The following is a 57,671-nucleotide window of genomic DNA, read 5'->3' as shown; positions in this document are numbered from 1 at the left end:
CTGGTTCGCTCCTCGCGCTTGCGACCGATTCAGGGGACGTTCTGTGGGAGCGGTCCCTCTCTGGAGGTGGGCAGGGATTGTATTCTGTGATGGTCCGTGACAAGACCGTCCTTGTGGCAAGCGATGAGTATCGAACGACGGTCAACGGTGAGACACAACATACGCCCGGCTTCGTCGCGGCATTTCGAACCAGTGACGGGGACCAGCGCTGGCGTGTCGAGATTAGCGACGGGGCTATGGCAGGTCTTCAAGCCCAACCTGCTGTGACGTCTACCTCGCTCATATTTCCGATAATGACTCGCGCAGGGTATGCCGTCCGCGCGCTGGATCTGGCGACCGGTGAACGGCACTGGCAGCGTGACATCGAATCAGCCACGTTCGGGGTCGTGTTTGGTGAGAGCTATCTCTACAACACGAACAATCAGCTGCATGGGCTCGATATCCAGACCGGCGCCAAGCAGTGGCAGGCGACTGTTCCAGGAATCGAGGCCAGTGCGACGCTGGCAACCTGTGGTGAGCTGCTTCTGGTAATGGACCCGGAGGATGGCATCCATGCATTCACTATGGATACCACGTCGGTACCGACACCCGCTGCAACCAGCACACCGACGCCAATGCCGACAGCGACCGCAGCTCCACCATCGACACCTGATCCTCGAATGCCGTCTGTCACGTTCGCGTATTCGTACGACCACTCAAACCAGCAGCTCACAATTCAGCATGCTGGCGGCGATGCGATTCGAGATTCAGTCACGGACTCTCTCATCGTTGAGCGGGTGTCTGCTAACACACTCACGTTCTGGGCGTCTGACCGCTTTGCCGCCCATGCATCGTTCCCGATTACGGTAGGCGACAGACTGACGATTGCAGTACAACCAGAGGAAACGATCCGAATTGCGTGGAATAGTGAAGAGTTGAAAGAGTGGCCGCTCGACGAGTATCAAGTGAGCTAGCGCGTTCGAAAGTCGATAGAGGCGGTGTAGCTGGAAAATAGTATTTTGGTTAGGTTCGTTCTGGCTACGTTAGCCTGGCCTCTCTACAGATAAGCAAGGCGAGTGCCTCGGGGCTTGTCCCCGAGGTACTTCACTTGACTTCGGTACTACCGCGGTCCGATCGTTGCGAGCGATTGCGTCGGTATCCCATTCAGCCGTCTGTGCGATTGGCAAACGCTTGGTAGCACTCACTGTGCGGTTGATATATACTAACACGAGACTATGACAATCGTAGAAACTTATTAATAACATGAAACTATGAATATGTAAGCTGAATAGGACATACAACGTGGGTATTCAGAAAGCTCTCTCAAATCACCGAACGAAGCTGTTTATCCGTATTACTTTCGCGTTACTGCTAGTCATTTGTTTGTCGGTTGTTGCTTCAGCATATTTCGATCGCCACGAATCCGTGACTGGACCGACCGCGAGTACAGCAGTTGGTGAGACAATCGCTGGAGAGCGTACCGGCACAACGATTGTTACTACGCAGGGCTCCATTCCATCCGTTGAGTTGCCGCGTAGTGCAATTACAGAACCAAATGGGGCGATCTATGCAATCGATTCATCGGGAACACTAGCGTATAAAAATGAGACGTATCATGCATATTTCGATGTAGATCCAGTGCCGAATACGACGGCAAGCGTTCTCTATGTTGCTCACGAATACATCCCGAAGAACGACTGCGACACGGGACATCCTTGCTATGTCAGACATATAGAGCGAGCCAATCTCACCACGGGTGAGGTTCGGAGTATCTACACCAGTACAACGTCAGGGCCAGCCAACGGTAATGCTGGTCGCTGGCACGATGTTGACCGATACGATGCGGACAGTATTCTCGTCGCGGACATCGAGACGGATAGTGTCACAATCATCAACACGACTTCCGGAATCGTCGAATGGCAATGGCGAGCCACCGATGCATTCCCGCCGACAAGCGGTGGGACGTATAACCCAGGACTGGACGCATATTAACGACGTAGAGGTCTTGGATGACGGGCGGATCATGGCTGACCTTCGCAATCAGGATGTAGTGATTTTTCTCGATCCTGAAACCGGGCTCCAACGCAACTGGACGCTTGGGGGCAGACGACAAGCATGAGATTCTGAGTGGACAGCACAATCCCGATTATATTCCTGACTCTCACGGTGGCTCTGCAGTGGTTGTCGCCGATTCACGGAACAATCGTATTGTTGAATACCAGCGAGTAAATGGGGGCTGGAATCGATCGTGGGTCTGGCAGGACAGCCAGATGAACTGGCCACGAGACGCTGATCGGCTTCCTGGTGGGAGCACCTTAATCACGGACTCCGGTTCGAATCGCGTGTTCGAGATCAACCAGGCTGGGGACATCACCTGGCGCATTACCGCCGACAATCCCTACGAGGCAGAACGACTAGACACGGGGGATGAAAGCCACGGTGGAGAGAGTGCGACTCGCCTTGGCTTAGCATCTCGAACTATTGCTGAACAGACCACCGGGATGAGTATCGAGAGCGTGATCGAGTCAGTAATCCCCGATCTGGTCATTAACGCTATCGTATTCGTCAAGCCAGTCTGGATGGGATTCTACCATGTTGGTGCCTCCCTCGTGATAGTGGGTGTTGTGATACTTTGGCCAGCGCTCGAATTTTACTGGTCAACGTACAAGTTCAAAATACGAACCCCACTCGTGCTCGGACGCAGATGACCCGTGACTATGGACGTAGCGATGGGAGTAGACCGCGAACATGGATGGTTACACTATGACGTCCCGACACGCGGTTCCGTTCCATCCCGGTACTGCAGTAGCGCTTGCTCCTTCGATTTGGCTTCGAGCATCACGTCCGCGTCGGCGCGAAGCCAGACATCCTCGGCATGTGCTTGTGGACGGGCATCCTGCCCATACAGGCATGCGGGCTCGGAGTAGTTCCGCGCAACGGCCTGTGCTCAGGAACCGCTCTCACCAGTGAGCGTTGTCAGGGCTCTCAACAAACTGGAAGACCTCGGAAAAATAGAGCGTGTTGGCGATCGTTACCGGATTCTTGGTGTCGCCAAGACGATTCAGCATCCCGATGAGAGTGAGTCGTAGCTGGCCAGCCGTTGCGAGGCAGTAGAGTGCGGTTTTCGTTCCGTAGCTATCCATAGATGATTCTTATCGTTCTATATGACTGTATTTCTGCTATATTCGCGTTCTATACGTCCGCTGGCTTGAACTCTCTGGCCGTTCTTGCAAAAGAGGGAACGAGCAGGTAAGCGAGTGGTACTGCTTGAATTTGGGGTATAACTAACCAGTGCATAGCACTCTATAGTGGCTGTGGGAGTAATGCCCCACACCTCGAGCGTCATCCACAGCTCATGGATGCTCAACTGAGAATCCTGCCGGATGATCTGTTCATCCAGGATCTCTCAACCCATTCTCGTTATCACTGCTGTTCAATTAATTAGTAACGGCCGCAACATCACTCAATCGATCTATCTGGTTGGTAAACTCTGGATCAGCGTCGCTCCAGGGCAGTTGAGTAGTCGCAGCGTTGCACACAGACTAGAATCTGAACCGCTATCAATGCTCACGACAAGCTCAGAGGTTGGTTCCGACAAAAGCGTAATTAGCAGATATTGGCTTACTATGAGGGAGTATTGATATATCGACTGTATCGATAGTAGCCCTCGTCGTACCAGAGCAGTCGGCCGTTCATGACCTGCGAGTCGGTTTCGTCCACGCCGAGCAGCTCTAATACGGTTTTGAACCCGGTGGAAAGCGGCGCAGTCTCCGCGTACTGCCCCTTCGCGATTGCTTCTTCGAGGATCCGCTGTGCATTTTGCGGGATATTTTCCGGCGCAAGTTCGGCGTCGATACGCGATTCAAACACCACCTCTCTGAACGTCTCTCGCGAGTCGGCAACCGGGATCGCCAGCGCCGTGTATGCTGGTTCGGTAATTACCTCACGAGTGACGTGGACGCGGTACGCCCACGTTCCCGAGTCGGTCATGGTGACGACACGGCCGTTCAGATCGCCGGAACCGAGGCGACTCTGTTGCTCGGCGGGTCGCCGAAGCACGTACGCATCCCCATGCAGAAGGTCTGCGGAGCTGGTCGTCCCGTCCGTTTGTGTGTAGCTGTGGAGAATCTTGAGCACACGTGCCGTCGGCCGTTGCAGCGAGTCGACCAGAATCGCGTTGTCAGGGACATCGTCTTTGTCGACAGGGCTGACTTGGACAACTGTTCGCTTGACGTCTCTCCGTCCAGTGACGATATTTTCTGTTTGGTAGTACGTGTCTTCATGTTCGACGTACGCGTCGTCCGGGAGTGGTTTGTAGCCATATGTCGTGTGCCGGCCGGTGGGCAGAATCTCGTCGAGTGCAATTGTTGCGGGTTGGCCAAACAAGTCGTCGTTGTCTGGCTTGTAGAGGGCATGCTCAACCGGTGAGACGTCGATGGAATCGATATTGAGTGTGTATTCGGGCTGACCGTCTTCGGAGCCGAATACGGATGCCGAGCAGCCGGCGAGTGTTCCGAGTGTCGCCGTCCCGGCTAGGTGGAGGGCTCGTCTGCGGGAGAGGGGACGCATTACACTGGTTGTCTGTTCCCGACGGCAAGTGCTTTGCCGTCAGTCAAAGCGTTTCAGGTGCCGACCAGGCCTACTGCACGCATTAATTAGTCCTCAGTCGTGGACGTGGTCTCCTGCTAACGGAGTACCGGTCGAGCAATCGTCGGTGCAACGTACAGTTGGTCTCGGACGCTGTGGTACCACCATCCCACGAGAGCGAGTCCGATGGCAACCCCCACTCCGCGGACGATGACCGCCTCAATGGGAAGGACGATCGACTCTTGGATGGTCGTTGCTGCTGTCATCTCAAGAAGACTCGCCTGTTGTGGATTCGTTCCGGCAAGGACTCCGGCGAAGTTCACTCCGAAGTGAATGCCGATCGGGACGGAGAGATCGCCACTGAGGACGTATCCGGCGCCAAGCAACACGGAGAAAATGCCGGTCATCAGTCCGAACGTGGTTCCCTTTCCAGCGGCGTGTGTCAGATAAAAGAACCCTGATGAAATGAGGATGCCGACACCCGCTGCCACTGGTCGGGGAATCGATGGAAGTCCATCAAGCCCCTCCGTGACGTTCGTAATTATATATCCCCGGACGAAGAGTTCCTCTGGCACGACGAACAGTAATTGGAAGAGGGCCCCGCCACCTGCCACGGCGACCCACATGAGTGGGCTCAGCGTCAGTTCCATGCCGCTGAGCTCGTAGTAGCCAACGTACAGACCAACGACGACGGCAAAGAGTGCAATGGCGGCTCCGAGTATCGTGCCACCGAGGAGCCTGCGCCACCACCCGTGGTCGATATCGAGCCCCAGGTCGGTGAGGTGACGTCGATCGACGAAACGAGCAGCGATAAGGACGGCTAGACCTAGACCGAGTGCGTTCGGTACTTGCCGCGACAGCATATTGACTACCTCAACGATTGGACCGGTCCCTGTCAGCACCGTTGGCCGGTACTGATTGCCGGCTCCAGCTAATAGCAGAAATAGCAAGAGTGCGGTACTGAAGCGGATGGGAGCGCGGGGACGGCGTTCGTCCCTGTTCCAGAACAGCCACGGCAGCCGACGCAGGTACTGACTCAATCCAGCAGTCTCTGTCGAGCTGGCAGGGTCACGCATATGCACTACTCCTTCAGAGACTGACATGATATCTACCCATAAAATATTACTTTCGGAGCGGTGTCCAGTGGATCACGCGGTCATCGATTCGAAGTGGTCCATCTCGCCAGCGAACATACAGCAATATGAATACGCCACCGAGGACGGCAAAGAAGACGAATACCAACCCCTCTTCGCCGATCCAGCGTGCGGGGCCAGCTAGTTCGACGACCAGCAGTTCGGGAGTCTGCTGTGAGTGCCCTAGGCCGAATACGACACTCTGTGTGAAATTGTAGAAGATATGGAATCCGATGGAGAGTGCGAGATTACCGGTCAGGACGTAGGCACCGCTGAGAACGAGACCGGCGATGAGGTAGTAGCCATACTGACTGGGATGGGATATTTTCCCGCCGTGAAGAAACGCGAAAACCACCGTGCTGAGACAGACTGCAAGCCCGACGGCAGCCCATTGGGGAAGGAACCCATCAGCCCCCTCAGCGACGTTCTTGAGCATTGCGCCACGAATCGTCACCTCTTCCCACGCTGCAGCACCCGCAATATAGCAGAACACCAGCCCAACCGCGGGCACGAAGGGGAGCGCACCCGACCCCTGTGTGAGTCCAGTAATTGTCGCCCATCCGGCACCGACTGCTGCTACTAGGGCACCAGCATTGACGATGGTCGCTATCAGGCCGCCGGCAACGAAGGACTGCCACCACTCGCGATCGAACGAGAGCCCGAACTCGCTGAGCGGTCGCCGATCCAGCAGTCGTGAGCTGCCAACGACTGCGCCGACCAATATGACACTCAATGTGATAATTTCGAGTGTCTCCCGAAGCGGGTGCGCAAACCGGGCTCGAATCACGGGTTGGCTAGCCGCAAGCGCACCGAACGTAACTACTATCGGGAGGCTCGCACGGAGTGGTGCGCGAAGGCGGCGTTCGTCGTGCTTCCAGACCGGCCAAACAAATCGTTTCCATGCTGTCCGAACGACAGGGTGATTCGATAATGGATCGTATGACACACTCGAACTGACGACCGAGAGAGTAGTAGCTCCCCGGGGGCGGCTGCTGACCCAGAAGTCGTGACGGGGGGTTTACATTTCGGCGCTCGCTGGAGTGGATATGGTCGAGGATGACGAGGCCGTGTTGTCGCTACTCGATGACGAGTACGCCCGGGCTATCCTCGCCCAACTCACGACCGAACCAATGTCAGTCGACGAACTCTGTACGGCCTGCGAGATGTCTGATTCGACTGCCTACCGCCGTCTCGAGCGACTGGAAGCGGCAGAGCTAGTGACGACGAAACAGGAACTCGACCCTGACGGGCACCATTACAAATGCTACGCTGCCACCGTCGAGGATGTCACTGTCACCTTCAGGGATGGCACATACGAGGTGGCAGTTACTCGTTCGGCGACGGATCCTGCCGATCGGTTTACCGATCTTTTCGAGGGGTTGTCCTGAGATGGTACTGATACTGCTACAGATACGTGCGACCGGGAGTGAACCTGCGATCGCGCTCGCCGTACTTGCAGTGTCGGTCCTCGCTATCGTGCTCTCGCTGACGATTGCCCTCGTTCTCATCCGTGGCTACCGTCAAGGGCCCGGCCATCGAGGGATGCTCTGGCTTGCGGTCGGACTGCTCTTGTTAACGACGATTCCAGAACTGCTCCGGATTGGCCTGCCGACTGCGACTGGTATCGATACGCTCGGCCGCTCGCTTCTCGTCAGCGGGTGTGAACTGCTCGGGTTAGGAATAATCCTCTGGGCAATCTACCGCGGGGGAACCTACTGATGGCTCTCGGCCTGCTACTGCTAGATCTGTTCAGTATTGCCCTCATCTCGCGTGGACTCACAGCTATCGTCGGTTTCTTCGTCGCCTCACTGGCGTATCGGGGGTATCGACGTAATGACTCGGCCAAAATGCGCGCACTGGCGGTCGGTATCGCGCTATTGACGACCGGCGTGTTCGTAGCAGTTGGTCTCGCTGACGTCGCCGGTGCTGGAACTGGGCTTATCCTCTTTGTTCGCGGGCTCGTCACCGTGGCGGGGCTTGGAGTGGTGTTGTACGCGCTCGTGGTTGATTGATTCTCTTTTTTTTTGCGTTGGATTGGGACTTCGCCACAGACGGAAATATCTCGCCGCTACTCCGCCACCACCGCGTATCCCAGGGCACGAGTGACTCACCACTGCTAACCAACACTACCGTGGGCTCTCGTTGGTTAGCTACTTGTCGCCGTCGAGTATCGTCGATAACTGGTCGTCTGATTCGCCTACTGCTACTCCCTCTCCGCCGGGGACTTCTTCGGGGGTTGCGGTGTCGTAAGCATCCCGCGGGGCCGCCCGAGTGCCGGATGGGTGAACGCCCGGCACGGCTTCGCCGCGCCCGGAACACAGTGAGCGGAGCGAACGTCCTCGTTCCAGCGAAGGAGGGCGGCCCCAAGGGTTCCTCCGAACATGACTAAACGAGATCGAACAGCGCATCGCCCTGGCACTTGTGATGTCGCTGCAGCGGCCCGACTCCGAACACTACGGGTCGTGTTGCTACCTGAGTACCAGTGCTATTCGACAAACAAATAGGGCGATTCGCCCCACAAGAACAAGTGTTACCGTAGACCGGCAAATATCCCACCGTAGCGGTGCGGTTCGGGAAGCCCCGTTGTTCACGACGGGGAGGAGGTCACAGCGGTAACAGCGCGGAAGCCCACGAGTTTACTCGTGGGAGGAAGCGCGTAATCTCCGTGCGATAATCCATCGATTCCGGCATTGCTGATTCCCCCAGTGCAGTCAAAAATATTAATAAAGAATAGCTATTACTGTGATGTACATGGTGTGGGAAGTAGCTCGGACAGTACGGGTTCGACTCGACGTGCCCGATGACCGCAAGAGTGACCTCCACGCCACTAACACCAGGTTCCAGTACTGCGCGAACCGCACCGCAGACTGGGCGTGGCGCTACCCTGAGGAAGACTGCGTAACCAGTAAAAACAAAGCTGAAAACGCAATCTACGACGACCTTCGGAAGGAAACAGACGACCTACACGCGAACCTCGTGCAAAAAGCTATCAAACGCGCCACAGACGACATCGACAACTGTGTGGACAGGCTTGCTGACGGAGAAAACACCAGCAAGCCGGAGTACGACACGTTCAGCATCGTCTACGACAAACGGGCGGCCACCTACTACCGTGACAAAGTAAGCCTCGCCACGGTCAACGGCAGGGTCGACTGCGACTACGACCTGCCCGACGACCCCGAAGGAACACCACACGGCGAGTACTTGCTGAACGAGGACTACTCCTTCGCAACCAGTACCGTCCACTACGACAGCGAAAGCGACGAGTTCTACCTGCACGCGACGATGGAACGGGAACTCGACGCGAGCAGTCCTGAGAAAGCCGAGGATTCGAACGTCCTTGGCGTGGACTGCAATGTTGACGACCACATCGCCGTCACCAGCACAGGCCAGTTCATCGGCAACGCTGACTACCTCAATCATCAGCGGCGCGAATTTGAAAAGCGGCGTGCCAGCCTGCAACAGACAGGCACGCGAAGTGCCCACCTGACCTACCAGCGCATCGGTGACAGGTTTGGACGGTGGAGTGACGACTATCTGCACCGATGCTCCAAGGAGATTGTCGCAGAAGCCCAACGCCACGGCTGTACACACATCGCATTCGAGGACTTGGCACAGATCCGGGCGCGTATCAGCGACGGCAAGAAGTTCCAGCAATGGGCGTTCCGGGAACTGCAAGAGCAAACAGTGAACAAAGCAGAACTGGCTGGTATCGTGGTTGAGACAGTCGAACCGTCCTACACGAGTCAGCAGTGCTCGAAGTGTGGGTGTACGCTCGACGAAAACCGCGAGGGGCAACAGTTCGCCTGCCTTGACTGTTCGTACACGGCCAATGCCGACTACAATGCGGCGAAGAATATTGCTCGGAAACTCGCTTTGAAACTCCAGCGAGGGCAGAAGTCCCCCGCTGGAGGGGCGTTCTGTCAGTACGCCCTCAAGTCGGGGATCATGACCGTGAGCGCTACTGAAGTGGCGTCCGACACACCCGTGTCGGTAGAACGGGAGTCCACCGACAAGCCCACGACTTCAGTCGTGGGTAGCTGACATTAAACAGGGAGTAAATGAACGGCGTGCTCCCAGTAATCAATATGCGGATGGTGGTCGAACGACGGACCGATTGATTGCGATGGCAACGGCGCATAGTCGCTCGATGAAGGAAAATGAGACTCTGGCACATAATGCCGGGGATGGCAGTAGTCGCAGTCGATATGCACAGAACGATATGTTCCAACTCTGCCAGTTCAAGGAAAAGCAGTATATTGTCGATGCGAAATACGATCGATTAGAGGCTATTGGCTCTGTGAATGCTGATGCAGTTCGTGGCTCGAACGCTGATGCGGTCGAGCGGAATATCGCAGCGACAATTGTACAGAATTGGTTCGATAGCTCTACTTATCAGCAACGGCTTACATTCGAGAATGCTGAACGGCTCGGTGTTGGCGTGACCATTTCAGCAGCAAACGACGTATACGTGACCGCGAATATCTGCTAACGGGTCAGCTACCCACGATTGACGTCGTCGGCTTTCTCGATTAATCTCTGTAATTTGTTTGGTGAGATCCTCGTCGATGATGGTTTCGGCATCGCGTTCAGCGGTAGCCATTGCAGTGTCGTCGACGAAAAGGACACTCGACAAGGCTCGCCGCTCCTCACCAACACAGTAGGGGTTCTCGTTGGGTAGCCACTCCTCACCGTTGCGCACCGCCACTAACTGGTAGTTCGGGGCACCAATTGGCACTTCTGTCGGCGAGGGACATCTTCGGCGGGTGCGGTGTCGTGAGCATCCCGCGGGGGCGCCCGAGTGCCGGATGGGTGAAAGCCCGGCACGGCCTCTGGCCGCGCCCGGAACACAGCGAACGGTGCGCGGTCGCGTGCGACCGCGAGAGACGAACGGCAACGCCGTGAGTCAGTGAGCGTCCTCGTTCCGGCGAGGGAGGGCGGCTCCAAGGGTTCGACTGGTGTAGGCGGGTAAGGCTGGCCGGACTGTTGCGTTGGCACTTGTGATCTCATTGTACTGGTCCGGCTCCAAACGATACAGCGGAGTATCGCTAACCGCGCACCAGCGCTAGATGCTTTCAGTTTTCAATCTTCGGTCGAGGCCTCATCGGATGAGGGACGGTTCTCACCATTCGTATCGGTCTCACTTGGACCGGAGTTTGCCAGCGTATCGCCACTCTGTGTCTCCCCGCCATTGTTTGCCCCAGTATCGAGTGCGCTATTACCGCCAGTGGGTGGGCGATAGGTGTAGCGATAGCTGTCGTGGATCACGTAATATGCGTCATCGTCCGGGTCTTCAATAACGCTATTATCCGTATCAATTGCGAAGTCGACGAGTGCGCTAAGTGATGTGGCTTCAGCCTCCGGGAGGTCAAACGCCTCGTCCGGCAACTTGATCGTGGAGATCCACTCCTCGAAATCGTCTCTGTCATCCGCATAGGTGAGCCGTTCACGCTCCCTCGTAGACAGTGCAATTCGCTCTTGGAACCGAGCTGTAACGAGCCCACCAAAGGCACAAAGCGCCACCAACAGGAGGACTGGCGCACCTAGTGTTCGTAATGGCCCATATGTGTTGTCCACTGTGACTGTCTGCGTTGCCTCACGCCGATCCGTCATTTGGCTAGGCTGTGCAACACGATAGGTCCCCCCAGCTACGGTAACCGGGAGCGTATGCTCTTTCACCTGGGTGACCGATTGGCCGTTGACCGTCCCTTGCATGTCCACAGACGCCTTGAGTACGACTTCAGATTGCCCGGGCGGATTCCCAAGCTGTTCGTCGATGATTGCTGTTCGATTACTCGTCTCGGTCATGTTCACCGAAAACGGGACTTGGACTGTCTCGCCCGGTTCGAGTGAGTCACGAGAGACTGTTTGAAGTTGCCTGGTGGTCTGCCAGATTACCGTGGTCTCGCCGCCATTTTCTTCAACGCCCTGAAAGACAAGCTGCAGAGAGACGGTGCCGTTTAACTCACCACTGTTGCTCGCGCCGTAGGTGAACGTATATGTGCCATTAAGTCCCGGTGAGAGTTGCGTGAAATAGACTGATCGGTTGGTGAGCGTGGTTCCAACCGGATACACCGAATTGGTCTCTGTCACCGTCGCGGAGTGGTTGAACCAGCCATTCGTTTGCCAGGACGAAACTGGTCGCTCTTCGGTCGTAGTCCCCGGATCAACGTGAGTCGTGTACGTTACCCAGCCGCCAAGGCTTACAAGCAACGCTAAGACAATCACAGCCACAATGAACTGCTTATCCAGCACCGCCCGCATCCGTAATAACCGGTCGCTCATGTAGCGGGACAGTTGCCCCCCTATTGGTTTCGTTATGGAGCTTATGACAATCTACAAATCAGTTTATACTGGCGGTATTTCCACGAATCGGCGGCTATCTGCGGGACCAACAGCCTATTCAGGGGGTGACTTTCCATGTCGTTCCGGAAGAGTATCCCCATTTTTCGATCTCGAGGTGTGTCGCAGCTTGTTGGATAATCGGCATATTCGCGCCCACCTCTTTCGATGACAGTTCAAGCTCCGCGGCGATAAGTCGGGACTTGAAATATGTCTGTTCTGGAGCCTGATCGCGGAGATATTCGAGAATTCGGGTTTGTCGCTCCGAAAGCTCTGTATTCTGTGTATCCGCGATCTCCTTGGTCGGGGATGACATGCATATCACGACACTGTTGGGAATCCTTTTGTTATCACTTCCATTCTCGCTATTCTCAGTGGTCTCCGTGGTCAAGATTGCGACCGGCAGCACGGCCTCCGTGTTTGGCTTCGATGACTCACAGACGTAATGACTACACCTCGCGTGGTGAACCGCCTCGGGGTCACGTGGTTCGAGAGAGCGCCGCTCTCGTCATCACGAGACGGCAAAGCCGTCTCGAACGACCCCGAGGCACTCGGTCTGCTCCGCCTGTAGATACCGACGATGTTGCTGCTGCCGACGGTCAGCTGGATTCGTTGCTCGATGACTGGTACAGGCAGCGTATGACGGCGAGGTAGACAGACTCAAACTGTGGCGGCAAATTAACGACTGGCGATGCGTGGTGGGCCTCAACGGGACCGATAGAGGCGCTGGATCGCGCGCCGAACACGTGTCCCCAGAGAGAGACCCTGACTCCGGGAGCGCTGCCGAATGTAGCCGTCTCCGATAAGCGTCATCCCCAAGAAATAGAACGGTACCGCGATCAGGGCGTCGATAATCACGATTGGCGCCCATGGATGGACTGTATAGAGCTGTTGTATCATTGGTTGGGGGAGGACAGCGAGGTAGCGGTGTTCGACCACGAATCGACGGTAGTACCCGGTTTCAGACGGCGCATGGAGTGTTACTGTCGCGTTCGCCACACTTTGTCCGTCTACGTATACCTCTTGCTGGTGTACCTCGACACCCTCGCTTCCGGGTTCGAGATACGCGACGACGGGAAGGAACCCGCTGTTCCCGACCGCGTACTGCTGACTCTTCGACTCGCCCATCTGGATGACGTTCGGCCGCTCCGAGTCGTACTCCGCGCTCACCACGCCGTATTGCTGCGCGCCTGCAGGCGCGACCATTGCCGCCGTCGCACCGACCACAAGCAATGCCGCGAACACTCCCATTGCGAGTCGACTGTTAATTCCAGTCGCTCGGGAAGTCACCCGTGTCCGTTCTTTGCCATTTCGGGCGCGCCACTCCGCGACGACATACCAGAGGACCGCCGCTGCAAAGAATAGATATGCGAACCCCTGAACGCCCAAGACGGCACGCGTTCCCAGCAGTCCTGCCATCGATCGTTGGACAGTACCCAACAGCGACTGTGTCCCCTCGATGGCCGTTCCAAGATTAGGGATGGCGACTACCTGGCCGTCGATCTGGAATGCCGTCGCCACTATCTGAGCGCGCTTTACCGGTGGTTCCTGCCCAGACTGATCAGTAACGGCGTTGGCATCACCCTTGGTGATGAATCCCCGTTCCGTTTCGCCAACCACACGGTGGGTGATGAGCCCGCCCCCCTGGATCTCTTCAGCCCGGTACACGACGACATCACCGGTCTCTATCGAGGCGTCGAGTTGCGCGGGCACGGCGACAAATCCATCACCCGGTTCCAGCGTCGGCGCCATGCTCCCCGTTTCTACATAGCTCAGGACGACAGGCTGTCCGAGTACCGACCCGATAACGAGAGCGAGCACTGCGAGCACGACAATGAGTTCCAGCACGGTCACGCCCGTCTTCCGAATCCCCATAACTAGTTGACGGGACGCCGTTTCCAGGGTTTGTTATGGAGGAATTTCGCCGATTCTGGCACTGATTTCGGCTTTTTCGCCAGCAATTAAATCTGTTAGTCTCTACACTCGCTGTTGCCATTCGCCCTAGAGAGTCCGTCAATTAGCTAGTCTAGTTGGCGAGGTAATTCGGGCTGTTGGCAGCGAAAAAACGGGTTGCGCGGTGGGCCGCCTCGGACAGGCTGTCGGTAACGTAGCGGTCGTTCGTTATTCGAACGTAATATCGCTGACGTATTCGTCGTTAGCCATTGTGCCGCTTGGCACGCCCATCTCGCTACTCGCGGCCGAGGCATCCATTGTGCTAACTTGATTCTCCTCGGTTCCCAGGGCGACGATGTAGAGGTTCTCCAGTAGACTGTCGTCTTCCTCAAGACCCTTCGTGCAGGTCAACATGCCGATGGGTTGGCACGTACCCGTCTCTATCTTGGTCCCGTGGCATGGTCCCGACCGATAGCCATTGTAGAAGACGACATGATCCGCATTGTCGCCCTTCTTGTAGAGGAACACCTTGACATCCTGCTTCCCCTGGTTACAGATTTTGAAGAGCTTGTTGAACCAGGTGTACGAGTCAGAATTCACGCCTTCGCCGTTATTAGGGGCGCTTGGATCACCGTTGCCCGTCTTGTTCGGGTTGGACGGATCCATCCGGATGCGAAGGTGGCCACCCTCGTAATCGACATAGCTCTCGTTGGGGCTGCTCGGGATTTCGTGGAGACCGAGGTACGCGTTCTTGTCGTGTGCGATTTCAACGCTCGCGGTGCGTTTCGAGACGACTCCGCTGAATGCGCCAGTCCCCATTGCGGCCGCCCCGCCGGCGGCGAGCGATCCCATTCCGATCATGAATTTGCGTCGTTGCATTGGTTTTCTCCGTGGTTTTCTCGCGCCGTCTATCACCTACGTCGGCGAGCACGTCACCAGCGACGTGTTCGTTCAGTGCGGCGCGTACTTATCGCGTCAAAGGCCATGGGTATCGTATTCTGGCGCGAGAAGGCCGTTCTCGGGGCTCACGAAGATTTCTTGGCCACCGAACCATCGACTCGACTGTTTCTCGGGTCGAAAGAAGACCATTCTCGGAGGTCACGACGATATTCTTCGAGACCGAGCAAGCGACGCCGTTGGGTTCTCGGCTCCGAAGCAAACGTTCTCGGAGCCTGGGAAGATGTTCTCCGACACCGAACGGTTGACTTGGTTGGCTTCCCGGACTCCGAGAATGGTACGTCAAGATCTATAGATGGCCGTTAAAATCGAATTGAATGGGTAATTGCCTGCGTTACAATCTTTGAGGGGGAAGTTCATTTCGCTAAATGTCAAGTAAGGGGACTGAGGGGAATTCGAGCCATCATACTGCTATCGAACCGGATGGCGAGAAGCCTCCTATTGGCGATCTATATGACGTCTTTGCAAACAGACGGCGTCGGTATGCACTTCACTATCTCCAACAAGTAGACGAGAGAGCAAGCTTCGGGGAGATGGCCGAACAAATCGCAGCGTGGGAGCACGGGAAGTCACCACATGAAGTCACCTCACACGAGCGGAAATACGTGTACTCGGCGCTCCAACAGCGACACCTCCCGAAGATGCACGATATCGGTCTTGTCGAATTTGACAAGCGGGCGGGCAGTGTCGAACCTACGCCTGTCTTGGACGACATCGATGTCTATGCCGAGGTTGTTGGGAAACGGAATGTTCCCTGGGGTGTCTATTTTCCCGTTCTCTCTGGGGTTCATTCTGTGTTGCTTGCCTTCGTGGGACTCGATCTGGCTCCGCTGACACTATTCTCTGATTTCGAGTGGGCGCTTTTTTTCGTGTTTTCTCTAGTTGTCTCGTCGCTCGTCTTCCTGTACGATACGAAGCGAATGAAGCTTGGTAGCAGTGGTGCGCCACCGGAGGTTGATACCCAATGACGCGAGCGAAATACGGGGTTCTCATCGCTACGTTACTTCTGGCGTGGGTGCTTATCGCCCCGACCAGTGGGGTTAGTTCCACAGCGACGGAGCGGACTAGTGAGATCGCTATTGCGTCCGATGACGAGGCCTATCTTGGTATTCAGCGAGTTTGTGATGCGACGACACTGCAGGTACGAATAACGAATCAGTATGCTTCCAGAGCAGCCTTAGATGTCGAGATAGTCGTCAATGGGACAGCGAAAACAATCCCCAATCTTGCAGCGGGCGAGTCGCAAGCGACGGTGTTCGAGACGGTCGATACAGGCGGGACAATCACGATTACTGCACGTGGGTCAGGCGTCAGGACTCGTCTAACACGGCCAGTCCCGGCACAATGCTGACAGCGGTACTCATCTGATGTCGGTGCGATACTCGTCGCTCTCGTCTCTCGGGAGGTGACTGGTTGTATCGACGACCGCTACGATTGGCTCGGCTCCGGTATTGGCCTCGGCATCGCGCTCGGCGGCTTGCATGGCGGCGTCGTCGACGATACCCACGATGTCGGCGCTGCTCAAGCCCTCTGTGCGGTCCGCAAGCGTCTGGTAGGCCTCCTCGTCGAGTGTGGTTGGCCGGCCATGGAGTTGGATATGGAAGATAGCCTCGCGAGCTTCATGGTTGGGTAGGCCGATCTCGCCTGGGAATGACTCGTTATTGCTAACCAACAGTGTAGGCACTCTCGTTGGTTAGCTACCCGTCACTGTCGAGTCTCGTCGATAGTTGGTCGTCCAACACTGATTGGCACTGCCGTCGGCGGGGGACATCTTGTGCGGTCGCGGTGTCGTGAGCATCCCGCGGGGCCGCCCGAGTGCCGGATGGGTGAAAGCCCGGCACGGCTCTGCCGCGCCCGGACCACAGTGAGCGGAGCGAACGTCCTCGTTCCGGCGAGGGAGGGCGGCCCCAAAGGTTCGGCTGTTATGGTTAGCGCCGCTGTTCGAGACGTGGATCTCGATCAGCCCATGGCGATGCGCTACTCACCACTGGTGTGATATTGCTGCCACAGCCAGCCTGGTCTCGTCGACCGGAGTTCAGCGATGAGTTCGTCCCAGGGGTGTTTGCCCCAGAAGGCCCGCAAATAGGTATCGGGTACGTCTAGAGCCTCACTCACGAGAAGCAGCGAGCCAAAGAGGTCGTATTCGGGGAGGAAAGCGGTACTCCCCCAGTGATACCGTGGCCAAATTGTGCCGAGTAGCCGGACTGGGAGTGCGGCTCGTAGTTCCGACAGTTCGCGGTCGGTGACACCGAGGTTACGAACAGTGGCTGCTGTGATACCGCCGTTGCGGATCCCATGAGCGATTGTTCCTTGGAGGAGGGCTCTCGTTCGCTGCCGGCACGCCCGGTGGGCCAGCATTTCGTCATCCAGTTCATCGGCGAGATACGTGAGCGCGCGAATCGACGCTGCTAGCTCGAAGCCTTCTTGCAGATATGGATGGTGCCAGGTTGGCGAGTCAAAGCGATGCTGGTAGGCGTGACACAGTTCCGACGCGAGCATTTCACCCGCTCGTGCGATGGGCAGCCGTCCACCGCTGATCCCGATATAACCGGTGTGAGCAGCATACCGCCCTGCGATTATAAAGAGTGTCAGTGACGCTGGGAGATCACTGCCCAATAACGTCAGGCGCTCACGGAGCGAAAAATCATAGACAAGGTGGTCACGCCATTGGTCTCGATACGGCGTCGAATCCACGCCAAGCAGGGAATCATAGAACTCAACGAGTGCTGAAAAGCACGTCTCGATATCGGCTGTCGAAGCGAGTGCACTATCTGTGTCGTGGGGAAGCCGCTGGGATAATGGCGGCTGTGCTGGAAACCGCGTCCGGTAGTCCTCGATTGCGGTCGCACAGACCGTTTGGAGGTGGGCGCAAAATTCCGCCTCGTTCATCACAGTAGTAAACAGCTGACTCGATTAAAGTCCGTTCGATGGGGGCAAAACTGGTACTACTGCGTCGATTTGCACGACGAGACATCTATCTGATAGCGACGCGGGCGCACTTAGTGGAGGTTCGAAATCCTCCTTCGCGTTGTTCGATAGGAGGACAGTCCCGTGCTCACAACAGATTTGGCGAACGAACGGCGACTGCTGGTCGTGGTTCATCGCTGCTAACCAACACGACAGCGGGTTAGCGTTGGTTAGCTATTCGTTATCGAGTCTCGCCACCAATTGGTCGTCTAGATCACCGACTGCCACTTCCGTCGGCGGGGAACATTTTCTGCGGTAGCGGTTCGGTGAGTATCCCGCGGAGCCGCCTGAGTGCCGGATGGGTGACAGCCCGGCGCGGCTCCGCTGTGCCCGGAACACAGCGAACGATGCGCGGTCGCTCGCGACCGCGAGAGACGAGCGGCGACGCCGCGAGTCAGCGAGCGTCCTCGTTCCGGCGAGGGAGGGCGGCTCCACGGGTTCTGCTGGTGTAGTCAAACCCGAGTGCAACCACCACGTAGAGCACACTGGCGAGGGAAAGAATCGTCCGTTCGGGGAGGATTCCAGAGAGCAGCCACGACTATCCGTTCCAGCGCATCTGCTTTTCGACTTCGATCCAGCCCTAGCTCAGTACGACGTACCAGACGTGAACCAATCCGTGCAGTACGAGGAAGACGGCGACCGCGATTCGAATCATAGGGTACAGCCTCCTCGGTACGCGCCGACCGTCCCGTCATATTCGTGCACGGCTAGCCTCATATGCGAGCACCTCGCTTCGAATTGACCTGTGAACTCGGTTACTTCGTCAGTCGTTCCGTCCGCTCTCGAAGTCCCCGCAGCATTCCGTAGGTCATCACGAACGTGACGGGATCGAGCACCGATTGAGCGCCGATCCGAACTGCAGGATTCCCCGGCAGACGAATACGAGAGCGGACGAGCAGTCGCGTCGTCCGGTCGTCGAGCGGCTCGAGGGTGAACGACCAGACCCACCACGCCGGCTGGTCGGGCGTTCGGAGGACCAGCGCCCGTTCCGGATCGAGTTCGACCACCTCCAGCGTCGCGTCCGGGAATCGATCGGCCTGACCGAGACGGATGGTGTCGCCCACAGAGAGGTCCTGCCACTCTGGAACGATGCGGTCGGTGTTGTGGATGTCGAGCCCGACGAGGTTCTCCGCCCACTCGTAGCTGTAGAACCCGCCCCGTTCTTGACCGAGTTGGCGCAGCCACGGCCAGATGGCGTCGGGCGGGGCGTCGATAGTGATTGCCATCGTCGACGCTGCATCTGCGTCCGGTAGTAGGTCGTCGCCAGGAAGTGACCGTTCGACCTCTGCCGCTGTCGCTCCCCAGTTGAGCATCCGCGGTCGAACCAGCGCCCAGTAGACGCCTCCGAAGAGTACGGTGCCCGCTATTAGTCGAATTCGTCGCCGCCAGGTTCGTTCTGTATTTATCAGTGATCCGGCAACTGCGGACCGATTTTTCTCAAGACTCTCCATGGAGTGTTCACCATACGAACCTACACGCCCGAAAACGATCGTTGTAGCGGTTGGTTCCTGCTATTTGGGAACCACCTACGATAGTGTCCTGGGAACTCGCCTGAGGTCGAACTATATTCTATCCAATGGTCCGGAGATTCCTCGATTATCGATCCCCGCCACACGGGAAGCGTACCGAACTGCTATCGCGTCCCCTGTCGAATACAGTTCTATGAGAAAAATAACCAGCTACGCGGTCGGCACTCTAGGACTCCACCGTGTCCGTCGCCTGTCACCGCTGACGAAGGTACTCGCCGCCGGAGCGACGTACGTCATGTGGACTGCACTCACGTGGTTATTAGAAGGGCGCATCCAGACGTTGCTTCGTCCGGACGCCGTGACGGACCGTCTTGTGTATACTGGCGTAGCGAACATCCTCGTCGGTACCGTTCTGGCCCTGTTGGTCGTGCGAGAGTTCATCGCGTCCGGGTTCGTCTCCCGTTCGGAACTGGGATTCCGCTCGGCTCTGCGCACCATCGTCGCAGTCTCGGCCGCCGGTGTGCTCGGGTTCGTCATCTACACGCTTCAACAGCCGCCGACTACTGATCCGGTCGTCGTCACCAACGTCTTCGCACAGGTGCTCCCCGTGTCTATCGCCGAGGTGGTAGTATGCTGGGTTGTCGTCGGAGGAAGCGTCGCCGCCCTGTTACGCCATCGGGGGCTCAACCCGTACATCACAAATGGGAGTGCGCTACCGATCTCGGCGGCGCTTTTCGGCGTCTATCACTTCGCACACAGCCCCCCGTTTAATACGATCAAGATGGTTGGCCTCCTCACGGTCGTGGGGGTAGGTACGGGACTGATCTACTTCGTCGGCGGGTCCTTCTACGGAGCGCTCGTCTTCCACAACTTCATGGCGCTGTACGGCATCGTGTCGTCGCTGGCGGAAGCGGGCCAACTCGGAACGTATCAACAACCGCTCGTTTTGCTACTCGTAACTGCACTCATCGCAGTAGCCATCCTCGTCGGCGTCGAACGACTATCCGTCAAGTGTTCGATCGCCGACCGAACGGGAACTGCTACCGTCTGAGCAGGCGACTTCCCCGAGTCACGCTGCACCGTGTGCTACTTATCTCGCTATTCGTCTGAGGCAGCTCGATCTGCCGGATTCTATCCGCTGGAGAATTGTCCTTATCGATTCTCCTTCCGGCTATCGTTTCTCTATTCGGTGAACACTATGGCCACACAACTCCGACGATGGCACGTTTTAGCGACGATTGCAATTCTCGCTCTCGCTGCCGTCTCAACGCTACTCGGGCTCTTCCGCCCGGGTCACTACCGAGACGCGCCCGCCCTCGTCGAACTGTCCAAAGTACAAGACCTGTCGATCCTCACGGTCGGTATTCCCGTCCTGGCAATCGGGCTCTGGTACGCGATTCGAGGGCCGCTTCGCGGTTGCATCGTGTGGCTCGGCGGTCTCGCGTTTATGACCTACATGTGGTTGAGCGTCGGCGTCATGTTCGGCAGCCTGCATGGCGGCGTCGTCGACGAGGCCCACGATGTCGGCGCTGTGCAAGCCGTTTGTGCGGTCGGATAGCGTCTGGGATGCAACGTCGGGTCGCTCCGTGGAACACGTTCGAGTGACAGTCAGTAGCAATTCGATTCGATATGAAACGACTGACCTCAATCTATACGAAGAGATAGTGTGAACTGTCGTGTATGGCCGACGACGAATCGACTGTGGATGAGGGACTACTGAACCAGCAGACCACGGGCGAGGATCGAGTGCGAATGGTCGCTCGGCAGCTGTCGGAGCCCCAGACCGCAAACTGGATCGCCGCGGAAGCAGACTGGTCACACGAGCCGACCACACGCGTCCTTGAACGGCTCGTTGCCGACGGCATTCTCCATCGCGATGATAGCGGTACCCACACTACCTACTATCCCGATTATCGTCGCCAAGCGATGCAAGAAGCAATGCGCCTTCGAGATAGTGGCCATACTGTTGAGGAACTCACCGACAGGCTCGCCGACATGACGGCACAAATCCGGGATTGGGAAGAGCTGTTCGATGTCGAGTCGCCGAACCAACTTCGCGGGACGCTTGCCGACGAGACGCTCGATGCTGCCGACGAAGACCGACGGCGTGAAATCGCACGCGAGTGGGACCAGCTCCAGCGTCGCATCCGCATCGTCGGGTTCGCAATCCGCGAATGGGACTTTCTCGCTCCGATGACAGACCCTGCCGAGGCCAACAGCTAACGAATGTCCGTCCCGCACCCGGGTGATGATTTATTCGTGGCGTCACGGAGTGTCGACTTCAACCCCGGGGCATTTGCCTCGACAGCCTGTAAACCAGGTTGAGTCGAGAGTTTCCAGAGTCGCAATCTGGTGAAAGCTATATTCGTGTCGGTCCTGGGTTTAAAACCAGATAGAACGGTGCTGGAAGACATCCCTTCGATTGAGGAGCTGGCTGAGATTACCGGCCAGACAGAAGCACAGCTCCGGAAAGATCGGGACGCATCTACCCGGATGGCCCGGTCATGTTCCGAGGAGCCTCGGCACCACACAGACGACTAGACTCTTTTTCACCGAGCGGCGCTGGGTCTACAGACTACTGCGCGAATAGCGCTGCTCTGGCTACGTTAGCCTGCCCTCTCTAATTGCCTCAGATACTGTCGCCGTCAGATCCTTGTGAGTAATGACGTCGGCATCGAGTTCGGCGGCGTGCATGGCGGCGTCGTCGACGATCTCAATGATGTCGGCGCTACTCAATCCCTCCGTCTGGTCGGCGAGTGTCTGTAGGCATCCTCGTCGAGTGTCTCGGGCGGTCACGCAGTTGCACGCGGAAGATGGCCTCGTGAGTATCGTGGTCGGGCAGGCCGATCGGCCCGTTTGGAGAGATTAGCGATATTCACCCCGCATGGCTCACGGAAGTAGTCCATCCGATAGGTACCGCGAACAATCAACTGGAATTGCTTCCCATGCCGCTTGAATCGCCTGATATCCCGTCCAGCCTTCTCCGCGCAGCATTTCTCCGCACGCCTGACAAAACTCTTCGACAGTACATTCCTCCGCGTCAAGTAACAAATACAGCAGAAACGTGGGAGCAACCGCCTTCCCAGTCGTTTCTTCTGCATCGTCGAAGACGCGATTGAGCGACCGACGACCATGCTTGTCCATCAAGATCGCAAACCGATACGAGTCGATGTTCTGTTCAATCTCCGTTCGCACTGATGTCTCGCCAGCATCCTCGCCATGTGGCCGGGGAACACACGGCACCACGGTGAACGACTCGTTCTCGGCATCGTTGAACGGCGCAAGCGCTTTGCTGCTCCCGTGGTGAATCCATCGCTCTCTCGTCCCTTCCGGAGCGTACTCGGAGTGCTCTCGAACATGTCGTTCGAGTTCGTGGACACAGACATTCGTTGTCGTTACGTTCAGTGTCGTCGTGAGACGAGACCAGAGATGAGTATTTGCGACAGCAATTAGTGCGTCTGTATCAACGATGACTGGATGGCGTACTTCATCGTCCGCCATCGCTACTCCTGGTATACTCCAGTCGTATCAAGATCCGACGCTTCGTTGAAGGCTTCCTGCTCACGCTCGATCTCCGCGATGGCATCTTCGAGCAGAATCTTGGCAACATCTTCCGAGATATCACCCTCTTTATACTGCTGGTGAAGCGTAATCTTCTCTTCGTCCGAGAGCGCTTCTCGCAGTTTCTCTCGTAGCCCTTCTCGAGCAAGCTCGCTGATGTTGATTCCGCCGAGACGCATCTGATCGACCACCTGCGTTGCTTCTTTCTCAGCTTCCCCCCGGAACTGGATTTTATCGTTGTTCGTCGCCATCTTGGTTCTCTGTTTGTTCGCCACCGAAATAGGTGTTGTGACGTGCCATCCCTGTCATCACAATCGTTACTCTGCTGTAGACTCAGGGACTGCCGTAGTGAGATCCTTGTGAGTAATGACGTCGGCATCGCGTTCGGCGGCGTGCATGGCGGTGGCGTCGACAATGTTCGCGCTACTCAATGACAGGGCGCCGCTCAACTCGGTCGGAGCTACGCACATGGTCGACCGAGGATTCAGTGTTCGGTGGCGCCACAGCAGGTATGACGAACGCATGGCGACTGGTAGTCGTGGCTCGTCGCTGCTAACCAACACCGTAGGGTGTCCTTGTTGGTTAGCGACCCGCCGCCGTCGCGCACCGTCGACAATGGGTCGTCTAGATCACCGACTGCCACTCCCGTCGGCGGGGAACTTCTTGTGCGGATGCGGAGCCGTGAGCATCCCGCGGGACCGCCCGAGTGCCGGATGGGTGAAAGCCCGGCACGGCCTGTGGCCGCGCCCGGAACACAGCGAACGATGAGCGTCCTCGTTCCGGCGAGGGAGGGCGGCCCCAAGGGTTCCTCCGAACATGACTAAACGAGACCGAACAGGGCACCGCCCTGGCACTCGTGTCGTCACCGTAGTGTCCCGACCTCCAATGCAACGGGCGGCTGTGACTACCCTGGGACCAGCAATGGGCTGTTTCTACTCTTTGCAGGCGTCGGGGTCGTCAGCGTCGGGCTCCTCCGTCGGGTTGTCGTCCGGCGTTTCGTCGGGGTTCGCAGCTGGGTCATCCGGCTGTGCTGGCGGTTCCGGTTCGGGTAACGTCGCCTGTCCTTGGCGGGGTTCCAGCGCAAATACCCGGTCGCCGCCGAAGAAGAGGCCGTCCTCGTACAGCGCAGGATCGTCGCCGCTGACACCATACTCGAACAGCTGTGAACCATCGGTTGCGTCAAAAGCGGCATCCTCCGTGTAGATCACGTCGTCGGCGACGTTGCCGAGTTTCGCGCCCTCGTACTGGAGCGTGCCGTCCGCCCGCGAGACGGCGACTGTTGCGGATTCCGGGCCCCCGAGGTCGTTCAGCGGGGTGTAATCGATGTATACCGACTCCGAATCCACTCTCGGCGAGCCCCACTGCAGCGGTTCGTCTATATCGGGTTTGTACGCCCACTCGACGCTCCCGTCGGCCACGTCCAGTGCAAACAGTTTGTAATCTCGCTCTCGCCGGTTCTGGTCCTCGTCAAAGTCGCGCACCGCGCTCGTGTACACGGTTCCGTCGGCGACGGCGAGTGGCCAATCCGCATTGAAATGGTAGGTCGCTCCATCGAAGGTCCAGGCGACCTCGCCGGTTTCTCCCTCGTACGCGACTATCGTTCCCTCGTCCTTCGCGATCGCCTTCCCATCTGCAGCGGCAACCGGAGCGCCATGGGTGCCGTCGATAGACAGATTGCCGATATGGGTCGACCAGCGTTTCTCACCGGTTTCGGCGTCGATGGCGACGAGCAGATGCTCGAAGAGGGATGTATATGCGATAGCGAATATCTGCCCGTCGCCGACCGTGACGGCATAGTACGAGGGTTGCTCTTGTACGCCGTCGCGGTAGGGCGGTTCTCGCTGGAAGCGCCACTGTTCCGTGCCATCGTCGGCATCGAGCGCGTAAACCCTGCTGTGAGGCATTTCGTCACGGAGCGCATCTGGGTGGCTCGTGCCGACGTACACTGTCTCGCCGTCCGTCGCGGGTGTGGAAAATGTACGCGGGTTTTCCTGTGTTGGTTTGGGCTCTGCTGCCGAGAACGACCAGCGGATGTCTCCAGTGGCGGTATCCATCGCGTAGAACTTTCTCGCGCCGACGTACGCTGTCTCATCGGAGACAATTGGCGTCGAGTAGTCGCTGTCACTCTCCGGTTCTGGGTCCGCTATCCAGCGGAGATCGACGCCATCTTTCGGACCGGATGCGGCGGGCGCGTACCTGGTGTTGCCGGGCCCGCCGTATATCGACGTCCATCCCGAGAGCGTGGCGTTCGATTCAGTTTCGTCACTTGCTGTGTCGGACTGCTGTGCGAGGACACTACTGGCGCCACCGACGCCGACAAGGGCGGCCGTGCCACCAAGGGCTTTGAGGAGTGTTCGGCGAGTAGAAGTACTATCTGCGGTTTGGTTTGGCATCGCAGGCTATTCAACAAACACCAGCCGTAATATTATCATCACCGTATCGGCTGGAGATATAGGCGCAACTATATGAAACAATGCGTGGGGACGATTATACAGAATCAAGGAGAATACCTGCGGCTGTAGCCGCAGGATGAATCTGACACTACTCGAAACAATCCACCGCTCGATAGCACTACAGCGTTTCCAATCCACAATGTCCAAGTAGTGCCACTTTGTAGCAGGGAGCAAGGTCAGGTCGGAACGGAGCGGATTCCGAACGACCTTCGGAGGCGGTCTACCCGCCACTAATGAGACAGTATCCGAAACGCCGACGCGGTGAACGCGAATCCTCGAAGGGTTTGTCTTTCGTGCCCGTCGGTTGAGCAAAGCCTCGAAGATACCTCCGAGTCCGTTGAAGTCTGCCGGACTCTCTGTGGCAAAAATAACACAGAGAGTCCGAATACGATGAAGGATAGGAGTACCGGCGGGTTGGCACCGCTAGACAGCCACCGACCACGACGACTGGGTGAAACGAGTTCCCGTAAAGTGGCGGCGTCCCTGGTTGCAGACCTGAAACTCCCACCGCTCGGGATTCCTCCGCCTTCAGGCGGAGGAGGATGTCAAACCGCGGGTTTTCGTCTAGTCGAGTATGTCCGAAGAATCCGAGCTGTCGTTGACGCGACAGCCGACGCGTGGCGCAGACCGCAATCAGGCTGTCCTCGCTCAAAACGAACAAACGGCCGAGAACTTCCTCTTCCCGTCACTCGAAGCGGGCATCACGCTCCTCGATATCGACGGGAACCGTGGCGTGACTGTCCTCCAGTCGCTCGTGTTGGATCATCTCCTCCTGAGCGACGGCCCAGCGTTCTGGATCGACGCAGATGGCCACGCGACGACAACGTCACTCGCCCAGCTCGCTCCCAGTCGACGGCTGCTCGACCGCATCCACGTAGCCCGTGGGTTCACGGCTTACCAGCACTACGCCGCGCTCTGTGACCTCTCGGACGCTGTAAACGAGTCCATTCGAGAGAAGACCACGACCGATCCAGTAGTTGCACACCGAGACCGTCGGCAGGACCGACCGAACCATGAGCCAGAGTCCTCTTCGTATACGCCGTCACTCATCGTCACGCCGGCGCTTGACGCGCAGTATCGAGCCGACGACACTCTCAGCGACGAACACACGCAGACGTTGCTTGCTCGCTCACTCGCTCAGTTGTCTGCGTACGCCGACGCATACGAGATTCCAGTGCTCGTAACACGGACGACAACCGACGACCTGACGGCGGGTATCGAGCGGGCCGCAGACCAGCACCTCCGATGTGAACAGACGAGGATTGGGCCACGCTTCGTCAGCGACGAGTTCGAGACGCTCCTCTATCCCGTCGAGGGCGGTGCGTACTACCAGACGACGCTGACGTACTGGCAAGAGATACTCCAGCATCGTGCCGAACAGGTCGGTCTGCAGCCCGCCTCACCCGAGTCGCCAGCGGAAAACGAGATCGGGACCGCATCGATGAGCGACGGGACGGCGGCGACGCTGACTGCTAACCCGCTCCATGACGCGTGGACAGATACTGCTGGAGGGCGATAGCGATGGGGCGAACTAATCCAACCTTTCGGGATGCGCTACGCGCCATCGAGGACCGCTGGACCGAGTACCGACGAGCGCTCCGACGACGGGACCAGCCCCGGTTCGACCAGCTATTTACGTACGCTCGCGAGCACGCCGATGCGAGCGGCCTCCTGAACCACCAGAATCCACTGTTGCCGACGCTGTTCAGCATCGACCTCGAACAGGAAGCACGGCTCGAGGATCTCGAAGAGCGTCTCGACGAACTCGAGGACGCTGTCGGGGCACAGCAGGACGCGAACCAACGACAACCAAGCGACGACTGAACTGATGGTCTTTACAATCGATTTCCTCGACGACGGCCGTGTCCTCGAGTGGACAGCGACAGCTGACGGTGCGGTTCCAACCGAGCGTCACGACTACACGCCGCGATTCTACGTGGCTCCGCGAACACCCGAAGCGGACATCGACCTCGATGCGCTTCGACACTTCTACGAGCGACACCCCGACGTCGTGGACACCGAGCGAGTCAACCGACGGCCAGGCTTCCGACGAGAGAACGAATCAATACTCGCCGTCGACGTCGACCACATCGACCGAGTAGCGCCGTTAGCACGACAGGCACGCCAACTTACCGCGTATCCCGTCGGCGACGTAGCCTGCTACAATGTCGACCTCTCCCGAGAATTCCGCTACTGCCTCGAGAACGACATCGAGCCAACGCCAGCGACCGAACTCTCGACGCTACGACTCGCTGTTCCGACGACCGAGACGAGCGGCGAGCAGTACGGTGAACTCACCGTCGACGGCAAGACGGTTACCGGTTCTCCCACCGAGATACTGACTGCAGTACAAACAGCCGTCGATACACGGGACCCGGATATCCTCGTCTGTTCGCGGAGTCCGCTTATCCCGACACTCTATGAGATGGCGAGAGACGCCGAGATTGAAGAATTTACACTGAGCCGGTGGACCGATCAGGATTACCAGCAACTCGCCAGCCAATCGACGTACGCCAGCTACGGCCGTGTCGGGCACTCCCCTGCGCGATACAACGTCCCCGGTCGAGCGATCATCGACGAGTCGAACACGTTCTTCTATGGCGAGACGAACCTCGACGGCATCCTCGATCTCGTCTCACGTTCGAAGAAACCGATTCAGGAGACGGCGTGGGCCTCTATCGGTAACGTTCTCACCGCGATTCAGATCTGTGAAGCACACGAGCGAGACGTCCTCGTCCCCTGGAACTCCTGGCGGCATGAGTTCTACAAGTCGATGGGGACCCTTCACGACGCTGACCGTGGCGGATTCATCTTCGCTCCCGACGTGGGATTTCACGAAAACGTCCACGAACTCGACTTTTCGAGTCTGTATCCGAACATCATCTGTACGTACAATATCTCGCCAGACGTCATCCGCTGTGACTGTCACAGCGACCGTGAGGACGTGCCCGAGTTGGGCTACTCCGTCTGTGACGGCTGTGGGTATCTTGTCGATGTTCTTCAGCCCATCATCGACGACCGGGACGAGATCAAGCGACAGATTCGCCACGAACGCCAGCGCGACGAGACCGATGAAGAACGGCTGGCAGAACTCGAAGGTCGGTCTGGCGCACTCAAGTGGATCCTCGTCGCCTGCTTTGGCTACCAGGGGTTCAGTAACGCGAAGTTTGGGCGAATCGAATGCCACGAGGCAATCAACGCCTACGCTCGGGAGATCCTCGTAGAAGCGAAACAGCGGCTCGAAGCGGGTGGCTGGCGCGTCGTTCATGGCATCGTCGATTCGATTTGGGTTACACCCGACGAGGACGCTGGCGAGAATCGTGAGGACCTCGAGGCACTCGCGGCCGAGATTACCGACTCGGTCGACATTCGTCTCGAATACGAGGCTGCCTACGACTGGGTCGCGTTCGTTCCCCAACGTGAGAGCGACGCCGGGGCCTTGACGAAGTATTTCGGGAAAGTGGCCGAAACGGAGGAGTTCAAAGTCCGCGGTATCGAAGTGCGACAGCACTCGACGCCACCGTTCATTGCAAGAGTGCAGCGAGAGTGTCTCGACTATCTGGACGAGACGCGGTCACCCGATGCAGTCATTGACCGGCTCAAACAGGCGATCAAACGGCTTCACGCGGGTGACGTCGCTGCCGAGCAGCTGGTCAAACGCAGTCGCATATCGAAGACCATCGAAGCGTACACGCAGTCCACCCAGAACGTCGCTGCACTCGAACGTGCTCGTGAGCAGGGACTCGCCGTCAACCCCGGCCAAGCTATCGAGTATGTGGTCGTCGACGACGCGAAATCGTCGCGTGATCGGGTCGCACTCGCCCACGAAGAGAATGAGAGCTACGACGCCTCGTACTACGAACAACAGCTGATTCGAGCCGTCGAGAGTGTCCTCTCACCACTCGGGTGGGACCGAACGGCTATCGAGCGGGAACTGGCCGAGACGCGAGAGACGACGCTGTCGCGGTATCTGGCAATGAATACCGAATCAAAGCGCTGAGTCAGGAGTCCTCTCCTTCGGTAGCGAACTATGCTATTCGTCATCTCTGTCTCGTAGGCTGGGACCGCGTGCAACAGCGTGAGCACGGTGGACCACCGCAAGGCGCGCGACAGCGCCGAGCGCAGCGCTCCGTCGGCCTCGGTCTGCAAAGAAGCATATCATCAATGCCGGACGCTGCCGTTGCTTGCTGGCTCTGGGAATATAGAGAGAAGGGGAGTTTTCATCTCGGTCCGTCACAGCGGCATTCGTGGCCTTGAGAAGAACGGCCAGTGACAAACGCATGGAGTTCCATCGCGAGTTCGAACATGGCCGATGCACGGTCAGCAGTTGCGAGCCCATCCTGATAGTACGTTTTTGCGCGGTGCTCGCGCCACAGATCCGCCAGATCTTCAGCCATGGATTCAGCGAAAAGGCCGGTCGACGCGGCTTCACGGTAGACGCCAGGATGTGTCCCCGGCAGTGAATCAGGCTGCATCGTTCCTCGTTCCAATAGTCGGAACTCGACAGTTCGCTCGATAGCGACGAAGGACGCCTCGATAACGAGTGTGTAGTACCCTGCATCACGAAGTGTTTTGGCACCAGCGAGCAACCGGCAGGCTTTGCGGAGTTGGAGAACCGCCGCGTCCTCGACATCAAGTCCAGGTTCGAGATCAGTCGGCCGACGGTCGAAGGCGGCTTGGGCATCGTCGATGAGTTGTTCGATGCGCGTGCTACTCATCTGCGAACACCGCCCTGCGGAGGGTATCCAGCTGATCGCTGCTGTACACTGTGATTCCTTCGTCGAAAATCTCCTTGAGCTTTGAACTGGCTCGCTGGCCACTCGCGACCGTTTCGACATACGGCTCAAACGCGAATCGGTCGCCATCAAAGCGTTGCTCGCTAAGCTCTGCGACGACGTCGGTGACGAGCCGTCGGGCATTCGTTCGGTCGCCTTCAACGACGACGAAGAGGTCAATGTCACTCTGCCGATCAGCGGTGCCGCGAGCCACACTACCGAACACAATGATACCAATCAGCTCGGTAACGTTGTCAGTATTAGAGATTGCTGCTTGTACGTGGCTGGCGAATGTCCGAACCGGTGCGTGAAATTCCGACTGCTCGATAGCGAGTATCGGGTCGTCCTTCTGGAGACGGTCAGGGTCAATTGAGACGTAATTCCGTTGAGGAGTCTCGCGAACCCGAACAGCACCGATACTCTCCAACAGGTCCACCGCTCGCCACACTGTCGACCGTGCAACATCGGTTGCATCTACCAGTTCAGGAATCGAGAACTCACTTTCATGGGCATCGGCAAGGAGACGGAGAATATCGTCTGCGGCACTGATACGAAAGACCTCGTTGTCGCCGGTCGGAAACGGGTCGATGCAGATAGTTATATCTTGTTTCGCCATTGCAGACACTGTCTGATTTTGTGCAACGAGATATAAATAAGTAGTGGGGGAGGGCTCGCAGAAACGACGCTATATTTCATGGCTGAACTGCGTGCAACTGTGTGAGCACGGTGGACCGCCGCAAGGCGCGCGACAGCGCCGAGCGCAGCGCTCCGTCGTCCTAGTGAGCGCCAGCGAACGAGGGCTCGGAAGACGAACAGGGTGAGTCTTCCGGTGGCGCCGCGCGCCGTCGAAAACACCAGCCAGACAGTTTTCCTCATCCGACTGGCTGGCCCACGCAAGCGTTCCACCAGAGACACGATTGGACTGGATACCCGGCCTGACTGACCTACGACGCGCTGTTTGCGGTCCCGGCCCTAATCCGTGCGTGTGGTTGGCTCGTCGCCGCCCCGTTGTGCCGGTGGGCGGCGACGAGACTGCGTGCGTGAGGTAGCTCCGCATCGACCGGACGGCCAGCCTTGACGGCGAAGCCGACCGAGGTCGGGGTTAGTCGGCCAGCGTCACCTCGACCGCCTTTGCCATATCCATCCGATTCGCCCACACATGAGCGTCAGATTCTGCGTCCCACGAAGCCAGCCGGGGACTGTCACCGGAACAGCCAAACGAGGCCCGGCAGTCACCAGTCGGAGCGGAACCGTCACCGCGTTGGAGGATGCACATGGTCGTCTTGCTCGTCACGGCCAGCGTCTTCAGGCCGTTGTACTCGCCCGGTTTCCCAGCGCAGATGCGCACGCGGTCGCCTTCGTGGAGGGTCCGGACCATCGCGCCACCGTGGACGGACTTCACCCAGACTGTGACCTTCGCCGTGTCGCCATCGTCGTCTTCGACGTAGGCCACTTGGTACTGGTTCGGCGCGGCGGGGTCATCGATGAGATGCGTGACCGTTCCCTCGATGGTGGCTTCGTAGCCGTGGGGGTTCACGTCTGCGACCGGAATCGGCGCGTTCATCGCGGCGCGAGCGGCGGTGAGTGCACCGAAGACGCCATCGAAACGTGAGTCGGTGTCGGTCGTGTGGCCGGCGACGAGGCGGCTCGCCGCGGCGTGGCTGACGCCAGTCTGGTCGCTGACCGTGGTAGCGTCTTGATTCACATCGGCCAGTGCGTTGGCGTCCATGTCCTCGCGCGGGTCGTCCTCGGCTTCGAAATTGTCTGGTCGCTCTTGTTCGCTGGTGGTGAGCTGGCGGGCCGAGGCTTCACGGTCGATCTCGTCGTGGGCATCGCGGGCCGTCTGGGCGTGCCGGGCCTGTTCGGCTTCCTCACCGTGTCGCTGTTCTTGAGCGGCCAGCGTCTCGCCGTGGCGTCGATCCGGAGCGATATCGGTTGAGCGGGTCCAGTCGTAGTCGTTCTGACGAGCGTAGTAGTTGCCTCGCGAGTCACTGCCGCGGTTGGGTCGGTAGTCGAGTTCGTCGCCGTTCGCTGTTTCGGCGACTTCCTGTAGAAGATGCTCAGGACCGCCCTCGACGTGCGTGCCGAGTTGCAGCTGCTGGTCGAGATCGGACGATGCTTTCTTACTGCCGGAGTCGTTAGCGTACATTGTCTTCCTTCCTTGGAAAGACACTTGTCGGGTGTTCCAGCACCCGATTTCCTGCGGCGTGAAACGGCCTTCGAGAGTGCCGCGTGTCGTGTCTTTCCGTACATAAGGACACGGGCGTATAGTACTTAAAACTAACGACTAGAAGATATTACTTCAAGTGGAATAGAATAGCTAGAGAGTGGCTCAAAGACGAATTTCTGAGTTTAGATTTAGTCGAGTTTAGTATATAAATGCGAGTTGATGGGATACCCTCGACGGCGGGGGACATCTTGTGCGGTCGCGGTGCCGTAAGCATCCCGCGGGGCCGCCCGAGTGCCGGATGGGTGAAAGCCCGGCACGGCCCCCGGCCACGCCCGGAACACAGCGAACGGTGCGCGGTCGCTTGCGACCGCGAGCGACGAACGGCGAAGCCGTGAGTCAGTGAGCGTCCTCGTTCCGGCGAGGGAGGGCGGCCCCGAGGGTTCTGCTGTTGTGGTTGGTGGGACTGAAAGGGGCACGGCGCTGGCGCTCGTAGAGTCGTGTCAGCGACCCCTCTCCGAGCGAAGCGAGGAGATGTCGCTGAGCGACCGCCAGCGTCGTGGGGCTTTCAAGATGTGCTGATCGGACCTCGCTGCCGTAATCGACGTCGTCATGACTTTCGCGTTAGTGAATCAACTCGACTTGGGGTGAAAGAATTCAGCGGTACACCTGTTAGTGCCGCCAATTATCGCCGACATACCGTATTTCACCGTCCTACTTATGCGCTCATCTGCTGAGTGATGAGTTGAATCTGAATCTGCGAAGCTACATCTGACCAGAGCCTCGTTGGACTTCTCGTCCGGAAATGCGGCATACGCTCAGAGACGTTTCCTCATACTCGTATCACCACCGGGATACCATTCGGGACTACCGTTCCCAGCATCTCTCCATTCTTCACAGCCGCCCAGCGGCGGCTGCTGCCGCTGCACACGAAAACATGGAAAACCCCTCTTCCAGCCAATCCGTCAGTCCCACACTGTCTCCACACCAGTTTTCGGTACTTGCTCCCGGCCGTCAGCCCCCATGTTGTTCACCGGAAACCTGGTGTTTCTAACCCACTGCCTACCCAACTCGCGGTCGCGGCTTGAGACCCCACCCATAGGTAGCCGACACAGCTGCTATCGACACTCTTGGTGGTGTTCCGGAGCCTACTCGGCGACGTCCAGTACCGCTGCCTCCGACAGCTCTCGAACTCGAGACGGTGCAATCGGAAAGACCGCCTTGGGTGTGCCGGCCGCCGCCCAGACGGTGTCGAACTCCGTCAAAGTCTCATCAAACAGGACGGGAACCGCGGTGTCGTGACAGAACGGTGGCACGCCGCCAATTGACCACCCAATCCGGTTTTTGACCCGCCCAGCGTCGGCCATCGACACCGGCCCCTCCGGGACGCCAAAATGGGCGGCAACCTTCGACTCACTCACGCGGTTGGCACCACTGGTTACGACCACCACGAGGTCATCGTCAACGGACAACACGATACTGCTGGCAATCTGGGCGAGCTCGCAACCAACTGCATCGGCTGCGTCGGCGGCCGTCTTCGTTCCTTCAGGAAACTCGTGGGCATCGATCTCGATGCCGTACTGCTCGCGGGCTCGATCGACGAACCGCTCGGCACTCGGGTGCATACCTGCCCTAGCAGTTCTCCAAACAAAAACTCCTCCGGAGTCGCCGTATAGGCACCTGACGTCGCCCCTTCGTTCTGAATGTAACATCCGAGACCGATATCGTTCTGCCGAAAGAGAGCTAGCGAAATCCTGTGTCATCGGACCGCGTTATAGTATCGAAATCTATAGATTGGAAATAGAATATACGAAGTAATCGCCAAATCGTCCAATATTAGTGATTTAAATCGGATATAGCAGATTTGAATGGCAAAGTAGCAAATAAGACAGATGAATCTGCACAATACAAGATGTGCTGAGCGAAGAACGCTAAGTATTTGAAGTGTAGTTATATAAGTAAATTATTAGAGCTGCCGAGCAAGCCGGTTCAGTCCGATCGAAAACGCGGACAGAAGGAGTACAACGACGACGAGCGTGATGAGCAGTGTCGAGATTACGTTGACGATCGGATCTAGCATCTGGCTGATAGCGGTCCACGCGAGGACAGGAATAGTACGCGTCTCCTGGCCGGAGAGGAACAGGGCCATGACAAATTCTTGGAGGCTGATGATGAACGCGATAAGGGCAGAGGCGAAGAGGCCCTGTTTGATCTGCGGGAAAATCACCTCGAACTTAGTTCGGAGAGGCGAGGCGCCAAGGTCAAGCGCCGCATCCTGCAGTCCCCAGTTCACCTGTGTCATCACGGACTGAATGATGAGAAACGAGATCGGCGTCGCCCAGAGTGCGTGGGCTACGATGATGCTCCCGTAGGTCTGATGGAGGTTGTAACTCCCAAAGAACGACAGCAAGGCGACTCCAAGTACAACCGGTGGTAAGAAGAGCGGCATCAACGTCAGCGGAATCAGCCGCGAGATCCACACTGAATCGCTCTCTCGAACTCCGAAGGCGGCCAGGAGTGACAGCGTCGTCGAGAGAAGAATCGTTCCCGTCCCAACGATGACGCTGTTTTTGACCGCAGTGAGCCATGTCTGGCTCTGCACGAACTCGGCGTACCACTGAAGGCTGAACCCTTGGGGCGGGAACTGGAACGAGGAGGACGCAGCGAAGGAGGTCGTGATTAACACGACTAACGGAGCAATGAGGAGTAAGAACATTGCCCCGTACCCGAGCCGGAATGCCGCCGTCTGAACCCTTTGTCTACGTACCATAGGCATCACCCAAATTGTCGTCCGAGACGAAGAAGAGGAGGCTCACGGACGCGAGCACGACGAGGAGGACCACAAACGAAAGTGCCGTTGCCAGCGGCCAATTGAACCGAGTGACCATCAGGCGGTACACTTCCATCGCTGCGGTATCCTGTCTGGTTGACCCAAGGAGGAACGGCGCGGCATAGGCTCCAAAGGACCAAGCGAAACTGATCACGGCGCCGACGAGAATCCCGGAGGTAATCTGCGGGAGAACGATTTCTCGGAACGAGACGAGTTCAGTCGCACCGAGGTCACGAGCAGCTTCAACCTTGGCCCAGTCTAAGATTGAGAGAACGCTATAAATCGACAAAACAGTGTACGGGAAGATCGTGTACACCTGCCCGACCGTCGCGCCGAAGAGGTTCGTCACGAGCAAAACGGGCTGTCGCAATACCTTGATGGCGACCAGCAACTGATTGAGTGGACCGTTCGGTGAGAGAATAATTAGGATAGAGAAGAGCCGAACTACAAGCGTCGTAAGTAGTGTCACCACGACGATAAACAGGAGCGCGTTCTTCAGTATGCCGTCTGCCCGCCAAATGGCGTACGCGAAGAAGACACTCAGGACCGTCGCGATGGTGGTAACCAGAATCGCGAATTTGAACGAGAAAAACAAGATGTCCTGGAAGTGGCTCGAGAAGAGTACTTCCTGATAATTTGCTAGCGTGAGCGTCCCCGCGACGTAGGCTCCCGACGTGGTCTGCTCGAGGAGCGAGACGCGAACGAGCATAATCAGTGGCACGACGAAGAACGCCAGCTCGAAGACTACTAGTGGCGCGACGAGCAACTCCGGACGGTATACTCGCTCTCGAAGCGTTTCCAGCACAGTGGGGGCACTCGTTTGTTCGGTAGCTCCCATACGTTATCCCTTGATCTCTTGGAACTTGCTCGAGAACATCGAGGAGTACTCGCTTAGTTTGGTGAAGTCAGCGATACTGACTTGTTTCCATTCCGAATTGCTGCTGGGATACTGACTTTTCGTCTGTTCTGGGTACGTCGCCTCTTTGTTGGTCGTGAAGACGTAACCGGTCTTCGCCCACTCCGATTGAACCGCCGGATCGATCATATGGTTGAGGAAGTCATGAGCCATTTGTGTTTTCTCGGATCCCCGGACTGGACAGTAGTGATCAAGGTAGCCAGCAGTCTTATCCGGGGTCACGAATCCGAGTTGCTCCTGCTGGGACGCGGCGGCATTGCCCATCCCGGAGTACCACATCGAGAAGTTGATGATACCCTGTTTGAGGCTTGTTTCAATCTCGGCGAACGATCCGGTCCAGAGCTCCACGTTTTGACCGAACTCTCGGAGCCGATCAAGAACCGCTTGGTGAGACTGCTCGTCGTAGAGTTCCTGAATTCCGGTTTTATTATCAAGCGAGACGGCCGCCACTTCCATCGGGTAGATGTACCAGGCCCCTTCGAACCCGATTCGGTCGGTTCCCTGTTTATCAGAGAGCAGGTCGGTCCACGTGGTTGGTTCCCAGCCAACATTGGTGTTATAGACGATTCCTTCCAGCGATCCGTCCGTCGGGACTCCGTACTTCGTTCCACGGAGGTCCTTCAGGTACGAGTACACGTTATCCAGGTTCGAGATTTTGGAGGTATCGATCTCTTGGAAGAGGTTCTCGTTACGACCCTGCCAATAGAAGAACCCTTCCGCGGCTGCGATATCATACGGGGGATTATCCTCCGGCGCGCTCTGGATTTCGGTTAAGATACTCCCGCCGGCGGGAGCAACTTCAACGTTCGCACCGGTCCGTTCCTCGAACATCCGCGCGACGGACTTTTCGAATGCCTCCGCATAGATGCCTGCCCACGTCGCGACAGTGAGGGTGTTTCCGGAGTAATCGGGGTATTCACCGCTCGTGGTTGTTGCGTCGCCGGATCCTTGCGACCCCTCAGTTGTTTCGTCGGTTGCGTTCCCTTCTTCTCCGCCCTGTGACGGTCCACCTCCAACACAGCCGGCCAGCGCCGTCGCAGAAAGGCCAGCCGTAGCGGCGAGAACTTTTCTGCGGTTAACGCGGTCACTCGATCCGTCCGTACGCTTTGACTCAGAGACCGTGCTACTATTCCGCATAGTCCGTGAATTGTAGCTATCGTTAAAATATTTTGGGGTGCCAATCATTTATAGTGGCTCACAATTGGGGAGTCTCGGTAGCCGTTTCCTGTAACGCGGCTGCGGTCTTCAACAGGGTTTGTTCATCGTAATGGTCTGCGATGAGTAATACGCCAACGGGAACGCCGTCAATGGATCCGTAGGGAATGGAAATCGAGGGGTGTTTCGTAAGCGACGATGTCGCGGTATTCCGACAGAGCGTAATCGTCCGACGTGTGCGCTCTACCTCCGGAATATCGTCTCTGCGTTCAAAAGGCAGGATGGGCATCGTCGGTAATGCTAAGACGTCGACGGTTGACAATAGTTCATCGAATTCGCGTTTGAGTCGAAAGCGGAGGTTCTGAGCCCGACCGTACGTTGCGCCGCCGTGCCGGTCGGCCAGGTGCTGCATCGCTATCAGTGTCGCTTTCCCCTCCTCAGAGAGTCCGTCAGCGCAAGTGCTGCGGCGCTCTGCGAACGCGGTCATCAGGTCAGTGTCGTACCATCCATCGTGATGCACACCCTGACCCCCGTTCGTGAAGGCTTGGAGTGCACCATATGCCCAAATAGTGAACCCAATCGAGACGGCGTCGTGGTGGAGAGGGACAGAGACAGCTGTCGTCTCGGCACCGAGACGCTCGTAGGTGTCCACCGCGTCTTGAACTGCCTCAACGACTCGGTCGTCCGTGGCGTCCCCCTCAAACCCCTCGTTCAGGACACCGATTTCCAGATCTCCCACGTTGTCGTCGAGTGTAGCGGTGTAGTCGCTTGTCTGTACGGCAGGTCCTTGTCTTGGGTCGAGGCCGTCGACTCCGGCAATCACGTCTAAGACTTCAGCAACCTCCCGAACGGTTCGAGCCATCGGCCCAACGCTATCGATCGTCGGGTCCATTGGAAAGATACCAGTGTACGGGACGAGCCCCGTTGTCGGATCGAGCCCGATGATCCCACAGCAAGCCGCCGGTACACGAATCGAAGCGCCCTGATCACAGCCGAGTGCAACGTCGACTTCCTCGCCCGCGACGGCGGCGGCGCTTCCGCTGGAAGAGCCACCGGCGATACGCATCGGAGCCGCGGGATTAGTGACGGCTCCGAAATCAGAGGTCTCACTTGATGCAGAGAACGCGAAGTTCTCCATATTGCACTTGCCCGTTATTCGTGCACCAGCCGCGAGCAACCGGCTCACGACGGTCGCATCTATTTCGGGTGTGTATCCTTCAAGCAGACTTGATCCACACGTCATTTCAACGCCAGCGAGCGCGATGCTATCTTTCAGCCCGATGGTAGTCCCATCAAGGGGGCCGCTGACATCGGCTGCGACGTCACACCGCGTAATCCACGCGTTGTGTGGGTTCTCGCTTTTATCTGGTTGGTAGCTCGACCGGTCCGTCCCAAACTGGCGTTGGGTTGGTGGAAGCGACGGCGATTCCAGTTCGTGAACTTGCTCCAATTCGTCGAGTGACTCCTCGACCACAGTCCGATAGTATTCCATATCGGCGGTCGAGATGTCGAGAGCCAGTTGATTTGCTATCTCACGAAGGTCGTCTGCAGGTGGAAGTTCGAATGTCATAGCAGGAACGATATGTTACCCCTCAAGTTTCTTTCCGTCAGCGCGGAAAAGTAGTACGTCGTCGGTATCCCACTGAAGTTGAACGCTATCTCCCGTTGAGAATTCGAGTCGGTCGCCGACGTGGCGCTCGACGAACAGAGATGTTCCTGAAACCGACACCGAGTAACGGATGGTTGAGCCCTGATATAGGATATCTTCGAGCGTTCCCCTGACTGTGTGGCCGCCATCAGTTGCTGCCACGGGCGTCGCCTGCTGGTCGTCTGACGGCGAAAGCGTCAGAAACTCTGGGCGGAGCGAGAGGTGAATCGTGTCACCTGGAGCGACAGCCGTCTCTCCTGAGAGTGGTATTGAAACACCGAATCCGGTCTTTACCCGTAGCTCTCCGCCAGAGTCCGACACCTGTCCCTCGACAAAGTTCGTATCGCCGAGGAACTCCTCGGTGAAACGGTTCGTCGGGTTCTGATAGACCGCCATCGGATCGCCCACTTGGACGAGTTGGCCATTGTTCATAATGCCGATTCGATCGGCAAGCGTGAAGGCTTCATCTTGGTTGTGAGTGACGTAGATGAACGTTTTATCGAACTCCTCGTGGATTTCCTTGAGATGGATCTCCATCTGTTCCCGGAGTCGCTTGTCCAGATTTGAGAGTGGTTCATCCAGAAGGAGTACTGATGGATCAACAGCAAGAGACCGAGCAAGTGCGACCCGCTGTTTTTGTCCGCCCGAGAGATCGGTTGGGTCATGCGAACCATAGCCACTCATCTCAACTCGTTCTAGGAGTTCCTCGGCTCGTTCATGTCTCTCTTCGGTTCCGATGTCGCTCATCTTGAGCCCGAAGGCTACGTTTTCAAGAACGGATTTGTGAGGAAACAGTTCCCAGTTCTGGAAGACAATCGAGGTGTCTCTGTCGTATGGCGGAACGTTAGTGATGTCTTCGCCATTGAGTCTGACCGTTCCCTCGGTCGGCATTTCTAGGCCGCCGATCATCCGTAGCGTTGTGGACTTGCCACAGCCGCTTGGGCCGAGCAGACAAAGGAGCTCTCCATCCTCGACTGTCGTAGAGACGCCGCTTACCGCCTCTAAGTCGCCATAGTGCTTGCTGATACCGTCGAGTTCTATCTGTGCCATCTATTGATAATGTCCTACTGTTATGATTGTTAAATGTTTCCCCGGTATCCAGTGCCGTTCACGTCACCACTACGAAGAGTGGCGTTCGTAGGCGTCCGCGATTGACAGGATTGTCGACTCGTCGAACTGCGATCCGACCAACATCATCCCGATGGGAAGCCCGTCAACCGTTCCACAGGGTACTGTGAGCGTGGGGTGACCGGTAACCGCGAACGGGCACGTGTTCTTGTTCGGTGGGAACGTTCGGATAATCCGCTCAATTCGGTCCAATTCCGGATTCACTCCAAGCGGCTTCCCGGGCGTCGTCGGCAGTATGAACGCGTCCACCTCTTCGAGGGCATCGTCATAGCGGCGAGTGATGGACTGACCAATGTTTTTGGCCTTTCCGTAGAGGGCGTTGTGCCGCTGATCGATATATTCCATCGCCAAGAGGGTCGCCTTGACCATTGGCGGGAGCGTGTCTACAGCAGCTCGACACTTCGAGAAGATACGTTTGAGGTCAGTGTCGTACCAGCCGTCGTGTTGAGGAACCTGTCCTGCTTGCTTGAATACATGCAGACTCCCGTATCCCCAGATCAGCCACGCAACCGCCGGGGCGCGGTTGTGGATTGGAACGGAAAGCCGCTTTACTTCGACTCCGAGGCTCTCTAGCAGTTCGACGGCGGAGTCAACAGCATCTGTCACTGCGGCTTTGCTCTCGGGATGATCGAATCCCTCCTCAAGCAGAGCGACCGTCATTCCGGAGACGTCTTTCCCGAGAGCCTCGGTGTATGATTCTGTCCTGAGATCCGAGGGCTGTCGAGCGTCCAATCCGTCCCGGCCGGCGATTACGTCGAGTGTGACCGCAACATCCGCTACGCGCTGGGCCATTGGGCCAACATGGTCGATAGTCCGCTCAATAGGAAAGATGCCTGTATAGGGCACCAGACCGGTCGTGGGACGGAGGCCGACGACGCCACAGTTGGCCGCTGGGACGCAGATAGATCCGCCCTGATCACACCCTAATGCAATATCGATTTCGTCCGCAGCGAGCGCGGCTGCACAGCCACTCGAAGAGCCGCCGGCGAGATACGCTTTGTCGGCAGGATTTCGAACTGCACCGAAATCGGACAAATCACCAGACGACGAAAACCCGAAGCTGTCCATATTGTTCTTCCCGACAATCGTCGCACCTTCGTCAAGGAGCCGATGCACGACGGTTGCCGTGATGCTAGGGACGTACCCCTTGAGGAACGTCGATCCGCACGTCATCTCGACACCAGCGAGTGCGATATTATCCTTGAGACCAACACGTGCATCCGAGAGCACTCCCTCGTCGGCACCTATCACCTCTGTCCGTGAAATCCATGCATTGTAGGGGTCTTCATCCTCGGTGGGACGACGGCCCGAATCGGAGCGAGCGTACCGTTTCTCTTCAGGCGGAGCCGCCGGCTCGGCCATTTTGCGGATTTCATCGTAGTCCGCAAGCGTTGTCTCTATCAAGTGTGCGTAATCTTCCGCTTCAGCGGGGGTAACGCTCATCCCGAGATCTTCTGCGAGCGTGGCGATTGTTTCCGCAGTGGGATCATGTGCCATATTTGCCAGTCTTTCCCAAGGCGCATTAATTTTGGGCGTGTTAGAAGGGTTCCGAAGACGCAATGGTTTTTTGGTAAAGGCGGCTGTATAAGTGCGTATGTCCCTATTTGATGCCAATACGGAAATTTACAGAAGACGGGGTGGACTTCCTGCCGAGGAAGTCGACGCAGCGATCGAACGGAAACAGGAGTATGAGGAGCTGAAAACAGCATTACAACAGACTGTTGCCGAAGGTGAGGAAATCTCTTTCGTGGTCGGACCGGAAGGATCCGGGAAGACCACGCTAGTCCGCCGCGGACTTGACGAAATCGGCGACCGAGAGAACTTCACAACCATCATCATCGACTGTGCGTCGGCAGAGACGCTCTATCGGACACTCGTTCGGACGGTCAACGAGTTTCGGTCTGACGAGAACACTCTCTCCGAAACGGGGTACACGTTCGACCGCGTTCGGATGACGCTCGAGACGGAAATTGCGTCGCGAGCAGAGCCGACGGTACTGGTATTCGACAGTATTGATGCACTCGACAGCGTCGATGCACTCGGAGAACTGGCTCGCCAAAATAACACGGGTGTCGTCGGTATCGCAGACGATGCGAAGATGGCGGACCAACTCGGCGGGGATGCATGGCCGGCCCACTCAGTGGTGGGATTTCACCAGTACACCATGGCTGAGCTCCGAAGTCTACTTGAAGAGTGGACCGAGACTTCGCTATCGAATCAGCCGATCGCGCCGGAGGTTATCCCCCTCTGTGCCGCATATGGTAGCGAACGCGACGGTGACGCACAGTATGCCCTTCAACTGCTCCGTGAAGGGACCGCCATCGCGAGTAATGAACGGGCCGACCGGGTCCGTGGCCGTCACATTCAATCAGCTAAAGAATCGACTGAGCGTGTGGAGATTGAGGAACGCATCAGCAAGCTTGATACACAGAGCCGTCTGGTGCTGTACTCGCTACTCGAATTGGGCGCTGGGGGAGAACTTCCTGTGAGGACTGCACGCGTGTACGAGGAATATTCGTCGACACTTAGTAGTACAGCAGGTCTTGAGACAGAACCACGAAGCAAACGTCGCATTCAAGAGCGGCTAAATAGGCTAATCGATACTGAACTCGTAGAATACACCGCTCACAATGAGGGACGGGGCAATGGGGCCTACAGAGAGTATGATCTCGCCCGAGACCGAGAGATTCTCAGGTCAGTGTTAGCTGATAAGTTGCAAGCTGGCAGCCCATCTGTCTCAGGGTTGTTCTGATGGAGGTCATCGTACATCCGGATAGAATCGCTGTACCGTACGAAGTCCTCTAAACAAGTATATAGATTACCGTGAGAGCGTCCACTTTGATTAGTACGTATAGTGTAGAATTTGACTACCCCATCATCTGTTTCCTTAGTTCTAGTCCAAATATTGTGATAAGCAGTTCTAACGGGGTAGATCGGCGATTGAGGTACCATCATTTGTTATTCCTATCTGGATGGTAAGCCTCCAGCCCTCGCTCTAATGGTTTTAGTATTGATATTTTGAGTTCATAAGATGGCGAAAAAGATAACAAGCGTACGTTTGTTCTCACTGGATAGCGAAGACGGCTTTTCGAATCGATCTCGACTGGTATACTGGTGACGGGTTGATAGTTGCTTGAAGCGGCACAGTGAACCGCCTCGGGGTCAAGCCCCGAGGCACTCGGCCTGCTCCGCCTGTAGAAAATTAATCCAGCCGTGATGGCCTCACTACACGGCTGAAGCCGTAGGCTCTCATCTATCTCTTCTGTAATCTGTTGGCCAGACAAAAGTTTCGATTGTCAGTACGGAGATACCTTGCTGCCTTCCGCATAGCGTCATATCCATACCTCGACTATGCACGAGAAGGTACACTTGGCGAATATTTCCTACAAAATCCCATACTGCATCCCCACATACGACCGTATCGAACTATTTTTGCACGAAGTATCGGATAATACCGGGACTTGGTATCTATATCATCTATTTGCCATCCCTATAGTGGTATAATAGGTAAATACAGTTACTACCCGTAAAATTTGTATACAGAATATGAGTGGGCTAACCCAATCGTTCTATTGACTTCCTCCGCGTGAGCGCGGAGGAACATACTTGCTTCATTTGTAAAAGTTGGTGTTTAATCGAGGTGGAATATCCGGACCTGCTATTGATGGTGGACTGTGCAATGGGTTGTCGGATTCATCCCGCGCCTAAAGGCGCGGGTATTCTCCTTGCTCTTTATAACATTTCAAGTCGTCAGGGTCCGTATTGTTCAGCAATTTCGACTTCGATCTGGTTGTTCCAATCCCACTGTTCGGGTACTCAGTCACCATGACATTGGTACATCCCAACAGGGGTACGACTCACCAAGCAAAGCCCACCATTATCTTGTGGCTTGCTGACGTACGAACAGCTAATGGACCGGTCGTCACTACTCTTTCCCCTCCTCGTTGCGCTCTTGCTCGTACTCGCTGGATGTACTGGCCCTGCAGAAACCACCGCCACACCAGGATCCACCAACGGCGCATCTACAACCACTCCCTCACCAACCGAGCTCGACACAACAACCACTACAACGCCCACAGCCAACGGCACCCTCGAAGTCCACGCCATCAACGTGGGTCAGTCGACGAGTACCCTCATCGTCGGTCCGACTGGCGAAACAATGCTAATCGACTCGGGTGATTTCACTGATGATGGGGAATACGTGCTCCAGTATCTGCAGCGCCACAACATCACACGCATCGATCATTTCGTCGTCACTCATGCCGACGCGGACCACATCGGCGGCAACGCGGCGATCATCAACTACTACGAGACCAAAGCTAACGGCATCGGCGCGATTTACGACCCTGGGATCGCTGCCAGCACACAAACGTACGAAGAGTACCTCGACGCTGTCGAGACACACAACGTCCCCCTATACGAAACCAGAGAGGGCGATTTGATTCCCTTCGACGGCATCTCCCTGCAGGTCATGGGGCCGCCTGAACCCTATCTCGATAACGAAGCGCGCAACGAGAACAGCATCGTTCTGAAACTCACCTACGGCCAGACCAGTTTCCTATTGCCCGGTGACGGAGAAGCCGATCAAGAACAGTACCTCGTCGAGAACTACGGCTCGCAACTCCAGTCGACGGTTCTCTTAGCGGGCCACCACGGCAGTGCCAGCAGCTCGAATCCCGCCTTCCTCGATGCCGTCCAGCCGAAGGTGGCACTCATCTCCAGCGCCTACGATTCGCGCTATGACCATCCCAACACAGAAACGCTCGAACGGCTGGCTGCCCGAAATATTACGACGTACTGGACGGCCACCCACGGCGATATGGTGTTCCGGAGCGATGGCCAAACTGTGACGGTGCGCACCCAACAGGCTGCGCCGACCAAGCCGCTCGCACTCCGAGAGGGCAATCCCATCGCTCCCGGCGCGACCCAGCCCCTAGAAACCAGAGCCCGCGTTACTGCCAGCGGTGAGACCCAGTCAGCGACGCCCATCACGACAGACGGCGGAACGACGACCTCGCCATCGTTATCGCTCGCAGACGTCCATGCAGACGCTGAGGGCGACGACAGATCCAATCTTAACGACGAATACATCGTGCTTCGCAACGACGGCCAGACGGCAATCGACATGTCCGGTTGGACGGTTGCCGACGAGGCTGGCCACAGCTACACGATTCCCGAGGGCATGACGCTTGAAGCCGGGTCGACAATCACGCTCCACACCGGGAGTGGCCAGAATACGGCGACAGACCTCTACTGGAACGCTGGCAGTCCAGTCTGGAACAACGGTGGCGATACAGTTATCGTCACGACAGCCAGCGGCGAGCGCATTCTCGAGGAGTCCTACGCATGATCCCCGATGGTACCTACACGGCGGTCGTTGATCGCATCGAAGACGAACTCGCGACGCTCGAAGTCCAGGGCGACGATGAACGGTATAGCCTGGTCATCGATGAGACAACACTCCCGGCCGATGCTCGACATGCCGATGCGATTGTCGAACTAGAACTCGAAGATGACGAACCAGTCGAAATCGTCTATCAGGAACAGGAGACGGTAAAACGAAAAGATGAAGCGCAGAATCGGTTTGATCGACTCTCCAAGCGTAGGTCCAAAGACGATGACGAGTAGTATTCACCAGAGACTGGGAATCATATTCTGACGAGAGTGGCGTGTCAGTGTGTGGCCACTCAAGTGCTGAGCACGGGTCACACGGGTACCAAGACAGCGAGTAGGTAATTCGTCACTCGCGCGAATAGCCACGGCCAAGTAGCTCTTCTAAAATTAGCTCAGAACACCAGAGAATCGCTAGTACAGCCTCAAAAATGAGAATATCGGTAGAATTCATCATAAGATACTGCTGGCTCCAAAACACTTCTTCCCAGATGATATTCCAATCTATACCTATACGCAATCAAAACACTTTACTTAGTTCCCTAATCTGTCTCAGCTGTGATAGCTGTAGTTCGAAAATTGGGGAGTTGGGGAAGAAGTGCATCACTTCTTGCTCTATCTCGAAGTGTCAGTCTTCCGATTGTGAGAAATCGTGCAGTCTCAACAATTGAAATATCGCGGCTGAGCGGGTTACCGGCGAGGAAATTCGTTACTTGCACCACTTGCCGAAAGCACCTGAGTAGCCGACAAACACCACGGGGCGACCAAAGTTTCCGGCCAGACGTGGGGAGTGCGTAAGATGCGGCGAGTACTTGCTCTCTCGTTAGCGGTTTGTCTCCTCTTCTCGGTAGTCACGCCCGTACTCGGGACCGCCGTCGCCCCTGACTCGGGAACCCTGCCAGGCGATTCAGCGACCAAGATAGGTACATCAGAAGTCGTGCTGAGCAGTGCTGGCAATCAGGGCGCACAGATAACCACAGAAGGGCCGGTCAATATCTCGTCGACGTCCCACACTAATCAGTCTGCGAAAATCAGCTCCGAATTGGCGAGTGAGCTTACCTCCGCCAATAATTCCGGCCAGATGTCAACAGATCGTGTGAAATTCATACAAGTGGTCGTCCGTGCAACCTCGGGCAAAGGGCCAGCTGCCGCCCACCTTGTCGCTAATCAGGGTGGGGAGGTACAGGTTCGCTCTGGCGATTTCATTCAGGCAACAGTTCCCATTGCAGCTGTGGAACATCTTGCAGAGAGCAAATCTATCGTTCGTATTCGACGACCAATCCAGCCTCAAACAACCAGTGGTCAGGGGAGTACCACCAGTGAAGGATTAGATAACATGAACGTGCCACAGGTCCACGACCAAGGCATTACTGGCGAGAACACCACTGTCGTCGTTCTAGACAGTGGGTTCAATCTGAACAATCCAGAAGTGGCTGGCCACGTCGTTAATTACTACGAACCCGGGGGTACATTCACTAACACAAGCAATAGCCATGGGACCGCAACCGCAGAGCTTGTTATCGATACGGCCCCCAATGTTTCAATTATTGCGATTGACGTGGATACTGGTGTCGAGTGGCGAAAAGCAGTCAAATACATCAATCAGAATACCTCTGCTGATGTAGTGTCATCTTCACTGAGCTGGTATGGGTTACGAACTGATGGGCGGTCGTTTATGGATCGGGGTGTTAACCGTACTGTTGAGAATGGCACACTCTGGGTGACCTCGGCAGGCAACGAGGCGAGTGGAAACCACTGGAGTGGCACGTGGAAAGACGGGAACGCCAATAATTGGCACAACTTTACGAATGCTGACGAAGATCTATATATTGGAACACCTACCAGTGTCAATATCTGGGCAACATGGGATGACTGGGAAACGGGAACAGAGGACTACGATTTCTATCTTGCTGACAGCACAGGTACTATTGTCGCTAGTTCGACGAACCGTCAAGATAGGGGATATCCGCCCCGTGAACACATTCAGGCGACATCGCTTTCCGGCTCTCGTCATCTCTTCTTACTCATCAATAAAGCCGATGCCGGTGGTGATTCGACGTTCAATCTGTTCTTCAAAGGAGGAGCTGCACCTGAATATTCGACCAAAGAAATGAGCGTCTCAGTCCCAGCAACGGGGCCAAACGCAATCGCTGTCGGTGCGATAAATGAAGCAGATGGAACACTCGCGCCATACTCGTCTCGTGGCCCAACAATCGACGGGCGCATGAAACCCGATGTTGTCGCGCCAAGTACTGTTTCCACGTCTGCCTTAGGAACGTTCTCGGGTACCTCTGCTGCGACCCCACAGGCTGCAGGCGTCGCGACGTTACTAGCCAGTGCAAACGAGTTAATCACCACCGACCAGCTCACGAAAGCCCTCACAGCCCAAACGAAATCAGTGCGAGAAAGTGAGCCAAATAATCAGACAGGTTACGGACTGCTTGATGCTCAAGCAGCACTCAATGCGGCTAGCAGTGAGGACCTGACACACCCCACTGCTAGTGAAGCAACTCTTATCGACCAAACAGATGACGATGGTACGCTGGATGGTGGCGACACCGCTACGATCTCGGTGACAACGACAGATGCTGGTAGTGGTGTACAGACTGTCGTAGCGAACGGGTCTACACTCGGTGTTGACAACGTGACGTTGACCGACGAAGACGGCGACGATATCTATCAATCGACTATTACTGTTGATGCGTCCGCTGCAGCCACGAACGGAACATATACCGTTCCGATTACTGTCATGGACCAAGCTGGGAATACTGCTACTACAGAGACAGGGACGTATGACCTCGTCATCACTGACCGTACTGCACCAACACTCACAGATGCCACCGCGGTAGATGTCACCGATGAGAATGCCGAAGTTGATGGTGGCGAGAAAATCCATCTTACCGTCGGTGTCAGCGATGCAGACTCTACACTCCGGCAGGTGACTGCAAATGCCTCGCAGTTTGGTGCTGGTAGTGTCATACTCACCGATGGTGATACCGACGGTGTTTACAATGGGACATTCACCGTTGATGCAGCTGCGGCCGCTCAAAACGGCACATACAGTATCCCAATTGCGGCGACCGACGAGGCTGGAAACACGGGGACGATACAGACGAATCAATTGGAGATTGCCATTACCGATCGGACAATTCCCAATATCACAGGCTTCTCGACACGAGTCGTTGATACACGATCACTCTATACGACGTTCGAGTCTAACGAGTCGCTCTCAAATATCTCCGTCCGCATAACGAATGCCGAAGGAGAGACCGTTCAGACGCTACGCAAAGCACAGTTCGGAACCCACCAAGGGTCGCACTTCAATACCACCGAGATAGCCACGCCCGGCCAGTACACTGTCACGCTCGTTGCGGCTAACGACTCTGTAGCTAATAACGGTGCCACTGGGCAGAACACGACGGTGACGCTGGTGACAGACACCGTCTCCGTTACACACGTTGGCGGACCCAAACCTACCGACATGGCGAATCTCACCACCAATGTCTATCTCACACAAGGTGACGGTGGGCTGCTACAAGTTCAGCTACGTGATGAGACTGCACGCGGACTCGGTAATCGATCCGATCTGTCGGAGTTGGGCGTCACATCAAATACGACGCTTGCAGTCAACGTTACTGTACAAGACTGGACGCCGCGTCTGATTCTTGGGTCCGGCCGGAACGCAACTTGGACGACAACACCCGTGGGACCCAACACGACGGCAATCAATATTACCACACAGCCAGCGAACGTCCAGTACAACGAATCGAAGATGCGGAGTGACCAACCGTGGGCTGAAAACGAACATGCGGACATCAGTGCTGAGGCAGCGGTCGATATGGCTGTCAGCGATCTGAGTTCATTCGACGACAGTCGTCGCGATCAGTTCACGGGAACGATGCTGATGACTGACGCCCAGGCGTTTGGGATGCCCCTGTACGATACCCGAACTGACACGCTTAGTCTCCATGTCGGTGCCCCACACTACAACGTCAATGGCACACAAAATCGCGGGTTCTTCGATGCAGCCCTCCCTAATAGCGTTCTGACTCGATGGGGTGTCTCTGACCCGCAGAATCTTACTGTGACGGCTATGGGCAATACGACGACACCGGCGACCTCTACGGTGACTGCTACTGGCGTCCGTCTCACAATGCCAATCCACTATTCGGAAGGTGATGTTACGTTGTCGCCTGTAGATACGACGGCACCAACGATCGATGCAGCAACGATAACTGATAAGACCGATGGCGATGGCGAAGTCAGCGACGGTAATCAGATTGGTATCTCGGCGAGAGTTGTCGACCCCGAGTCCGATGTGACGACAGTGACGGCCAATGGATCAGCCTTTGGTGCGGGTAATGTCTCACTCACCGACCCAGATGGAGATGGGACCTATACCGGCTCGCTCGTCGTCACAGGGAGTAATATCGAAACCGATGGCTCGTACTCCATCTCGGTGACGGCAATGAACGGTGCTGAGATATCGGCCACAACCACAACCAACAGTCTCTCTGTGACTGGGATCGAAAGCAATGGTGGCGGTTCGAGCGCCCCAGCGCCCGCCCCCGCACCGGCACCTGCTCCTGCGCCGACGCCGACTCCAACGCCAACAAACACTACAGGCCAAGATACTGGCGAAACGGCTACTCAGACAAATGTGACCGTGACTGACGTCAAAGCAAATACAGCGGTTGATATCCCGATCTCGAATACGACCAATACTACCGTTGGGGCAGTCCACCAAATCTCGATTACAGCAGAAAACTCGACAGAGCGGCTAAGTGTGTCGGTCTCTACGCCATCCAATGAGACAGCAGGGCTTCCTCCGATTGAAACCGCCTCAACAATGGCTGTCTTTTGGGCCAATGTCAGCGGCCTCACTGAGTCAGATATTTCCTCAGCGACCATTCGGCTCTCGGCACCGCAGTCGCAGTTCGACAACGAGACTGACTCAGAGAATATGACGGTTTATCGCTACCACGATGGGCACTGGCAGCCGCTGAATACCATATACGTCGGAGATGGTATTTATGAGGCAGAAACACCGGGATTCTCGGCGTTCGCTATCGGAAAGCCACTCCCCGTTGGGATGTCGACTGATACATCGGCAAGCACATCCACAGAGACACCTACTACGGTGGAGACGGCTCCGACAGACGCTGCTGCAACTACGTCCACTGAGAAAGTCGTCACAACTGATGGGAGTGGTCCAGGCTTCACGGTTTCCCTCTCCATTGTAGCGTTACTTGGAGCAGCACTCCTAGCGACCCGCCGTTCGGCCTCCTGATTGACTGCAGCGAGTAAAACTCGTATCACAGTCACCCTTTCCCGGTTCTAATCAACAGCAGTTATTTCGACAAGTCTGAGACGCCCTTATCAGGTACTCGCTATGGGATGCCGATAGAAAGCTATATTTCGGTCAGAGGGTCACTCAGTCGTAGTAACTAATTCGCTCGGTGACCTCAGCAAAGGCCACGTTCTCCGTCACCGTCTGGATCTCGACGGCGACGCGTTCGCCGAGTTCCGTATCGGGGACGATCACAACATACCCTCGCTCAACTCGGGCCACCCCATCGCCCTGTTCACCGATATCCTCGATTTCGACTCGTCGCGTCTCCCCCTCCTCAACGGGCGGTCCCTGAGCCTGCCCATTCGCTGATAGAGAGTCCACACTGCTTCGGTGTGTATGTGACTCAGTCGGGAACAACGCGATCCGATACGTCCCACCGGCCTCTAACTCACCAATTTGAATCTCGTCGGCAGGCACATCGATCACGAACGATTCACCATCTTTCTCGATCTCAGCAGAGAACAGACATTGTAGTTGTGGCGGAATTTTCATTTATACGGACAGCCTCGTTCTCAGAGACGTCGTCGGCCGTCTATTTGAGTCTATTCCCACGGATAGCGCTCGTGGCGCTCGTAGTAGTCCGTAATCTGCTGGTCGAATTCGCGTTCGTGGGGCAACGGTTCAACGGCGTGGACATCCTCGTATGAGACATCGTCGGGCAGCCACTCACGCGGTCGCTCCTCTCCGGACTCACTCGACTCCTCTTCCAGATCGAGAAACCGTGGGTGGTCGCAGACGTCACACGTCCAGATTTCCCGTCCGGTCACTGGGGCCGAATCGAAACCATCCCGGCCAGCGTACGAGTGTGGTGCCGGCTCCTGACACTCAACGCAGTAGTAGCGGTGCTCCAGGCTAGCCGGATCGCCGACGGAATACTCTTGGACGATGCCGGGCACCAGCCAGTACTCCCCTTCACTCTCCTCAATCCGCGTTGCCAGTGCTTCGAACTGGCTGTACTCGGTCAGGCCGTCACCGTCCTCAACGAACACCCGTGGCTCGGTATCCGGGCGTTCCCAGTCGGTCTGCTCGTCGGCGACGTCCAAGAGTGTCTGCCCGACAGAGCGGTCGGCCCGGATGATATCTGGCAGGAACGGCCATCCATCGGTCAGTTGCGAGGCTGGTTCGGCATCGAAGGCTGCTCGACACTTGACTGTTGCATGGGTAGCTTCAGTGCCGGTCGCTAGGTCGTCACTGACAGCAAAGGCCGCAGAGCCGACTGCTTGGGCGTGGTATCTGGTATTCCCCTTGACGACGGCGAGGACGACGCGACCGAACGACCACTCGTCGACTGCCTGCTCGTTCTTGACCGTCGGGTCGATAAGAGATTCTCCCGCACAGAACGGGCATTGTACTTCTGCTTCGGGAGACGGCTTCGAACAGATCGAACACTGGGTGGAGTCAGCACCGTCAGGGGTCCGGTAGTTCCCCGGGAGGTCCTCGGTATCGTCAGCGTCGGCATGCGGGTCTGTGCTAACGCTCCCGTGGATATCTGCCGGGTCGAAGCCGGGATTCCGATCGGTCACACGCATGAATGTTCTCGTCTTCATTTATAAACGCCAGTCCACTGCGATGCTGTAGAAAACAGATCGATAGGAGTGGGTGCGAAGGGGACTTCCTCCCACTATCTGAATCACAACAACAGCAGTTCAGCCGCGCAAGAATTGGCGTCTCTATACTCATCGTCACTGCTACGGGTTGGAAAGTTGTTTATTTTACATATGTCTGGCAAATGTTTATGTATTGTCTGATGGTCAGCGGGAGTATGGGAGAAACAAGTGGGGGTCTCTCTGAACGAATCGTCCAACGGATAGCGACAACTACCAACAGCGATGTAACCGAGTTGCCGCCACTGCACGATAGTATTAACCCGGATGCTCTAGAGACGACCGTTGAAGAGATGTCTGGTGGTGCCATCTCATTCAGATACGCGGGACACGAGGTAACGGTCGTTCAAGACGGCACAATCAGTCTCGAAGAACAACCGACCGGCACTACCGCCGCGGAAATCGCTATGAGCGACGATTGATCCGGGATTGCTCCATCAACCGCTGATTCAACATGTCTTTTATTGGCCGTATCGCTGTGAGAGTATACTCAAGAACATTGTAGGCAGTCTTACTCACCAAGCGGCGTGACATCGAACGTCTGGAGATGGGACCGCAGGCGAGCGTAGGCTCCATCACCATTCCCGGACGTTACACAGAATCGGTTCGGCCGGACAGCACGTGGGTTGCCACCCGCGTCGATCCAACGCTCCATCGTGAACTCCTGTGCGTCGAGTTCATCCTTACCGATTTGAAACACTGTTGCGACCACGGGCGTTCCGTGGTTCTTGGCTCGATAGGCGGCCTCGACCGCCTCATGGCCAGCGTCAAACCGCGTCCAGCCCTCGAACGTTGCCGGCGGGTCCGTAGCGAACGTCTCGATTGCCCGGCACTCTTTCGTCGCTTCGACGGCACTGCGCCACGCCTGCTCGATATCGTCGAACTGCGCCTGCTCGATGCCCTCCAAAGTCTCCATTTCGAGACAATCGGCTGCCCACGCCAGCACGGTTTTGGCCTTCTTCACTCGCTCGTCGGGCTCTCCATTCAGACAGCCGAAATTCCGCTCTCGAGGCAAGAGAGCGAACACCATCTGCCGCCAATAGCCCGGATCGGCCGCTCGATACTCGTCACGGTCCGGTGCCCACTCAACCATAGATTGTCGGATTTCTTCATGGTGGCCGAAACCAGTACGATGTCCATCGGTAGAGAGCACCCGTTCGGCAAGGTCAATTGTCCGTTCAGTTTCGTCGGCGGGCACTTCCTCAGGACGGTCGATGTTGACGTAGTACGGCAGGCCGTACTCGGCCATGATGACTCGGTCGATATCGGGGCCGATGGGCGCTTCATCGAGAAAGGTCGGTTCGACTCCGTCAGCTAGTTCGGCGTGCATCTGTAGAATGCCTCCACCCGCTGGAGGCCGCACAAAATTGACGAACAACAGGCTCAACGATATCCGTCAGTAGGCGAGGAGAGTATCAGCCTTGGCGGATACACAACATAGCGTCAAGCGTTATCGCGGAACCACTGCGCGACTTGGCGGCTATAGGAATCGTATACGGAGAGTCCAGTCTGAAGCGTTTCGTACACCGCAGCAGCGTCGACGTGTCCGTATTCGTGGGCGAGGACGTTCCGGAAGCCGACTGCGGTGACGAGCGTCGTCATCGTCTCCTCGTCGATAACGTCCGCTTGATGCAGCACGCGGATCGCTTCCTTGGCACTACTCCCGTCGAAGCCGAAATCCTGAGTCGCAATGTGGTTGGCGAGATCGGAACACGCCTGAATCGCGTTTTCGAACATCCGTTCGACCGCACGCTGCTCGGTCGTACTCTCTAGAAACTCGCTGCGAGACAACGTTGCTTGCTTTTCTGCGAGCTCGCCGTGGTACTGTTCGATCTGTTCGAGTTTGACCGAGACCACCCGCTCATCAGCCACGCAGTCCGTCCTCCGCGATGCGGTCGATGACATCTCGCTGGTGGCGACGAATGTCGTCACGCTGGTCAGCGAATGCTGCCTCGATATCCGTTTTGAACTGCTCGAACATCTGCTCGTCACCGCAGACCAACGTCCCGTTGACCGCGTCGTGTGCGACATCGAGAGGCAGCGCTTCAATGTCCGAAAGGTCGACAAAGGGAGTATCCGCTTGCTGGAGGTCTCCCGAGAAGAAACACACCTTTTCGAACCGTTCGCGGTCGGACAGGTCGTCCACGAACTTGACGGCAAGGTCGAGATCGGACGACGGCGTCGGCTCCCCCGTGACCTGTGATCCGAACGCGACCACGAACTCGACAGCCGAGTCAGGGCAGACTGACTCCGTAACAGCGTCGAGAACCATGGAACTCTCCTCACTCGTGGTCATATATAACACGACGCCGTATCGTCACAAAAGAATTCCGCCGCACCGGCAAACTGGTTGGAGTTTGACCACCTCCTCCGCGTAAACGCGGAGGAATCCCACCATGGGATTTCAGGCCGGGTGTGGCCTGTTGGTTTCAAGACGCATACGTTCCAAGCGTCTCCTGCTGGGTTTCAGCATCGGCTTGGCTGTCTTGTGGCCCGGTCAAAGAGGCCCCATCCGTAGCCGAGTCATCGTCACCGGCCTTCTGCCGGAAAGTCCGGTCATTTTGGCGGTGACTCTCTCCACTACGGTAGCGATCGGCAATGTTTATCGCCCCATTCATGTCGGCCTGGTACTCACCGAGCCAGCAGTCGTCGTTCGAGCAGCGGAACGTCGCCTGTCGTGGCCGGTAACCGTGGTCATCGCACGCGTGGCACGCTTTCGACGTGTTGCGCGGATTCACCGCCTCGACTGGAATCCCCCTCTCAGCGGCTTTGTAGCGAATCTGCGCGTGGAGCTTCGCAAAGCCCCACCCGTGCAACCGTCGATTCATATACTCGCCGTAGTCCATCGACTCCCGTATGTATGTCAAGTCTTCGAGAACCAGCACCGGGTTCTCAACGGACTCGGCGTACTCTATGACTTCGCGAGTAACGCGGTGGAACACATCGTCGATTCGGTTCCACAAGTCGTCGCCAAAGGACTGTGCGATTCGTTCACTGCCACGCTTTTGAAGCCGCCTTGTAGCGGTGAAGTAGGTTTTGCGGAGCCGACGGACAGTCTTGCCCTCGTCGGCCCACAGTTTGGGGCGAATAGGAGAACCGCGCTCGTCGCGGTGACACACCGTGACGAGTGACGCTTCCCCGATATCCACTCCAATAGGTGTTCGCTCGTTGGCAGACATCTCGGACTGTTCTGCCACCTCGCGGGTAGCGGTGACGTGGAGAAACCACGTTCCCTCGCGCTCGAATAGTCGGCTTTCGCCCATTTCGGCGTCGCCAGCGTACAATGCTTCCAGCCAGTCCCGCTGTTTGGGATTCGGTTGGGCTGGCAGCCAGAGGCAGTAGTCCTCGTGGTGTGGGATCTTGACATACCACTCGATAGCGTTCTCGGGCTTGTGATCCAGCTGTAAACCTTCGTTGGTGAACCGAACGGGATGACCCTCAGACAGCTCGTCCGCGTTGTACGTCGTCGTGAGTTGTGGGACGTACTGCTTGAGCGCGTTTTTCGCGTAGCCGCTTAGATCATAGTTGACTACTATGTCATTCGCGTCAGTCTGTGTGGTACAGCCGGCATCGAAGGCATCTTGGAGGGCTTGTTGATAGGCATCCCGTGTTTCACGGAGTTTCCGGCGCTTGTGGGCATTCGGGTCCACAAGTTTGAGTTCCAGCGTCTTCGTGAGTTCGGTCACGAACCGCCCTCCTTGTGCTGTTGGATGTAGTTCTGGATTGTCTCACTGGAGACCTGTCCCGCCGTCCCTGCGTAGTAGCCTCGTGCCCAGCCGATTTTCTCGTCGTCGTGGTCGGCGTAGCGGTGGTTGTACTTCCGCGAACTGATACCCTTGAACCAGTTGGCGAGGAGTGCCGGCTCGTTCTTCGGCGGGCTACTGACGAATAGGTGAACGTGGTCGGGCTGAACGGTAAGGTCGAGGATTTCGACGCCTTTGTCGTCGGCGATCTCGTGGAGGATGGGACGCATACGGCTGGCGACCTCGCCTTCGAGTGCCGGTTGGCGGTACTTCGGCACCCACACTATGTGGTAGTTGAGGTTGTAAGTCGCGTGCCGTGTGGTCTTCATCCGTAGTGTACACTATAGGACTATAGAGTGTTAATACTGGTGGTGAATCGGTGGGAAATCCAGTACTAGCGGGACTCGTGGTTGATGCACTATGCCTATCGCTTGACCTCCGCCTGAAGACGGAGGTATGCGCTATCAGTTTGTATCAATGCAGAGTGGCTACTCCCGGGATCACGCTTGTGTGATAGTTCGAGTGAACCCGCCAGAAAACATTTACCGAGTAACAATCAATTACATGATGCGGATACGGTCCCAGCAGATGACGTTGACCATTCGTCGCCTCACTGTGTAAAACGGGGCGACACCGCCCTCACTGGGAGTGTTCACTCCCATGGGCCTCCCTTCGAACGTGACACTACCGAATCGTGAGCTACACGGCATCAATCTGCTGAAGCCGCTGGAACCACGTCCGAAGCGTCTTCGCCGAGATATCCACCGCATCACTGAGCGTCGTCTGGTCATCCGGACAACTACACGTCTCTTCGAGGACGTCTACCTCGTAGACGCTGTCTGATGCCGACTGCACCTCGTACCGACCGGGCTTTTGCAAAAAGGAAACGTCGATAGCCTCGCGTTTCGCTCGCTTCGTTCGTGGGTCGTCATCGGACTCCATTGCGAGCGGGCCGCTGCTTGACCGAGTGACATGGCCGCTGTCGGCTGTGGCCTGTGTGACACCGCCGTCGGGAACTGCCCGTGTTGGGTCAGCATCGACGTGCAACCCGAACTGGTCGTCAAGTGCATCCTGATTCGCCCACTCGGGAATTGGCCGCTCGCCGATGACGAACTCGACCCGACGGCGGTGCGTACAGGTGACAGATGGTCGATGGGAATCGTCGGGACATTCACAGCGTCCCTCAGCCATATCGACCAGATACTCCGAGCCCGACGAAGAAACGACCAGATACAGCCCTGGTGCGTTCCGGACTCGTCCGACCGAGTCCAGTACGGACATCACTTCGGTCAGCGCAGCGACTGTCCGGTCATCGACGGCGGCATGGTTACTGGCCATCGGCGACCTCCAGGACAGCAACGGTAGTCGTGAGCGATGCTTCAAACTAGGTAGCGAGGCGGATTCCCCGCCCCACCGTGGGCGGGGAGGAAGCCGACACCCGCTGCCACCAACCACGAACTATTAAGTACCACATCCTTCTATTGAAAGACGTGGCGGACGACTACCTGAGACGCACCGCAATCACCCGCCCTATCCTCTCCGACGAGCAGAAGCAACTGCTCGACGCCACCATCAACGAGTGGCAAACTGCCTGCACCATCAGCAGCCAGATTGGATGGG

General features: G+C 56.9%; 52 protein-coding genes (1 of these 52 running past the window's edge). 20 read left to right on the top strand and 32 right to left on the bottom strand.

The features are described from left to right. Together EGH23_RS20450 and EGH23_RS20445 are read left to right on the top strand one after the other, a co-directional pair. Window positions 1-953 carry the 3' portion of an outer membrane protein assembly factor BamB family protein gene (locus EGH23_RS20450; RefSeq protein ID WP_220581841.1) on the top strand. The gene continues 727 nt to the left of window position 1, outside the view, so the window shows 953 of its 1,680 coding nt (coding positions 728-1,680); the start codon falls outside the window, past its left edge; the stop codon is at window positions 951-953. Between the two features lie 1,368 nt (window positions 954-2,321). Then, window positions 2,322-2,687 (top strand): hypothetical protein, encoded by a 366-nt coding sequence (locus tag EGH23_RS20445; protein ID WP_220581840.1) that lies wholly within the window; start codon window positions 2,322-2,324, stop codon window positions 2,685-2,687. 916 nt (window positions 2,688-3,603) lie between these two features. Here EGH23_RS20445 and EGH23_RS20440 read toward each other — a convergent pair. The 3 genes from EGH23_RS20440 to EGH23_RS20430 all read right to left on the bottom strand — a co-directional run bounded on the left by EGH23_RS20440 (window position 3,604) and on the right by EGH23_RS20430 (window position 6,420). Further along, window positions 3,604-4,548 carry a hypothetical protein gene (locus EGH23_RS20440; RefSeq protein WP_220581839.1) on the bottom strand — a complete coding sequence of 315 codons (945 nt, stop codon included), beginning with the start codon at window positions 4,546-4,548 and terminating at the stop codon, window positions 3,604-3,606. Between the two features lie 116 nt (window positions 4,549-4,664). Beyond that, window positions 4,665-5,429, bottom strand: a complete 765-nt coding sequence (locus EGH23_RS20435) for a CPBP family intramembrane glutamic endopeptidase (protein ID WP_220581838.1) — start codon at window positions 5,427-5,429, stop codon at window positions 4,665-4,667. Window positions 5,430-5,688: 259 nt separating this feature from the next. Further along, on the bottom strand, window positions 5,689-6,420 hold the full coding sequence (locus EGH23_RS20430) for a CPBP family intramembrane glutamic endopeptidase (RefSeq protein ID WP_236044981.1): 732 nt from the start codon (window positions 6,418-6,420) through the stop codon (window positions 5,689-5,691). A gap of 325 nt (window positions 6,421-6,745) precedes the next feature. Between EGH23_RS20430 and EGH23_RS20425 the strand changes: the two genes are divergently transcribed. The 5 genes from EGH23_RS20425 to EGH23_RS20405 all read left to right on the top strand — a co-directional run bounded on the left by EGH23_RS20425 (window position 6,746) and on the right by EGH23_RS20405 (window position 10,191). Beyond that, the gene (locus tag EGH23_RS20425; protein WP_236044980.1) at window positions 6,746-7,087 is read left to right on the top strand and encodes an ArsR/SmtB family transcription factor; all 342 of its coding nucleotides are present in this window, start codon (window positions 6,746-6,748) and stop codon (window positions 7,085-7,087) included. A 1-nt stretch (window position 7,088) separates the two neighbouring features. Next, the gene (locus EGH23_RS20420; protein ID WP_220581835.1) at window positions 7,089-7,418 is read left to right on the top strand and encodes a hypothetical protein; all 330 of its coding nucleotides are present in this window, start codon (window positions 7,089-7,091) and stop codon (window positions 7,416-7,418) included. Further along, window positions 7,418-7,711 carry a DUF7521 family protein gene (locus EGH23_RS20415; RefSeq protein ID WP_220581834.1) on the top strand — a complete coding sequence of 98 codons (294 nt, stop codon included), beginning with the start codon at window positions 7,418-7,420 and terminating at the stop codon, window positions 7,709-7,711. The genes EGH23_RS20420 and EGH23_RS20415 overlap by 1 nt, the downstream gene beginning before the upstream one ends. Before the next feature lie 739 nt (window positions 7,712-8,450). Beyond that, window positions 8,451-9,743, top strand: a complete 1,293-nt coding sequence (locus tag EGH23_RS20410; protein ID WP_220581833.1) for an RNA-guided endonuclease InsQ/TnpB family protein — start codon at window positions 8,451-8,453, stop codon at window positions 9,741-9,743. Window positions 9,744-9,825: 82 nt separating this feature from the next. Further along, window positions 9,826-10,191, top strand: coding sequence for a CAP domain-containing protein (locus EGH23_RS20405; protein WP_220581832.1), 366 nt, complete (start codon window positions 9,826-9,828; stop codon window positions 10,189-10,191). A gap of 590 nt (window positions 10,192-10,781) precedes the next feature. On the opposite strand, the gene EGH23_RS20400 is transcribed toward EGH23_RS20405, so the two are convergent. Continuing rightward, on the bottom strand, window positions 10,782-11,984 hold the full coding sequence (locus tag EGH23_RS20400; RefSeq protein WP_220581831.1) for a DUF5305 domain-containing protein: 1,203 nt from the start codon (window positions 11,982-11,984) through the stop codon (window positions 10,782-10,784). 118 nt (window positions 11,985-12,102) lie between these two features. Further along, the gene (locus EGH23_RS20395; RefSeq protein WP_220581851.1) at window positions 12,103-12,357 is read right to left on the bottom strand and encodes a DUF7123 family protein; all 255 of its coding nucleotides are present in this window, start codon (window positions 12,355-12,357) and stop codon (window positions 12,103-12,105) included. Window positions 12,358-12,486: 129 nt separating this feature from the next. Between EGH23_RS20395 and EGH23_RS26920 the strand changes: the two genes are divergently transcribed. Continuing rightward, window positions 12,487-12,612: a hypothetical protein gene (locus EGH23_RS26920; RefSeq protein ID WP_268899491.1), complete on the top strand. Its 126-nt coding sequence runs from the start codon at window positions 12,487-12,489 to the stop codon at window positions 12,610-12,612. Window positions 12,613-12,746: 134 nt separating this feature from the next. On the opposite strand, the gene EGH23_RS20390 is transcribed toward EGH23_RS26920, so the two are convergent. Together EGH23_RS20390 and EGH23_RS20385 are read right to left on the bottom strand one after the other, a co-directional pair. Next, complete coding sequence (locus EGH23_RS20390) at window positions 12,747-13,916, bottom strand: signal peptidase I (RefSeq protein WP_220581830.1); 1,170 nt, start codon at window positions 13,914-13,916, stop codon at window positions 12,747-12,749. Window positions 13,917-14,162: 246 nt separating this feature from the next. Further along, a complete protein-coding gene (locus EGH23_RS20385) occupies window positions 14,163-14,813 on the bottom strand; it encodes a hypothetical protein (protein ID WP_220581829.1) in 651 nt (216 codons plus the stop codon). A gap of 446 nt (window positions 14,814-15,259) precedes the next feature. Between EGH23_RS20385 and EGH23_RS20380 the strand changes: the two genes are divergently transcribed. Next, the gene (locus tag EGH23_RS20380; protein ID WP_220581828.1) at window positions 15,260-15,859 is read left to right on the top strand and encodes a DUF7344 domain-containing protein; all 600 of its coding nucleotides are present in this window, start codon (window positions 15,260-15,262) and stop codon (window positions 15,857-15,859) included. A 392-nt stretch (window positions 15,860-16,251) separates the two neighbouring features. Here the strand turns inward: EGH23_RS20380 and EGH23_RS20375 are convergent, their stop codons facing one another. The 3 genes from EGH23_RS20375 to EGH23_RS20365 form a co-directional block, all read right to left on the bottom strand. After that, a complete protein-coding gene (locus EGH23_RS20375) occupies window positions 16,252-16,563 on the bottom strand; it encodes a hypothetical protein (protein WP_220581827.1) in 312 nt (103 codons plus the stop codon). Between the two features lie 305 nt (window positions 16,564-16,868). Continuing rightward, window positions 16,869-17,780, bottom strand: a complete 912-nt coding sequence (locus EGH23_RS20370; protein WP_220581826.1) for a hypothetical protein — start codon at window positions 17,778-17,780, stop codon at window positions 16,869-16,871. A gap of 833 nt (window positions 17,781-18,613) precedes the next feature. Continuing rightward, window positions 18,614-19,084, bottom strand: a complete 471-nt coding sequence (locus EGH23_RS20365; RefSeq protein WP_236044978.1) for an SRPBCC family protein — start codon at window positions 19,082-19,084, stop codon at window positions 18,614-18,616. 436 nt (window positions 19,085-19,520) lie between these two features. Between EGH23_RS20365 and EGH23_RS20360 the strand changes: the two genes are divergently transcribed. The 3 genes from EGH23_RS20360 (at window position 19,521) to EGH23_RS20350 (ending at window position 21,550) form a co-directional block, all read left to right on the top strand. Continuing rightward, complete coding sequence (locus EGH23_RS20360) at window positions 19,521-20,378, top strand: hypothetical protein (RefSeq protein ID WP_220581824.1); 858 nt, start codon at window positions 19,521-19,523, stop codon at window positions 20,376-20,378. A gap of 147 nt (window positions 20,379-20,525) precedes the next feature. Continuing rightward, window positions 20,526-20,885, top strand: a complete 360-nt coding sequence (locus tag EGH23_RS20355; protein ID WP_220581823.1) for a hypothetical protein — start codon at window positions 20,526-20,528, stop codon at window positions 20,883-20,885. Between the two features lie 122 nt (window positions 20,886-21,007). Further along, a complete protein-coding gene (locus EGH23_RS20350; protein WP_220581822.1) occupies window positions 21,008-21,550 on the top strand; it encodes a DUF7342 family protein in 543 nt (180 codons plus the stop codon). 378 nt (window positions 21,551-21,928) lie between these two features. Here EGH23_RS20350 and EGH23_RS20345 read toward each other — a convergent pair whose 3' ends face one another. The 4 genes from EGH23_RS20345 to EGH23_RS20330 form a co-directional block, all read right to left on the bottom strand. Continuing rightward, window positions 21,929-22,123, bottom strand: a complete 195-nt coding sequence (locus EGH23_RS20345; RefSeq protein ID WP_220581821.1) for a hypothetical protein — start codon at window positions 22,121-22,123, stop codon at window positions 21,929-21,931. Between the two features lie 93 nt (window positions 22,124-22,216). Then, a complete protein-coding gene (locus tag EGH23_RS20340; RefSeq protein ID WP_220581820.1) occupies window positions 22,217-22,828 on the bottom strand; it encodes a hypothetical protein in 612 nt (203 codons plus the stop codon). A gap of 2 nt (window positions 22,829-22,830) precedes the next feature. After that, a complete protein-coding gene (locus tag EGH23_RS20335) occupies window positions 22,831-23,139 on the bottom strand; it encodes a DUF8065 family protein (protein ID WP_220581819.1) in 309 nt (102 codons plus the stop codon). Window positions 23,140-23,820: 681 nt separating this feature from the next. Further along, on the bottom strand, window positions 23,821-25,281 hold the full coding sequence (locus EGH23_RS20330; protein ID WP_220581818.1) for an outer membrane protein assembly factor BamB family protein: 1,461 nt from the start codon (window positions 25,279-25,281) through the stop codon (window positions 23,821-23,823). A gap of 634 nt (window positions 25,282-25,915) precedes the next feature. Between EGH23_RS20330 and EGH23_RS20325 the strand changes: the two genes are divergently transcribed. From EGH23_RS20325 to EGH23_RS20315, 3 genes are read left to right on the top strand one after another with little or no spacing between them, the layout of a single operon-like run. Next, window positions 25,916-26,860 (top strand): hypothetical protein, encoded by a 945-nt coding sequence (locus tag EGH23_RS20325; protein ID WP_220581817.1) that lies wholly within the window; start codon window positions 25,916-25,918, stop codon window positions 26,858-26,860. Between the two features lie 2 nt (window positions 26,861-26,862). After that, entirely contained in the window at window positions 26,863-27,165 is a 303-nt protein-coding gene (locus tag EGH23_RS20320; RefSeq protein ID WP_220581816.1) for a DUF8156 family protein, read from the top strand. Window positions 27,166-27,169: 4 nt separating this feature from the next. Continuing rightward, a complete protein-coding gene (locus tag EGH23_RS20315) occupies window positions 27,170-29,341 on the top strand; it encodes a type B DNA-directed DNA polymerase (RefSeq protein WP_220581815.1) in 2,172 nt (723 codons plus the stop codon). Window positions 29,342-29,561: 220 nt separating this feature from the next. On the opposite strand, the gene EGH23_RS20310 is transcribed toward EGH23_RS20315, so the two are convergent. The 10 genes from EGH23_RS20310 to EGH23_RS20265 form a co-directional block, all read right to left on the bottom strand. Further along, window positions 29,562-30,059 (bottom strand): DUF8154 family protein, encoded by a 498-nt coding sequence (locus EGH23_RS20310; protein ID WP_220581814.1) that lies wholly within the window; start codon window positions 30,057-30,059, stop codon window positions 29,562-29,564. Then, the gene (locus EGH23_RS20305; protein WP_220581813.1) at window positions 30,052-30,732 is read right to left on the bottom strand and encodes a nucleotidyltransferase domain-containing protein; all 681 of its coding nucleotides are present in this window, start codon (window positions 30,730-30,732) and stop codon (window positions 30,052-30,054) included. The genes EGH23_RS20310 and EGH23_RS20305 overlap by 8 nt, the downstream gene beginning before the upstream one ends. 486 nt (window positions 30,733-31,218) lie before the next feature. Then, window positions 31,219-32,265 (bottom strand): single stranded DNA-binding domain-containing protein, encoded by a 1,047-nt coding sequence (locus EGH23_RS20300; RefSeq protein ID WP_220581812.1) that lies wholly within the window; start codon window positions 32,263-32,265, stop codon window positions 31,219-31,221. Window positions 32,266-33,431: 1,166 nt separating this feature from the next. After that, entirely contained in the window at window positions 33,432-33,908 is a 477-nt protein-coding gene (locus EGH23_RS20295; RefSeq protein WP_220581811.1) for a YbaK/EbsC family protein, read from the bottom strand. 341 nt (window positions 33,909-34,249) lie between these two features. Then, window positions 34,250-35,053, bottom strand: a complete 804-nt coding sequence (locus EGH23_RS20290; RefSeq protein ID WP_220581810.1) for an ABC transporter permease — start codon at window positions 35,051-35,053, stop codon at window positions 34,250-34,252. Beyond that, window positions 35,043-35,951, bottom strand: a complete 909-nt coding sequence (locus EGH23_RS20285; RefSeq protein ID WP_220581809.1) for an ABC transporter permease — start codon at window positions 35,949-35,951, stop codon at window positions 35,043-35,045. The genes EGH23_RS20290 and EGH23_RS20285 overlap by 11 nt, the downstream gene beginning before the upstream one ends. A gap of 3 nt (window positions 35,952-35,954) precedes the next feature. After that, window positions 35,955-37,166, bottom strand: a complete 1,212-nt coding sequence (locus tag EGH23_RS20280; protein ID WP_220581808.1) for an ABC transporter substrate-binding protein — start codon at window positions 37,164-37,166, stop codon at window positions 35,955-35,957. Window positions 37,167-37,224: 58 nt separating this feature from the next. Further along, window positions 37,225-38,754, bottom strand: a complete 1,530-nt coding sequence (locus tag EGH23_RS20275; RefSeq protein WP_220581807.1) for an amidase — start codon at window positions 38,752-38,754, stop codon at window positions 37,225-37,227. 15 nt (window positions 38,755-38,769) lie between these two features. Beyond that, the gene (locus tag EGH23_RS20270; RefSeq protein WP_220581806.1) at window positions 38,770-39,882 is read right to left on the bottom strand and encodes an ABC transporter ATP-binding protein; all 1,113 of its coding nucleotides are present in this window, start codon (window positions 39,880-39,882) and stop codon (window positions 38,770-38,772) included. 69 nt (window positions 39,883-39,951) lie between these two features. Beyond that, window positions 39,952-41,457, bottom strand: coding sequence for an amidase (locus EGH23_RS20265; RefSeq protein ID WP_220581805.1), 1,506 nt, complete (start codon window positions 41,455-41,457; stop codon window positions 39,952-39,954). Window positions 41,458-41,554: 97 nt separating this feature from the next. Between EGH23_RS20265 and EGH23_RS20260 the strand changes: the two genes are divergently transcribed. The 4 genes from EGH23_RS20260 to EGH23_RS20245 all read left to right on the top strand — a co-directional run bounded on the left by EGH23_RS20260 (window position 41,555) and on the right by EGH23_RS20245 (window position 50,641). After that, window positions 41,555-42,712: a Cdc6/Cdc18 family protein gene (locus EGH23_RS20260; RefSeq protein WP_220581804.1), complete on the top strand. Its 1,158-nt coding sequence runs from the start codon at window positions 41,555-41,557 to the stop codon at window positions 42,710-42,712. Window positions 42,713-43,870: 1,158 nt separating this feature from the next. Next, a complete protein-coding gene (locus tag EGH23_RS20255; protein WP_220581803.1) occupies window positions 43,871-45,310 on the top strand; it encodes a lamin tail domain-containing protein in 1,440 nt (479 codons plus the stop codon). Next, the gene (locus EGH23_RS20250) at window positions 45,307-45,588 is read left to right on the top strand and encodes a DUF3006 domain-containing protein (RefSeq protein WP_220581802.1); all 282 of its coding nucleotides are present in this window, start codon (window positions 45,307-45,309) and stop codon (window positions 45,586-45,588) included. The genes EGH23_RS20255 and EGH23_RS20250 overlap by 4 nt, the downstream gene beginning before the upstream one ends. 562 nt (window positions 45,589-46,150) lie before the next feature. Next, on the top strand, window positions 46,151-50,641 hold the full coding sequence (locus tag EGH23_RS20245) for a S8 family serine peptidase (RefSeq protein ID WP_220581801.1): 4,491 nt from the start codon (window positions 46,151-46,153) through the stop codon (window positions 50,639-50,641). 144 nt (window positions 50,642-50,785) lie between these two features. Here the strand turns inward: EGH23_RS20245 and EGH23_RS27100 are convergent, their stop codons facing one another. After that, the gene (locus tag EGH23_RS27100) at window positions 50,786-51,025 is read right to left on the bottom strand and encodes a TRAM domain-containing protein (protein WP_328766624.1); all 240 of its coding nucleotides are present in this window, start codon (window positions 51,023-51,025) and stop codon (window positions 50,786-50,788) included. A 221-nt stretch (window positions 51,026-51,246) separates the two neighbouring features. Next, entirely contained in the window at window positions 51,247-52,227 is a 981-nt protein-coding gene (locus EGH23_RS20235) for a hypothetical protein (protein WP_220581799.1), read from the bottom strand. A gap of 239 nt (window positions 52,228-52,466) precedes the next feature. Here EGH23_RS20235 and EGH23_RS20230 point away from each other — a divergent pair, with 239 nt between their 5' ends. Continuing rightward, window positions 52,467-52,730 carry a HalOD1 output domain-containing protein gene (locus EGH23_RS20230; protein ID WP_220581798.1) on the top strand — a complete coding sequence of 88 codons (264 nt, stop codon included), beginning with the start codon at window positions 52,467-52,469 and terminating at the stop codon, window positions 52,728-52,730. 89 nt (window positions 52,731-52,819) lie between these two features. Here the strand turns inward: EGH23_RS20230 and EGH23_RS20225 are convergent, their stop codons facing one another. The 6 genes from EGH23_RS20225 to EGH23_RS20200 all read right to left on the bottom strand — a co-directional run bounded on the left by EGH23_RS20225 (window position 52,820) and on the right by EGH23_RS20200 (window position 57,389). Continuing rightward, the gene (locus EGH23_RS20225) at window positions 52,820-53,638 is read right to left on the bottom strand and encodes a hypothetical protein (protein WP_220581797.1); all 819 of its coding nucleotides are present in this window, start codon (window positions 53,636-53,638) and stop codon (window positions 52,820-52,822) included. Between the two features lie 113 nt (window positions 53,639-53,751). After that, window positions 53,752-54,180 (bottom strand): type VII toxin-antitoxin system HepT family RNase toxin, encoded by a 429-nt coding sequence (gene hepT, locus EGH23_RS20220; protein ID WP_220581796.1) that lies wholly within the window; start codon window positions 54,178-54,180, stop codon window positions 53,752-53,754. Continuing rightward, window positions 54,173-54,604, bottom strand: coding sequence for a nucleotidyltransferase domain-containing protein (locus tag EGH23_RS20215; protein ID WP_236044976.1), 432 nt, complete (start codon window positions 54,602-54,604; stop codon window positions 54,173-54,175). The genes hepT and EGH23_RS20215 overlap by 8 nt, the downstream gene beginning before the upstream one ends. Window positions 54,605-54,737: 133 nt before the next feature. Next, window positions 54,738-55,994 (bottom strand): RNA-guided endonuclease TnpB family protein, encoded by a 1,257-nt coding sequence (locus tag EGH23_RS20210; RefSeq protein WP_220581795.1) that lies wholly within the window; start codon window positions 55,992-55,994, stop codon window positions 54,738-54,740. Beyond that, window positions 55,991-56,380 carry an IS200/IS605 family transposase gene (tnpA, locus tag EGH23_RS20205; RefSeq protein ID WP_220581794.1) on the bottom strand — a complete coding sequence of 130 codons (390 nt, stop codon included), beginning with the start codon at window positions 56,378-56,380 and terminating at the stop codon, window positions 55,991-55,993. The genes EGH23_RS20210 and tnpA overlap by 4 nt, the downstream gene beginning before the upstream one ends. A 370-nt stretch (window positions 56,381-56,750) precedes the next feature. Next, entirely contained in the window at window positions 56,751-57,389 is a 639-nt protein-coding gene (locus EGH23_RS20200) for a hypothetical protein (RefSeq protein WP_220581793.1), read from the bottom strand. Window positions 57,390-57,671: the final 282 nt, after the last annotated feature.

Source organism: Haloarcula nitratireducens (genome assembly GCF_019599505.1).
Note: the sequence above shows the minus strand (reverse complement) of the source record. Positions and strands in the feature narration are given on the sequence as shown.

Excerpts from the sequence above, each read along its gene's own strand:
- EGH23_RS20365 (WP_236044978.1), bottom strand. The coding sequence starts at position 19,084 with ATGGCAATCACTATCGACGCCCCGCCCGACGCCATCTGGCCGTGGCTG.
- EGH23_RS20315 (WP_220581815.1), top strand. The coding sequence starts at position 27,170 with ATGGTCTTTACAATCGATTTCCTCGACGACGGCCGTGTCCTCGAGTGG.
- EGH23_RS20255 (WP_220581803.1), top strand. The coding sequence starts at position 43,871 with ATGGACCGGTCGTCACTACTCTTTCCCCTCCTCGTTGCGCTCTTGCTC.
- EGH23_RS20370 (WP_220581826.1), bottom strand. The coding sequence starts at position 17,780 with ATGAACGAGGCGGAATTTTGCGCCCACCTCCAAACGGTCTGTGCGACC.
- EGH23_RS20215 (WP_236044976.1), bottom strand. The coding sequence starts at position 54,604 with ATGACCACGAGTGAGGAGAGTTCCATGGTTCTCGACGCTGTTACGGAG.
- EGH23_RS20380 (WP_220581828.1), top strand. The coding sequence starts at position 15,260 with ATGTCAAGTAAGGGGACTGAGGGGAATTCGAGCCATCATACTGCTATC.
- EGH23_RS20400 (WP_220581831.1), bottom strand. The coding sequence starts at position 11,984 with ATGAGCGACCGGTTATTACGGATGCGGGCGGTGCTGGATAAGCAGTTC.
- EGH23_RS20420 (WP_220581835.1), top strand. The coding sequence starts at position 7,089 with ATGGTACTGATACTGCTACAGATACGTGCGACCGGGAGTGAACCTGCG.
- EGH23_RS20385 (WP_220581829.1), bottom strand. The coding sequence starts at position 14,813 with ATGCAACGACGCAAATTCATGATCGGAATGGGATCGCTCGCCGCCGGC.
- EGH23_RS20360 (WP_220581824.1), top strand. The coding sequence starts at position 19,521 with ATGAGAAAAATAACCAGCTACGCGGTCGGCACTCTAGGACTCCACCGT.
- EGH23_RS20225 (WP_220581797.1), bottom strand. The coding sequence starts at position 53,638 with ATGCACGCCGAACTAGCTGACGGAGTCGAACCGACCTTTCTCGATGAA.
- EGH23_RS20405 (WP_220581832.1), top strand. The coding sequence starts at position 9,826 with ATGGCAACGGCGCATAGTCGCTCGATGAAGGAAAATGAGACTCTGGCA.
- EGH23_RS20320 (WP_220581816.1), top strand. The coding sequence starts at position 26,863 with ATGGGGCGAACTAATCCAACCTTTCGGGATGCGCTACGCGCCATCGAG.
- EGH23_RS20230 (WP_220581798.1), top strand. The coding sequence starts at position 52,467 with ATGGGAGAAACAAGTGGGGGTCTCTCTGAACGAATCGTCCAACGGATA.
- EGH23_RS20285 (WP_220581809.1), bottom strand. The coding sequence starts at position 35,951 with ATGGGAGCTACCGAACAAACGAGTGCCCCCACTGTGCTGGAAACGCTT.
- EGH23_RS20310 (WP_220581814.1), bottom strand. The coding sequence starts at position 30,059 with ATGAGTAGCACGCGCATCGAACAACTCATCGACGATGCCCAAGCCGCC.
- EGH23_RS20425 (WP_236044980.1), top strand. The coding sequence starts at position 6,746 with ATGGTCGAGGATGACGAGGCCGTGTTGTCGCTACTCGATGACGAGTAC.
- EGH23_RS20260 (WP_220581804.1), top strand. The coding sequence starts at position 41,555 with ATGTCCCTATTTGATGCCAATACGGAAATTTACAGAAGACGGGGTGGA.
- EGH23_RS20440 (WP_220581839.1), bottom strand. The coding sequence starts at position 4,548 with ATGCGTCCCCTCTCCCGCAGACGAGCCCTCCACCTAGCCGGGACGGCG.
- EGH23_RS20330 (WP_220581818.1), bottom strand. The coding sequence starts at position 25,281 with ATGCCAAACCAAACCGCAGATAGTACTTCTACTCGCCGAACACTCCTC.
- EGH23_RS20415 (WP_220581834.1), top strand. The coding sequence starts at position 7,418 with ATGGCTCTCGGCCTGCTACTGCTAGATCTGTTCAGTATTGCCCTCATC.
- EGH23_RS20250 (WP_220581802.1), top strand. The coding sequence starts at position 45,307 with ATGATCCCCGATGGTACCTACACGGCGGTCGTTGATCGCATCGAAGAC.
- EGH23_RS20340 (WP_220581820.1), bottom strand. The coding sequence starts at position 22,828 with ATGGCGGACGATGAAGTACGCCATCCAGTCATCGTTGATACAGACGCA.
- EGH23_RS20410 (WP_220581833.1), top strand. The coding sequence starts at position 8,451 with ATGGTGTGGGAAGTAGCTCGGACAGTACGGGTTCGACTCGACGTGCCC.
- EGH23_RS20335 (WP_220581819.1), bottom strand. The coding sequence starts at position 23,139 with ATGGCGACGAACAACGATAAAATCCAGTTCCGGGGGGAAGCTGAGAAA.
- EGH23_RS20390 (WP_220581830.1), bottom strand. The coding sequence starts at position 13,916 with ATGGGGATTCGGAAGACGGGCGTGACCGTGCTGGAACTCATTGTCGTG.
- EGH23_RS20325 (WP_220581817.1), top strand. The coding sequence starts at position 25,916 with ATGTCCGAAGAATCCGAGCTGTCGTTGACGCGACAGCCGACGCGTGGC.
- EGH23_RS20200 (WP_220581793.1), bottom strand. The coding sequence starts at position 57,389 with ATGGCCAGTAACCATGCCGCCGTCGATGACCGGACAGTCGCTGCGCTG.
- EGH23_RS20245 (WP_220581801.1), top strand. The coding sequence starts at position 46,151 with ATGCGGCGAGTACTTGCTCTCTCGTTAGCGGTTTGTCTCCTCTTCTCG.
- EGH23_RS20270 (WP_220581806.1), bottom strand. The coding sequence starts at position 39,882 with ATGGCACAGATAGAACTCGACGGTATCAGCAAGCACTATGGCGACTTA.
- EGH23_RS20295 (WP_220581811.1), bottom strand. The coding sequence starts at position 33,908 with ATGCACCCGAGTGCCGAGCGGTTCGTCGATCGAGCCCGCGAGCAGTAC.
- EGH23_RS26920 (WP_268899491.1), top strand. The coding sequence starts at position 12,487 with ATGACTACACCTCGCGTGGTGAACCGCCTCGGGGTCACGTGGTTCGAG.
- EGH23_RS20435 (WP_220581838.1), bottom strand. The coding sequence starts at position 5,429 with ATGCTGTCGCGGCAAGTACCGAACGCACTCGGTCTAGGTCTAGCCGTC.
- EGH23_RS20395 (WP_220581851.1), bottom strand. The coding sequence starts at position 12,357 with ATGTCATCCCCGACCAAGGAGATCGCGGATACACAGAATACAGAGCTT.
- EGH23_RS20355 (WP_220581823.1), top strand. The coding sequence starts at position 20,526 with ATGGCCACACAACTCCGACGATGGCACGTTTTAGCGACGATTGCAATT.
- EGH23_RS20280 (WP_220581808.1), bottom strand. The coding sequence starts at position 37,166 with ATGCGGAATAGTAGCACGGTCTCTGAGTCAAAGCGTACGGACGGATCG.
- EGH23_RS20290 (WP_220581810.1), bottom strand. The coding sequence starts at position 35,053 with ATGGTACGTAGACAAAGGGTTCAGACGGCGGCATTCCGGCTCGGGTAC.
- EGH23_RS20300 (WP_220581812.1), bottom strand. The coding sequence starts at position 32,265 with ATGTACGCTAACGACTCCGGCAGTAAGAAAGCATCGTCCGATCTCGAC.
- EGH23_RS20305 (WP_220581813.1), bottom strand. The coding sequence starts at position 30,732 with ATGGCGAAACAAGATATAACTATCTGCATCGACCCGTTTCCGACCGGC.
- EGH23_RS20350 (WP_220581822.1), top strand. The coding sequence starts at position 21,008 with ATGGCCGACGACGAATCGACTGTGGATGAGGGACTACTGAACCAGCAG.
- EGH23_RS20275 (WP_220581807.1), bottom strand. The coding sequence starts at position 38,754 with ATGACATTCGAACTTCCACCTGCAGACGACCTTCGTGAGATAGCAAAT.
- tnpA (WP_220581794.1), bottom strand. The coding sequence starts at position 56,380 with ATGAAGACCACACGGCACGCGACTTACAACCTCAACTACCACATAGTG.
- EGH23_RS20265 (WP_220581805.1), bottom strand. The coding sequence starts at position 41,457 with ATGGCACATGATCCCACTGCGGAAACAATCGCCACGCTCGCAGAAGAT.